The organism is Larsenimonas suaedae (assembly GCF_023712105.1).
In the GTDB taxonomy this organism is placed as follows: Bacteria; Pseudomonadota; Gammaproteobacteria; order Pseudomonadales; family Halomonadaceae; genus Larsenimonas; species Larsenimonas suaedae.
Genome location: NZ_JAMLJI010000003.1, coordinates 287,871 through 344,157 on the forward strand (window position 1 = coordinate 287,871; position 56,287 = coordinate 344,157).

General features: G+C 59.8%; 58 protein-coding genes and 1 riboswitch (2 of these 59 only partly in view). Of the genes, 34 read left to right on the top strand and 24 right to left on the bottom strand.

The genetic code is table 11. The features are described from left to right. On the bottom strand, positions 1-239 hold the beginning of the coding sequence (locus tag NAT49_RS10855; RefSeq protein WP_251594065.1) for an NUDIX hydrolase. Its footprint begins 310 nt before the window's first position; only the first 239 of its 549 coding nucleotides appear in the window; it begins with the start codon at positions 237-239; the stop codon falls past the left edge of the window. Positions 240-278: 39 nt separating this feature from the next. Between NAT49_RS10855 and NAT49_RS10860 the strand changes: the two genes are divergently transcribed. From NAT49_RS10860 to NAT49_RS10870, 3 genes are all read left to right on the top strand, one after another. After that, complete coding sequence (locus NAT49_RS10860; RefSeq protein ID WP_251594068.1) at positions 279-920, top strand: NUDIX hydrolase; 642 nt, start codon at positions 279-281, stop codon at positions 918-920. After that, on the top strand, positions 913-1,572 hold the full coding sequence (locus NAT49_RS10865; protein WP_251594070.1) for a 2OG-Fe(II) oxygenase: 660 nt from the start codon (positions 913-915) through the stop codon (positions 1,570-1,572). Before NAT49_RS10860 ends, NAT49_RS10865 begins: the two co-directional genes overlap by 8 nt. A gap of 62 nt (positions 1,573-1,634) precedes the next feature. Further along, complete coding sequence (locus NAT49_RS10870; protein ID WP_251594071.1) at positions 1,635-2,885, top strand: AGE family epimerase/isomerase; 1,251 nt, start codon at positions 1,635-1,637, stop codon at positions 2,883-2,885. 42 nt (positions 2,886-2,927) lie between these two features. Here NAT49_RS10870 and NAT49_RS10875 read toward each other — a convergent pair whose 3' ends face one another. Then, positions 2,928-3,293, bottom strand: a complete 366-nt coding sequence (locus tag NAT49_RS10875; protein WP_251594074.1) for a hypothetical protein — start codon at positions 3,291-3,293, stop codon at positions 2,928-2,930. 158 nt (positions 3,294-3,451) lie between these two features. On the opposite strand from NAT49_RS10875, the gene NAT49_RS10880 reads away from it, so the two are divergent. Both NAT49_RS10880 and NAT49_RS10885 read left to right on the top strand, forming a co-directional pair. Then, a complete protein-coding gene (locus NAT49_RS10880; RefSeq protein ID WP_251594075.1) occupies positions 3,452-3,847 on the top strand; it encodes a VOC family protein in 396 nt (131 codons plus the stop codon). Positions 3,848-3,870: 23 nt separating this feature from the next. After that, entirely contained in the window at positions 3,871-4,827 is a 957-nt protein-coding gene (locus tag NAT49_RS10885) for a lysophospholipid acyltransferase family protein (protein WP_251594078.1), read from the top strand. Between the two features lie 19 nt (positions 4,828-4,846). Here the strand turns inward: NAT49_RS10885 and NAT49_RS10890 are convergent, their stop codons facing one another. Beyond that, positions 4,847-5,707: a pirin family protein gene (locus tag NAT49_RS10890; protein WP_251594079.1), complete on the bottom strand. Its 861-nt coding sequence runs from the start codon at positions 5,705-5,707 to the stop codon at positions 4,847-4,849. Positions 5,708-5,795: 88 nt separating this feature from the next. Next, the gene (locus NAT49_RS10895) at positions 5,796-6,281 is read right to left on the bottom strand and encodes a YajQ family cyclic di-GMP-binding protein (protein ID WP_251594082.1); all 486 of its coding nucleotides are present in this window, start codon (positions 6,279-6,281) and stop codon (positions 5,796-5,798) included. A 245-nt stretch (positions 6,282-6,526) separates the two neighbouring features. Between NAT49_RS10895 and NAT49_RS10900 the strand changes: the two genes are divergently transcribed. The 3 genes from NAT49_RS10900 to mqo all read left to right on the top strand — a co-directional run bounded on the left by NAT49_RS10900 (position 6,527) and on the right by mqo (position 11,745). Beyond that, entirely contained in the window at positions 6,527-7,591 is a 1,065-nt protein-coding gene (locus NAT49_RS10900; protein ID WP_251594084.1) for an acyltransferase family protein, read from the top strand. A gap of 275 nt (positions 7,592-7,866) precedes the next feature. Continuing rightward, positions 7,867-7,990: riboswitch (TPP riboswitch) on the top strand. A gap of 70 nt (positions 7,991-8,060) precedes the next feature. Continuing rightward, positions 8,061-9,947, top strand: coding sequence for a phosphomethylpyrimidine synthase ThiC (gene thiC / locus NAT49_RS10905; protein WP_251594085.1), 1,887 nt, complete (start codon positions 8,061-8,063; stop codon positions 9,945-9,947). 304 nt (positions 9,948-10,251) lie between these two features. Continuing rightward, positions 10,252-11,745 carry a malate dehydrogenase (quinone) gene (gene mqo / locus NAT49_RS10910; protein WP_251594086.1) on the top strand — a complete coding sequence of 498 codons (1,494 nt, stop codon included), beginning with the start codon at positions 10,252-10,254 and terminating at the stop codon, positions 11,743-11,745. Between the two features lie 104 nt (positions 11,746-11,849). On the opposite strand, the gene NAT49_RS10915 is transcribed toward mqo, so the two are convergent. The 8 genes from NAT49_RS10915 to NAT49_RS10950 form a co-directional block, all read right to left on the bottom strand. After that, complete coding sequence (locus tag NAT49_RS10915) at positions 11,850-12,116, bottom strand: hypothetical protein (RefSeq protein ID WP_251594087.1); 267 nt, start codon at positions 12,114-12,116, stop codon at positions 11,850-11,852. Then, positions 12,113-12,610, bottom strand: a complete 498-nt coding sequence (locus tag NAT49_RS10920; protein ID WP_251594088.1) for a hypothetical protein — start codon at positions 12,608-12,610, stop codon at positions 12,113-12,115. Before NAT49_RS10920 ends, NAT49_RS10915 begins: the two co-directional genes overlap by 4 nt. An 82-nt stretch (positions 12,611-12,692) precedes the next feature. Next, on the bottom strand, positions 12,693-13,439 hold the full coding sequence (locus NAT49_RS10925; RefSeq protein ID WP_251594091.1) for an alpha/beta fold hydrolase: 747 nt from the start codon (positions 13,437-13,439) through the stop codon (positions 12,693-12,695). A 142-nt stretch (positions 13,440-13,581) separates the two neighbouring features. Further along, positions 13,582-13,770 (bottom strand): hypothetical protein, encoded by a 189-nt coding sequence (locus tag NAT49_RS10930; RefSeq protein ID WP_251594093.1) that lies wholly within the window; start codon positions 13,768-13,770, stop codon positions 13,582-13,584. Positions 13,771-13,907: 137 nt separating this feature from the next. Continuing rightward, positions 13,908-14,297 carry a glutaredoxin family protein gene (locus tag NAT49_RS10935; RefSeq protein WP_251594095.1) on the bottom strand — a complete coding sequence of 130 codons (390 nt, stop codon included), beginning with the start codon at positions 14,295-14,297 and terminating at the stop codon, positions 13,908-13,910. Positions 14,298-14,379: 82 nt separating this feature from the next. After that, positions 14,380-15,732 carry a hypothetical protein gene (locus tag NAT49_RS10940; RefSeq protein WP_251594096.1) on the bottom strand — a complete coding sequence of 451 codons (1,353 nt, stop codon included), beginning with the start codon at positions 15,730-15,732 and terminating at the stop codon, positions 14,380-14,382. 28 nt (positions 15,733-15,760) lie between these two features. Continuing rightward, positions 15,761-18,124 carry a PAS domain S-box protein gene (locus NAT49_RS10945; protein ID WP_251594099.1) on the bottom strand — a complete coding sequence of 788 codons (2,364 nt, stop codon included), beginning with the start codon at positions 18,122-18,124 and terminating at the stop codon, positions 15,761-15,763. A 179-nt stretch (positions 18,125-18,303) separates the two neighbouring features. Beyond that, on the bottom strand, positions 18,304-19,113 hold the full coding sequence (locus NAT49_RS10950; RefSeq protein WP_309619151.1) for a YIP1 family protein: 810 nt from the start codon (positions 19,111-19,113) through the stop codon (positions 18,304-18,306). Between NAT49_RS10950 and NAT49_RS10955 the strand changes: the two genes are divergently transcribed. Further along, positions 19,052-20,038: a YihY/virulence factor BrkB family protein gene (locus tag NAT49_RS10955; RefSeq protein ID WP_251594102.1), complete on the top strand. Its 987-nt coding sequence runs from the start codon at positions 19,052-19,054 to the stop codon at positions 20,036-20,038. The two genes, NAT49_RS10950 and NAT49_RS10955, sit on opposite strands and share 62 nt — an antisense overlap. 80 nt (positions 20,039-20,118) lie before the next feature. Continuing rightward, positions 20,119-20,634: a PRC-barrel domain containing protein gene (locus tag NAT49_RS10960; RefSeq protein WP_251594105.1), complete on the top strand. Its 516-nt coding sequence runs from the start codon at positions 20,119-20,121 to the stop codon at positions 20,632-20,634. A 95-nt stretch (positions 20,635-20,729) separates the two neighbouring features. On the opposite strand, the gene NAT49_RS10965 is transcribed toward NAT49_RS10960, so the two are convergent. After that, entirely contained in the window at positions 20,730-21,215 is a 486-nt protein-coding gene (locus NAT49_RS10965; RefSeq protein WP_251594107.1) for a fasciclin domain-containing protein, read from the bottom strand. Positions 21,216-21,274: 59 nt separating this feature from the next. Further along, entirely contained in the window at positions 21,275-22,414 is a 1,140-nt protein-coding gene (locus NAT49_RS10970) for a GNAT family N-acetyltransferase (protein ID WP_251594109.1), read from the bottom strand. 59 nt (positions 22,415-22,473) lie between these two features. Between NAT49_RS10970 and NAT49_RS10975 the strand changes: the two genes are divergently transcribed. Together NAT49_RS10975 and pncB are read left to right on the top strand one after the other, a co-directional pair. After that, the gene (locus NAT49_RS10975) at positions 22,474-22,749 is read left to right on the top strand and encodes a DUF4190 domain-containing protein (protein ID WP_251594111.1); all 276 of its coding nucleotides are present in this window, start codon (positions 22,474-22,476) and stop codon (positions 22,747-22,749) included. 89 nt (positions 22,750-22,838) lie between these two features. After that, positions 22,839-24,005 carry a nicotinate phosphoribosyltransferase gene (gene pncB, locus NAT49_RS10980; protein WP_251594113.1) on the top strand — a complete coding sequence of 389 codons (1,167 nt, stop codon included), beginning with the start codon at positions 22,839-22,841 and terminating at the stop codon, positions 24,003-24,005. Positions 24,006-24,078: 73 nt separating this feature from the next. On the opposite strand, the gene NAT49_RS10985 is transcribed toward pncB, so the two are convergent. From NAT49_RS10985 to gap, 4 genes are all read right to left on the bottom strand, one after another. Then, complete coding sequence (locus NAT49_RS10985) at positions 24,079-24,921, bottom strand: dienelactone hydrolase family protein (protein WP_251594115.1); 843 nt, start codon at positions 24,919-24,921, stop codon at positions 24,079-24,081. Between the two features lie 162 nt (positions 24,922-25,083). Continuing rightward, on the bottom strand, positions 25,084-25,341 hold the full coding sequence (locus NAT49_RS10990) for a hypothetical protein (protein WP_251594117.1): 258 nt from the start codon (positions 25,339-25,341) through the stop codon (positions 25,084-25,086). A gap of 135 nt (positions 25,342-25,476) precedes the next feature. Next, entirely contained in the window at positions 25,477-26,172 is a 696-nt protein-coding gene (locus NAT49_RS10995) for a haloacid dehalogenase type II (protein ID WP_251594124.1), read from the bottom strand. An 82-nt stretch (positions 26,173-26,254) separates the two neighbouring features. Beyond that, positions 26,255-27,256, bottom strand: coding sequence for a type I glyceraldehyde-3-phosphate dehydrogenase (gap, locus tag NAT49_RS11000; protein ID WP_251594131.1), 1,002 nt, complete (start codon positions 27,254-27,256; stop codon positions 26,255-26,257). A gap of 259 nt (positions 27,257-27,515) precedes the next feature. Between gap and edd the strand changes: the two genes are divergently transcribed. The 4 genes from edd to NAT49_RS11020 are packed head-to-tail and all read left to right on the top strand — an operon-like array spanning position 27,516 to position 32,031. After that, positions 27,516-29,360 (top strand): phosphogluconate dehydratase, encoded by a 1,845-nt coding sequence (gene edd / locus NAT49_RS11005; protein WP_251594138.1) that lies wholly within the window; start codon positions 27,516-27,518, stop codon positions 29,358-29,360. Next, the gene (gene glk, locus NAT49_RS11010) at positions 29,357-30,316 is read left to right on the top strand and encodes a glucokinase (RefSeq protein WP_251594141.1); all 960 of its coding nucleotides are present in this window, start codon (positions 29,357-29,359) and stop codon (positions 30,314-30,316) included. The genes edd and glk overlap by 4 nt, the downstream gene beginning before the upstream one ends. Further along, the gene (locus tag NAT49_RS11015; RefSeq protein ID WP_251594154.1) at positions 30,313-31,164 is read left to right on the top strand and encodes a D-hexose-6-phosphate mutarotase; all 852 of its coding nucleotides are present in this window, start codon (positions 30,313-30,315) and stop codon (positions 31,162-31,164) included. The genes glk and NAT49_RS11015 overlap by 4 nt, the downstream gene beginning before the upstream one ends. 3 nt (positions 31,165-31,167) lie before the next feature. Further along, complete coding sequence (locus tag NAT49_RS11020; protein WP_251594156.1) at positions 31,168-32,031, top strand: aldo/keto reductase; 864 nt, start codon at positions 31,168-31,170, stop codon at positions 32,029-32,031. A 105-nt stretch (positions 32,032-32,136) separates the two neighbouring features. Here NAT49_RS11020 and NAT49_RS11025 read toward each other — a convergent pair whose 3' ends face one another. From NAT49_RS11025 to zwf, 3 genes are read right to left on the bottom strand one after another with little or no spacing between them, the layout of a single operon-like run. Further along, entirely contained in the window at positions 32,137-32,802 is a 666-nt protein-coding gene (locus NAT49_RS11025; RefSeq protein ID WP_251594158.1) for a bifunctional 4-hydroxy-2-oxoglutarate aldolase/2-dehydro-3-deoxy-phosphogluconate aldolase, read from the bottom strand. A 26-nt stretch (positions 32,803-32,828) separates the two neighbouring features. Further along, the gene (gene pgl, locus NAT49_RS11030) at positions 32,829-33,521 is read right to left on the bottom strand and encodes a 6-phosphogluconolactonase (RefSeq protein WP_251594160.1); all 693 of its coding nucleotides are present in this window, start codon (positions 33,519-33,521) and stop codon (positions 32,829-32,831) included. Then, positions 33,508-34,980 (bottom strand): glucose-6-phosphate dehydrogenase, encoded by a 1,473-nt coding sequence (gene zwf / locus NAT49_RS11035; RefSeq protein WP_251594162.1) that lies wholly within the window; start codon positions 34,978-34,980, stop codon positions 33,508-33,510. The genes pgl and zwf overlap by 14 nt, the downstream gene beginning before the upstream one ends. A gap of 219 nt (positions 34,981-35,199) precedes the next feature. On the opposite strand from zwf, the gene hexR reads away from it, so the two are divergent. Both hexR and NAT49_RS11045 read left to right on the top strand, forming a co-directional pair. Beyond that, on the top strand, positions 35,200-36,051 hold the full coding sequence (gene hexR / locus NAT49_RS11040) for a transcriptional regulator HexR (protein WP_251594164.1): 852 nt from the start codon (positions 35,200-35,202) through the stop codon (positions 36,049-36,051). A gap of 224 nt (positions 36,052-36,275) precedes the next feature. Further along, the gene (locus NAT49_RS11045) at positions 36,276-37,712 is read left to right on the top strand and encodes a sugar porter family MFS transporter (RefSeq protein ID WP_285836111.1); all 1,437 of its coding nucleotides are present in this window, start codon (positions 36,276-36,278) and stop codon (positions 37,710-37,712) included. A gap of 101 nt (positions 37,713-37,813) precedes the next feature. On the opposite strand, the gene NAT49_RS11050 is transcribed toward NAT49_RS11045, so the two are convergent. Beyond that, positions 37,814-39,496, bottom strand: coding sequence for a glycoside hydrolase family 55 protein (locus NAT49_RS11050; protein ID WP_251594166.1), 1,683 nt, complete (start codon positions 39,494-39,496; stop codon positions 37,814-37,816). A 192-nt stretch (positions 39,497-39,688) separates the two neighbouring features. Here NAT49_RS11050 and NAT49_RS11055 point away from each other — a divergent pair, with 192 nt between their 5' ends. The 16 genes from NAT49_RS11055 (at position 39,689) to NAT49_RS11130 (ending at position 54,031) form a co-directional block, all read left to right on the top strand. Next, a complete protein-coding gene (locus tag NAT49_RS11055) occupies positions 39,689-40,369 on the top strand; it encodes a beta-ketoacyl synthase chain length factor (protein WP_251594167.1) in 681 nt (226 codons plus the stop codon). Positions 40,370-40,477: 108 nt separating this feature from the next. Next, positions 40,478-40,753, top strand: a complete 276-nt coding sequence (locus tag NAT49_RS11060; protein ID WP_251594169.1) for a phosphopantetheine-binding protein — start codon at positions 40,478-40,480, stop codon at positions 40,751-40,753. A gap of 5 nt (positions 40,754-40,758) precedes the next feature. Further along, positions 40,759-41,316 (top strand): COG4648 family protein, encoded by a 558-nt coding sequence (locus NAT49_RS11065; RefSeq protein ID WP_251594170.1) that lies wholly within the window; start codon positions 40,759-40,761, stop codon positions 41,314-41,316. Continuing rightward, the gene (locus tag NAT49_RS11070; RefSeq protein WP_251594171.1) at positions 41,313-42,998 is read left to right on the top strand and encodes an ApeI family dehydratase; all 1,686 of its coding nucleotides are present in this window, start codon (positions 41,313-41,315) and stop codon (positions 42,996-42,998) included. The genes NAT49_RS11065 and NAT49_RS11070 overlap by 4 nt, the downstream gene beginning before the upstream one ends. Next, complete coding sequence (locus NAT49_RS11075) at positions 42,991-43,734, top strand: glycosyltransferase family 2 protein (RefSeq protein ID WP_251594172.1); 744 nt, start codon at positions 42,991-42,993, stop codon at positions 43,732-43,734. Before NAT49_RS11070 ends, NAT49_RS11075 begins: the two co-directional genes overlap by 8 nt. Then, positions 43,731-44,702: a lysophospholipid acyltransferase family protein gene (locus NAT49_RS11080; protein ID WP_251594173.1), complete on the top strand. Its 972-nt coding sequence runs from the start codon at positions 43,731-43,733 to the stop codon at positions 44,700-44,702. The genes NAT49_RS11075 and NAT49_RS11080 overlap by 4 nt, the downstream gene beginning before the upstream one ends. A gap of 25 nt (positions 44,703-44,727) precedes the next feature. Beyond that, positions 44,728-45,141 (top strand): acyl-CoA thioesterase, encoded by a 414-nt coding sequence (locus NAT49_RS11085; protein WP_251594174.1) that lies wholly within the window; start codon positions 44,728-44,730, stop codon positions 45,139-45,141. Further along, positions 45,138-45,689 carry a LolA family protein gene (locus NAT49_RS11090; RefSeq protein ID WP_251594175.1) on the top strand — a complete coding sequence of 184 codons (552 nt, stop codon included), beginning with the start codon at positions 45,138-45,140 and terminating at the stop codon, positions 45,687-45,689. The genes NAT49_RS11085 and NAT49_RS11090 overlap by 4 nt, the downstream gene beginning before the upstream one ends. After that, complete coding sequence (locus NAT49_RS11095; protein ID WP_251594176.1) at positions 45,686-47,989, top strand: MMPL family transporter; 2,304 nt, start codon at positions 45,686-45,688, stop codon at positions 47,987-47,989. Before NAT49_RS11090 ends, NAT49_RS11095 begins: the two co-directional genes overlap by 4 nt. Next, positions 47,986-49,233: an NAD(P)/FAD-dependent oxidoreductase gene (locus NAT49_RS11100; protein ID WP_251594177.1), complete on the top strand. Its 1,248-nt coding sequence runs from the start codon at positions 47,986-47,988 to the stop codon at positions 49,231-49,233. Before NAT49_RS11095 ends, NAT49_RS11100 begins: the two co-directional genes overlap by 4 nt. Continuing rightward, positions 49,233-49,802 carry a DUF3261 domain-containing protein gene (locus NAT49_RS11105; protein WP_251594179.1) on the top strand — a complete coding sequence of 190 codons (570 nt, stop codon included), beginning with the start codon at positions 49,233-49,235 and terminating at the stop codon, positions 49,800-49,802. The genes NAT49_RS11100 and NAT49_RS11105 overlap by 1 nt, the downstream gene beginning before the upstream one ends. Beyond that, a complete protein-coding gene (locus tag NAT49_RS11110) occupies positions 49,799-50,983 on the top strand; it encodes a beta-ketoacyl-ACP synthase (protein WP_251594181.1) in 1,185 nt (394 codons plus the stop codon). Before NAT49_RS11105 ends, NAT49_RS11110 begins: the two co-directional genes overlap by 4 nt. Beyond that, positions 50,980-51,423 carry a hotdog family protein gene (locus tag NAT49_RS11115; RefSeq protein WP_251594183.1) on the top strand — a complete coding sequence of 148 codons (444 nt, stop codon included), beginning with the start codon at positions 50,980-50,982 and terminating at the stop codon, positions 51,421-51,423. The genes NAT49_RS11110 and NAT49_RS11115 overlap by 4 nt, the downstream gene beginning before the upstream one ends. After that, positions 51,420-52,163: a 3-oxoacyl-ACP reductase FabG gene (fabG, locus tag NAT49_RS11120; RefSeq protein ID WP_349773777.1), complete on the top strand. Its 744-nt coding sequence runs from the start codon at positions 51,420-51,422 to the stop codon at positions 52,161-52,163. Before NAT49_RS11115 ends, fabG begins: the two co-directional genes overlap by 4 nt. A gap of 76 nt (positions 52,164-52,239) precedes the next feature. Continuing rightward, the gene (locus NAT49_RS11125; protein ID WP_251594185.1) at positions 52,240-52,698 is read left to right on the top strand and encodes an excinuclease ATPase subunit; all 459 of its coding nucleotides are present in this window, start codon (positions 52,240-52,242) and stop codon (positions 52,696-52,698) included. A 124-nt stretch (positions 52,699-52,822) separates the two neighbouring features. Then, the gene (locus NAT49_RS11130) at positions 52,823-54,031 is read left to right on the top strand and encodes a dicarboxylate/amino acid:cation symporter (RefSeq protein ID WP_251594186.1); all 1,209 of its coding nucleotides are present in this window, start codon (positions 52,823-52,825) and stop codon (positions 54,029-54,031) included. 52 nt (positions 54,032-54,083) lie between these two features. Here the strand turns inward: NAT49_RS11130 and dacB are convergent, their stop codons facing one another. Beyond that, positions 54,084-55,529, bottom strand: coding sequence for a D-alanyl-D-alanine carboxypeptidase/D-alanyl-D-alanine endopeptidase (dacB, locus tag NAT49_RS11135; protein WP_251594187.1), 1,446 nt, complete (start codon positions 55,527-55,529; stop codon positions 54,084-54,086). A gap of 78 nt (positions 55,530-55,607) precedes the next feature. Beyond that, positions 55,608-56,287, bottom strand: partial view of a tRNA (guanine(46)-N(7))-methyltransferase TrmB gene (trmB, locus tag NAT49_RS11140; RefSeq protein ID WP_251594188.1) — the 3' portion only. It continues 4 nt past the right edge of the window; only the last 680 of its 684 coding nucleotides appear in the window; its start codon lies beyond the right edge, outside the window; the stop codon is at positions 55,608-55,610.

Genomic DNA, 56,287 nt, shown 5'->3' on the forward strand with positions numbered 1-56,287 from the left:
TGCTCGGTGGTTTCGCCGTTTTCCATGTAGCCTGCCGGCAGGGTCCAGTAACCATGACGCGGCTCGATGGCCCGGCGGCACAGCAGCACCTTGCCCTCATGCACGGGAATCGTGCCGGCAACGATACGTGGATTCTGGTAGTGCACCGTGCCACAGTGATGGCATAGATAACGCGGGCGATCATCACCGCTCGGGACTTCAAACGAGACAGATGCGCCACAGTGGCTGCAGTAGTTCATCAGGCGCTCCAGAGCGGCAGACGGATTAAGTAGACAGGCATGTTAAAGACCTTACAGCAGCGACTGCAAGCACACACCCCCCTCGAGATCAATGAGCCGCGCCCGCGTGCGGCGGTGCTCATTCCAATCTGCGATGAGGCGCCGCCTCGCCTTTTGTTGACGCTTCGAAACGCTCGGCTATCGAGCCATCCAGGCCAGGTAGCGTTCCCCGGCGGCAAGCTTGACCCGGGCGAGACCCTGCTCGAATGCGCACTTCGGGAAACCGAGGAGGAAGTCGGCCTTCACCGGGAACACATCGAGGTGCTTGGGCGGCTGAGCGACTGCATTTCCGTCAACGGCCTGATCGTAACGCCGTTTGTTGCCCGTATTCCCGCACGCCCGACCTTGACCCTCAACCCGGCCGAGATCGAACGTGCCCTGTACTTGCCGATCAACCGATTGATCGACGATGATCGCGCCTACACCGACGCCATCGCGCTCGATGATTCACGCACTCTGTTCGTGCCCAGCTACGCCGTTGACGGCGCGCACCTTTGGGGGCTCTCGGCCATGATGGTGGTCGAACTGCTCACGATCGGGTTCGACGCCGCCCTGAGCCTCGACACTCCGCCCAAGCGGGGTGAGCTGCGCACTCGCAGTGCCCGCAGGCCACCCCCTTACTCCGAGACGCCCGATGACTGACGCCTTTGCACCGGATGCCACCTACCACCCGTGGGACACTCTGATCGATTCACTGGTCGACACCGGCTACGGCGTTATCCACAACGCCCTACCGCCGCCTGAAATCGACGCGCTGCTTGAGGAGTTCGAGCACCTGCGCCATCACGACCAGCTTCAACGCGCCGGCATTGGCCGCGGCAAAGAGCACCAGCTTCGTGACGATATTCGTGGCGACAGCATCTATTGGTTGAACCATAACGGGCCGGCCCAGGCGCGCTACCTCGAACGGATGGCCGCGTTCAAGGACGCCCTGAACTACGCCCTCTTTCTCGGCCTGTTCGAGTTCGAGGCGCATTTTGCCCGCTACCCGGCCGGAAGTTTTTACAAAACGCACGTCGATAGCCTGCAAGGCCGCGCCAATCGGATGGTATCGACCGTTTTATATCTGAACCAGGACTGGCCAGCCGATGCCGGCGGCGAAATGGTGATCTACGACCCCAACGCGCCTGAACGCGAACTCGAGCGCGTGATTCCCACGGCCAATACGCTGGTGTGTTTCCTTTCGGAAACCATCCCTCATGAAGTGCGCCCGACGACGCGCCCGCGCGCAAGCATTGCAGGCTGGTACCGGCGAAATGCGTCCCTGAACGGAGTCGTGGATCCAGCACGCTGACCCGATGTCTTTTGAAGCGGTCTCACACACTTCCTGTTGTTCTGTTGCCAAGGAGTTATTGCATGTCCCACGCCCCTTTGACGTACTGGATCGATCAACCGGCGCACCGCCGATGGCTGTCACGCCACGGGCAACATCTGCTCGACTTCGGCAAGGCGGCCCGGCTTCCCGACGGCGGATTCGGCTGGCTCGATGAGGCGGGCCGTCTCGACAATGCCTGCCGACCACAAACGCTGGTCACGGCGCGCATGACTCACACCTACGCGCTCGCCGCCCTTCAGGGCCTGCCCGGTGCGACCATGCTGGTTGATCATGGGCTTCGTGCGCTCGAGACGATGTTCTTCGACCATGAAGCCGGGGGCTGGTTTTCAGAGGCGCAGGAGGCCGGCGCCAGCAGCAACAAGGAAGCCTACCTTCATGCGTTCGTGGCTCTGGCTGCGGCATCGGCAACACTTGCCGGGCGCGCAGGCGCGCGCGAACTCTTGGAGCGCGCGTGCCACACCATCGAGACCCATTTCTGGAGCGATGAGGAAGGGGCGATGCGCGAAAACTCGGACCGATTCTGGCAGGAAAGTGAAGCCTACCGAGGCGCCAACAGCAACATGCACTCGGTCGAGGCCTTTCTCGCCATTGCCGACGCACTCGATGAGCCGCTATGGCGACAACGGGCGCTCTCGATCGCCCACCGGCTCATCCATGAACACGCCGCCAGCGCTGGCTATCACGTGATCGAACACTTCACCGACGACTGGCAACCGCACAAGGAATACAACAAGGACACCCCCGCCGATGCGTTTCGGCCCTACGGCGTTACCCCGGGCCACGGCCTTGAATGGTCGCGCCTTTTGCTGAACCTCGAGGCGGCCCTGCTTGCCAACGGTGAGCATGCACCGGCCTGGCTTGCCGAAGACGCCGTGGCCATTTTTGATGCTGCAACGAGGGGGTGGGCCGCCGACGGCCAGCCCGGGTTTGTCTATACGCTCGATTTCGAGGCCAGGCCCGTGGTTTGCGCCCGAATGCACTGGGTGCCGGCCGAGGGCGTGCTTGCCGCCGCCGCGCTTCTGGCCCGCACCGGCGACGCCCGGTTCGAACACTGGTATCGCACCTGGTGGGATTACATCGACCTTTACCTGATCGATCAGGAGAAAGGCAGCTGGCACCACGAGCTTGACGCGCAGAATCGGCCCGCCAGCGGCACGTGGTCAGGAAAGCCCGACATCTATCACGCCTACCAGACCACGTTATTTCCCAGGTTACCGCTGGCGCCTACGGCCGCACGATGGCTTGGCCATCACCCGCAAAGCCACCTGTGAGCCCACTTACGCCATGGCGCGAAAACGGCACTTGAGGACGCACTAGTCGCGGCGACGGCGCTTGAGCCAGTAAAGCGCCCCGCCGCCCAGCACGACCATGATCCACTGAACGAACGGCGTGATTAAAAACGTAAAGCCACCATCGTTACGCGGATTCAGGAAAAGCACATCGGCGTACGCGTACAGCCCGGTCACGCCCACCAGAGCAATCAACGCCAGAAGCGCTCTGGGCGCCACGTCGGTCAACACGTAGCGCTTGAGCGTCCAGAGCAATAGGTACGGCGATACCCCCCACACCATGAAAATGATCGCCCCCGCGCCAATCGACTGACCGCCGCCGGCCAGAAGCGCCATCCAAAGTGTCGCGATGGCCAGGATCAAAAGAAACGCCTTGTGTGCACCTGCCATTGATCATCCCCGCCCTGTTCATAGATGTTATTCGAATGCATCCTACGCGCCCGCGAACGCGACACAAGACGACAGGGGCGCAAAAGCGCGTTATTTTCAGTAAAGTAGGTAGATACAGAGGCGCTTGACCGCCCGAAATCACAACGACGAGGCCTTGAATGCTGACACGACTGGACCATCTGGTATTAAACGTACGTGACATCGAACGCACCGTTGATTTCTACACGCGGGTGCTCGGCTTCGAGGTGCGCTACGGCGATAACGGTCGAACGGCATTGGTCACCGGTGACCTGCAGATCAAACTCCACGGCCCCGACTTCGAGGCGACGCCGAAGGCCAATGCGCCCGCGTCCGGCAGCATGGACCTGTGCTTTATCACCACGCTCGACGACGATGAACTCACCCGGCACTTCGACACCCTCGACGTCGCGCTCGAAGAAGGCCCGGTGCATCGCCACGGCGCAGCCGGTGCGCTGGTTTCCTATTACCTTCGTGATCCCGACGGCAACCTGATCGAGCTTGCACGGCCCAGACGCACCGCCGATTCCGTTTAACCGCTACTGCCAGTGCCTTTACGATGACCGACTCGCACACCGTCTCCTTGAAAGCGCGCCTACAGGCGCGCCTGATTCACGGGCTTTGGAAAACACTTGCCCGTTGGCGCCCACCGACCCTGTGGCGGCTGAGCCGATGCCTGGAGCCCCTCTACCGAGCGCTGGCCCCCCGTGAGCGGCGCGTCACTCGCATCAATTTAAAGGCCGCCTACCCGGACATGGACAAGGCCACGCACCGCCGCTTGACGCGAGACAGCCTGACCCATTCGATCGCGACCATCATGGAGCTCGGATTTGCCTGGATCGGCGAGGCACGCAAGGTGGAAACGGCCATTCACGCGGTGCACGGTCGCGAACTGCTGGATGACGCTCGGGCAAGCGGACGTGGCGTTATCGTACTCGCCCCTCATTTTGGCAACTGGGAAGTCTTGAACTTCTGGCTCTCAAGCCACTTTCCCTTTACCGCCATGTACGAGCCTCCGAAGATTGCGCCGCTGGATCCCGTGATTCGGGCCGGACGCGAGCGTAAGGGCGCGGCGCTGGTACCGACCAACTCACGCGGCGTCGCTGCGCTCTTGAAGGCGCTGAAACGCTGCGAGGCGATCGGCATTTTGCCCGACCAGGTGCCAAGCTGGGGCAGCGGCGTCTTTGCCGATTTCTTCGGTCGGCCCGCCTACACTGCCACCTTGCTGCCAAAACTGGTCGCCCGCACCGATGCCCGCGTAGTGGTGGGTGTCGCCCGCCGAAAAACCGACGCCACCGGCGGTTTCGAGATTCATTTTCTCCGGGCCGATGAGCGCGTCTACGACCCTGATGAAACGGTGTCGGCCGCGGGCGTCAACGCCTGCGTCGAGGCCGCGATCGCGCTCGACCCCACCCAGTACCAATGGGAATACAAGCGCTTTCGTCGAACGCCCGGCCAACAGGAAAACAGCCCGGGCTGGAAAGAACAGCGCCTTTACAGCAACAAGCACCGCTGACGCTCAAGCGTGGGCGGCCTCAAAGCCCCTCGAAACGGCCCGCCTGATAGTCGGCGATGGCGCGTCGAATCTCATCGGCGCTGGTCATGACAAAGGGCCCGTGCATGACCACGGGTTCCTCGATCGGCTCGGCGTGCCCGATGATCACCCGAGCGTCCGATACGGCATCGATCACGACACCCTCGCCCTCACGGTCAAATTCGACGAGATGATGCGCCTCAAGCACATCGTCACCGCAGGTCAGCTCACCGTCCACGATATAGAAAAAGAGCTGCCGCCCTCTTGGTACAGGCACGTGCAGGTGGGCACCGCGTGACAGCGCAATAACGCCGAGCATCACGTCGGTGAGGGATTGGATCGGGCCCTGATGCGCTTCATGCGCGCCCGAAATCAGCGTCATCGTACTGCCATCACCCAGATCGAGCGTGGGCAAATCCCGAGCCTCAAGCCCCTTATACGCCGGCGGCGTCATCTTGAGACGACTGGGCAGGTTGATCCAGAGCTGGAGAATCTCGAGCGCGCCCCCGCGTCGCTTGAAGTCCTCCGGTGAACGTTCGGAGTGCACGATTCCCCGGCCCGCCGTCATCCACTGAACGCCGCCTGCGTGAATCACGCTTTGATGATCAGAACTGTCGGCGTGCTCAAGCACTCCATCGAGCACGAACGTCACCGTCTCGAACCCGCGATGCGGGTGCGGTCCGAACGGCAGGCCGTCATTATGGGCCGGATAGGTCTGAGGCCCGTGATGGTTGAGAAAGAGAAACGGATCGAGTTGGTCGACGCCGGGCCCGGGCAGGGGTCGGCGCGTCATCAGATCGCCGATGTCGTCACGGTAGGCGGGGTGACAGGCGATCATCCGCCGAGGCACGAATTCAGACATGAGCTGGCTCTCGCATAAAACGCAGTTCGGCCGCACGATATACAGTGCGGCCAGGTATCAATAGCGACCTTTTGAGCCGCGCCCGCAGTCAGTCCCGGAAGTTGGTGTATTGCAACGGCAGATCCGGCCCCTCTTCCCCTTTCAACAGCGCAATCGCCTCCTGAAGGTCGTCGCGTTTCTTGCCGGACACCCGCACCTTGTCGCCCTGAATCGCCGGTTGCACCTTGAGCTTGGCGCCCTTCAGCAGCTTGACGATCCGCTTGGCATCCTCCTGCTCGAGGCCCTGCTTGAGATCGACTGCCTGGCGCGCCTTGACGCCTGAAAGCTCGGGTTCCTGGATGTCCATGCACCGGGCATCGATGCCACGGGCAATCAGTTTTGCCCGGAGCACATCGATCATCTGTTGCAGTTGAAAATCGACTTCAGCCTCGACCTGAACGCGCTCGCCCTCAAGCGTGTACTGCGCTTTCACACCCCGGAAATCGAACCGATTTTGAATCTCTCGGTTGGCCTGATCAACGGCGTTGGTCGCTTCGTGGCTGTCGAATTCGGAAACGATATCGAAAGATGGCATAACGTTAATTTACCTTTTGCACTAACAACCAGATTAAAAATTAAAAACACACATTTAATTACAAAGTACTACAAAAACAATCTGAAGTTACCTAAGTCTTAGGTAACAAATTTTAAATATAAATTGCGTATATTCTCTTAAATTTCGATTCATCTAAGCGCAAACTCCAATAATGTTTGAAAAGAAACTCATAATATAAATAATGGGCACGCACTTTTCCCAGCACCTTCAATAACGATACGCTTATGACTTCTGCTTCTCCCATCGCCAAATCCAGCAAGCCCCGCTATCAATGGATGGATGCCATGCGCGGCCTGGCTATCTGCCTGGTCGTTTATTTTCATGGTACCGCCACTTTACCGGCAAAACTTGAAGATACATCGCCTATATTTGAAGCATTCGCACTTCCCATGCAACCACTGCGTATGCCGTTGCTCATGTTTTTATCCGGCCTATTGCTTATTGGTTCCGTAAAGAAAGGCCCTAGAAAATTTTTCTCCGGCAAGGTTCAACATATTTTATACCCCTACATTGTATGGACCTTGGTCATGGTTGGCGTCTATAAGATGCGCGAAATCATGCTCGGCAAGGATGGACTCGATTTTGTCCATGCTGTGCTTACAGGGGGGGCAGATCACCTCTGGTTCTTGCACATGCTGTTTCTATTTTATCTTGCCGCCTACTTCCTGATGCATATTCGACCCTGGTTCGGGCTCGTTTTATCCATCGCGCTTTATATTCCGTTCTGGTTGATGGAATACGAGAATCTCCGCTTTTTCCACCACGCCATCTTTTTCATGCTCGGTGGATGGGCAGGCTGCCACATTGCGAAAACCGTTGAGCTCTTGAAACAGCTCCATTGGAGCATTGCCGGAGCGATGTTCATTGCCGGCATGGTCTTTTTTATTGACGGCATGTACGACTATGAGTGGCCTGACGTCTACTTTTTGGACTTTACCGTGGCGGCACTCGCAATCATCCCTGGAGCGATAAAAGCGATGATGTGGGTAAGTACAACCCGGATATCACCGCCGCTTGAGTGGATGGGCAAGAACTCGCTGCCGATCTACATGGTTCACTGGCCACTGATGTATGCATCCCCTGTCTTCATTGCCAAGTTCTACTCCGGCAACCCTGACATCATGCTGGTCTTTTTTATCGCAGGGGTCCTGGCAATGTGTTGTGCAACCGCGTACTTATCCAAAAAGTTTGTACTGGTGTCTCTACTGTTCTCCAGTAAGGCCTGGGGTGAGCTTTACACCTCGATAAAATATTCCAGATCCGGTGTTGCCAGCACAGCCGACTCTTAAACTCGTTTTGAACGTTATTCTAGACAAATCAGCGTCCGCGCTGATTTGTCTAATTGCGCATATTCCATCACGCCCTATTAATGCCGCTACAGCATTACCATCGCATACATTGATCTCAAGCCATTAACGTTATTTGCCCGCATTTAAATGACATTTCCATGCCTACCTGTATGGAAACATCGCACTCTTTTTTCGATTTAAAAAAATAGATACGGCGTCGACTTGACCCGTTATTGCGGCTCACCCAGACTGAGCGCCACGCACAGACAGTGCGCTAACGCTTGACGGGGTGCCGGTGGAACCGGCTGAGATCACTTTGTGTCGCAACGCGATACCACGGTGGATCCCGATGAACCTGATCCGGCTAATACCGGCGTAGGGATCAAGCGGCGATACCACGCCTCCCATGACGTCGTTCGCCTCCCCGATCCTGCGCTCCAGCCGGCATTGATTGCCAACGGGAGCACACATGACCACCCCTCAGTTTCTATCCGAATCCGCTCGCGTCGATGAGGCCGCCATCCAGCCGCTGCCAGCATCGCGCAAGACCTACCTTCAGGGCTCGCGCGCCGATATTCAGGTGCCGTTTCGCGAAATCACGCTTTCTCCGACCACCACCTCGGGCGCGCATGAAGAGAACCCGCCCGTGCTGGTCTATGACACCTCAGGCCCCTACACCGACCCCGCCGCCTCGATCGACATTCGAAAGGGCCTGCCGGAACTGCGTCGTGCCTGGATCGATGAGCGCGGCGACACCGAACGCTTGAGCGGCCTGTCCTCGAACTACGGCAAGCAGCGCGCCAATGACCCGCGCACCACCACCCTTCGCTTCGACTTAAAACGCACGCCCTACCGCGCCAAGGCCGGCCGTAATGTCAGTCAGCTTCATTACGCCCGCCGGGGCATCATCACACCGGAAATGGAGTTCGTTGCGCTGCGGGAAAATCAGCGCCGACAGACACTGGGCTCGGAGGAAGTGGAGCGTCTTTTGAACCAGCAGCATGCAGGTGAGGGCTTTGGTGCGGTACTGCCGGAAGAAATCACGCCTGAGTTCGTGCGGGAAGAAATCGCCCGGGGCCGCGCGATCATCCCCGCCAACATCAACCACCCTGAAACCGAGCCGATGATCATCGGGCGCAATTTCCTGGTCAAGATCAACGGCAACCTCGGCAACTCTGCGGTCACTTCTTCGATCGAGGACGAAGTCGACAAGATGACCTGGGGTATTCGCTGGGGCGCCGACACCATCATGGATCTCTCCACCGGCCAGAACATTCACGAAACCCGGGAGTGGATTCTGCGCAATTCGCCGGTGCCGATCGGCACGGTCCCGATCTATCAGGCGCTTGAAAAGGTAAACGGCGTGGCCGAACACCTGACCTGGGAGATCTTTCGCGACACCCTCATCGAGCAGGCAGAACAGGGCGTTGACTACTTCACCATTCACGCAGGCGTTCGGTTGCATCACGTACCGATGAGCGCCAAGCGCCTGACCGGCATTGTCTCGCGTGGCGGCTCGATCATGGCGAAGTGGTGCCTGGCCCATCACCAGGAAAGCTTTCTCTACACGCATTTCGAAGAAATCTGCGACATCATGAAAGCCTATGACGTGTCGTTCTCGCTCGGCGATGGCTTACGGCCCGGCTCGATCTACGACGCCAATGATGAAGCCCAGTTTGCCGAGCTCGAAACCCTGGGGGAGCTCACCCAGATCGCCTGGAAGCACGACGTTCAGGTCATGATCGAGGGCCCGGGCCACGTGCCGATGCACCTGATCAAGGAAAACATGGACAAGCAGCTCGAGTGCTGCGATGAGGCGCCCTTTTATACCCTTGGGCCACTAACCACCGACATCGCCCCGGGCTATGACCACATCACCTCCGGCATCGGGGCCGCCCAGATCGGCTGGTACGGCTGCGCGATGCTCTGCTACGTCACGCCAAAGGAGCATCTGGGCCTGCCCAACAAGGACGACGTCAAGACCGGCATCATCACCTACAAGATTGCCGCTCACGCCGCCGATCTGGCCAAGGGGCATCCGGGCGCCCAGCGCCGAGACAACGCGCTGTCGAAAGCCCGGTTCGAATTCCGCTGGGAGGATCAGTTCAATCTTGCCCTGGACCCCGACACGGCGCGCGCCTTTCATGATGAAACCCTGCCGAAGGATTCCGCCAAGGTGGCGCACTTTTGCTCGATGTGCGGGCCGAAATTCTGCTCGATGAAAATCAGCCAGGAAGTGCGCGATTACGCGCGCGACAATAATCTCGACGGCGACGAGCAGGCCATGCGCGAGGGCATGAAGGAGCAGGCCGAGAAATTTCGCCAGACCGGCAGCAAGCTCTATCGTGAAGTCTAGGCACATGCGTACTTAAGCGAGTCGATCCACCGGCCGTTATCGGTTTTATAGATAGCGGCCGACGAGAGCTTGCCTCCCAAGACTTTGAATCTCGCCGTAAAGAGGCGCAAAATGCGTCATGCTGCACTGCAAACAAGCAGGCAGAGCGGCACTGCCCCAGCAGGCAGCGTCGGCAGACGAAGCGGCGCCTTGTTATCTCACCGCTTTTAACCGGCACGTGCCGCGATCAGTGCTTTACTTTGGTACGTATAATAAAGCAATTGTCTCGGCCACATGATTTCAGGATTTGACATTGACACACGCTATGAATGAGTCCGTAGACGTCGTTCTGGTCGGCGCCGGCGTCATGAGTGCGACGCTTGCCACCCTCTTGCAGGCGCTCGAGCCTGAAAGCCGGATTGAAATTCTGGAACGACTGGACAGCACCGCCAGCGAAAGCTCGTTTGCCTGGAATAACGCAGGTACCGGGCATGCCGCTCTGTGCGAGTTGAACTACACCCCTCAAGCCGATGATGGCTCGGTCAGTATCGACAAGGCCGTCAGCATCAACACCATGTTCGAGGAGTCCAAGCAGCTCTGGAGCTACTTCGTCGAACAGGGGGACCTGGGCGACCCGCGCGACTTCATTCATCCGGTACCGCACATGAGCTTCGTGCGCGGGCAAAAGGATGTGAATTTTCTTCACGCCCGCTTCGAGGCTCTGAAAGCACATCACTGCTTTGCAGACATGAGCTACACCGAAGACCGCGCCCAGATCGAGCAGTGGGCCCCGCTTTTGCTCGATGGCCGCAACGATAACGAAGCATTGGCTGCCACGCGCGCCGAAGGCGGCACCGACGTCGATTTCGGCGCGCTGACCCGCATGATGCTAAAACGCCTCGAGGCGTTTCCAGACGAGCAGGTCCGCGTCAGCACCGGCCAAAGTGTGACCGACTTGAAACGAAGTGACGACGGCCGCTGGACGGTCTCCGTCGAAACATCAGACGGCAAGACGCGTACGCTCACCGCCAAGTTTGTCTTTCTCGGTGCAGGTGGGGCGGCGCTTCATCTGCTTCAGAAAAGCGAGATCCCAGAAGCCAGTGGTTACGGCGGCTTCCCGGTCAGCGGCCAGTGGCTTCGCTGTGACAAGCCCGAGATCGTCGAGCGTCACCTGGCCAAGGTCTACAGCAAGGCACCGGTCGGCTCCCCGCCGATGTCGGTACCGCATCTGGACACTCGAAACGTCGATGGCTCACCGTCGCTTCTGTTCGGGCCGTTTGCAGGCTTTACCACCAAGTTTTTGAAAACCGGCTCGGTGTTTGACCTGGTCAAATCCGTTCGCGGCTCCAATCTCTCGCCCATGCTGTCGGTTGCAAAAAACAACTTCGATCTTCTCAAGTATCTGATCGAGCAGGTGCGCCAGTCTCATACCGACCGTGTCGATGCACTGCGCGACTTTTTCCCCAACGCACGTGATGACGACTGGCGCCTTGAAGTGGCCGGCCAGCGTGTTCAGATCATCAAGAAAGATCCGGAAAAAGGCGGCATTCTGCAGTTCGGAACCGAAGTCGTTGCTGCAGGCGACGGCTCACTGGCAGCACTGCTGGGCGCCTCGCCTGGCGCCTCTACCGCGACCTCGATCATGCTGGGGCTGCTTGAGCAGTGCTTCCCCGAGAAGTGCCAGTCGCCTGAATGGCAGGAACGTTTGAACGCGATCGTGCCGGCCCGCGCCAAGACACTTGCAAGCCAGGCCGAAACGCTTAATGAGGTGCGCCACCGAACCCACCAGACGCTGAAACTCAACGACCCGACCGTCTAGCGGTGTCTCCTCTGGTACGTAAGCGCGTACCCTAGATATAAAAACGCCCGACCGGAGATAACCCGGTCGGGCGTTTTTACTGGAACAGTCTTGCGCTGATCGAATTACCGAAAAACCAGACGCCGCGTCATGACGATGCCCACCACCACCAGCGCAATGCCCGGCAGGGTCAACATGGCGTACGTGCTTTCGCGGGTAATCGCGAACAGGCCCCATTTCTGAATGAAGACCGGTGCAATGATCAGGATAAGCCCTGCCATGATCATGCCGGCGCTTTTCGCGTATCCCTTGATCAGAAGAGTCAACGACGACACCAACAGCGCAATGACGGTCGTGACCAGCATCATGATCAACCAGGCTGAAGCCATCATGAGCGCGCCTCCTTTTCAAGATCACGCCTGAACGCCAGCTTGAAGCAGGACGCAAGCATGGTGACCGATACAATCATGAACCCAAGACACAGCGGGAGCAGCACACTGTAGGCGTGCTCATAGACCTGAAACAGTGTGATCGAGTCCCACCGGGCAATCAGATCTATGTGCTCGAAAAAGCGCAGCATGTCGATTGGACCGCTGGAGGTCGCCACGACCGCGATATAAGCCGCGTCCGCCAAGAGCACAAGTAACCCGAGCAGCGAAGCCGCCCCCAAGCCTTTTTGCCCCCGCTTGAACAGCGTCAGGGCCCAGTAGGCCAGGGAGGCAAGCACCACCACGGCCACGAGCGTGGCCAACCACGGCGCGGCTGCAACAGCGCCGAACGCCGCCTGTTTGGCGTCGTAGGTTCTGATCACCCCGACCGTCGTTTGCGCCCAGGCCGGGGCGCCCACTACCATCAGCCCTGCAGCACTGGCTGCGTTTTTCCACATAACCGTCTTGCCTCGATGCGATTCTCAAGAAACGGCCACAAGCCTAAAGTAATCCCGCCGCGATGTAATCCCTCATCGCGCATCAAGCCTTGCGTGCAATGACATTGAGCCGCTCGGCAAGGCGCTCCGGCATTTCCATCGGCAGAAGGTGCCCATATCCTTCAAACACCTCGAGCGAGGCATTTTCAAGCATGGGCATGACCAGCGTACGCTGTGTTTCAGGTGGAAGAGAGGGGTCCCGGTCGCCGACAAGCACCCACGTCGGTACCGCAAGTACGCCGATCTCATCGCGCATGTCCTCGGCGTAGGTCGTGCTCGGCCAGGCGCGCCAGGCCTGTGGGTGAGCGTTCATGGCATCTGTAACGGCTGCGTTGTAAAGCGCGGCATCGAGCTCGACACCAATGGCCCCATCGATGAACGCACGCGCCTGAGCCTCGCTGAAATCGAACCCGAGTTGAAATCGCTGCTCTTCCTCGCTGACCGGCTGCGGCCCAACCGGTGCCGGTGCGACCAGAACCAGCGCGTTCAGCCAGTCAGGCCGCTCGGCGGCAAGCATCATGGCAATGCGCCCGGAAAACGAGTGCCCCACAAGGATGACGTTCTCGAGCACCAGCCGCTCGATGCTGTCGCGGGCGTGGCGAGCCATCAAGTGACTGTCGTAACCAGAGTCGTCTCGCGCATCGCCGAACCCGGGCATATCGAGTGTGACGACTCTAAATGACGGGTCGAGGCGATCGATAACGTGCTGCCACTCACGGTGGGAGCTCCCGAAAAAATGCATCAGTACAAGCGTAGGGCGTCCTTGCCCACGGTCACTCGCGATCGTCATGCGTCCCTGTCCTTTACTGAAAAGAAAATGTCCATAAAGCGTAGCGGGCTTTCAAGGCCGCCACATGACACTCACGTGCGCACCCATAAAAAAGGCAGCCCGGAGGCTGCCTTTTCACATCGCTTTAGAAAGCATCACGCGATCAGGTGTGTCGATGATCTTCTTTCTTTTCAGAACGCTTGAACTTTTCGCCGGCCTGATTCTGATCACGCTCGCCTTTTTTCTCAAGGTCATGATCGTCGGTAACTTCACCGGTTTTTTCCTGAATCTTGCCGCCGACCTTGTCGACCAGCTCTTCGGCCTTGGACCGCTTGTCGTCTGACTCTGACATCCATGTTCTCCTTGGTTCAATGCGCTCCCGAATGGCATCGGGAGAAACTTTTGACTGTACACCTAGAGCTTAGAATGAAAACGCCGCCAACGAAACAGAGCATCCGAGGAGAATAGTCGCACCCTCGGTAGCCGAACTTACACCGCGAAGCGCTCCTTGAGATAACGATTGATGTCGTCGGACTCATACATCCATTCCTCGCGGCCGCCGTCATGGACGATTTTCAGGCACGGCACCTTGACGCGCCCTCCGCCACGCTCGAGTTCTTCACGCGCTCCGGCGTCCTTTTGAGTATTTTTCATACTGATGGGCAGCGCGAGACCGTGAATCTGCTTCTTGACCTTGATGCAAAACGGGCAGGAAGCGAATTGATAAAGCGTCAATTGTCGACACGCGGCATCGACCTTGGCCTGTTCTTCCTTTGAGCGAGTAACGGGCTTGGGCTTGGAAAGCGCAGCGTACGCCAGCATGAAGGGCATCAACAGACGCCGCAAAGCCCTGAAGAAAAAGCGGATAACAACGTTCATGGGAGCTCCCGATGATCGGCTCGATAGCAAGAAGGACGCGATGAAAACGAGCCAGTGTACCAGTACACCCATCGAGCACAACTCACACCGGTTCGACGGATTCAACGGCTTCAAGGTCCACAATTCGAGTGTGATTGAGTGTCACTTTCCAGCGACGAATCACCACCTGCTCGCCTTCCATGGTGCGAATCACAAGGTTGACCTGATAGCGCTTCTCCACATCGAAGCGTTGAATTGCCCCATCCTCGACGTCGAATACCTGATAACGGCCCGGGTCCATTAGTCGAGCAATCGACTGGAGATCAAGCGTGATCACTTCACGCGTGCGCTCGTAGCCGCTTAGAAACCGCTTTGGTGTATGCGAGGATCGGCTCTTGTAATGCAGAACGTGCTCATCTCGCTTGGTTACATTGCCCTTGCGGGCACGCCGAATGGCCTCGGGCAGCTTCGGATAGCGGGTGTAATCGAACCACTCGAGCGAGCGCCCCACCATATCCCCACTGAAATTGTCGAAATACTGCCGACGCCACTTGGGCCGCCCGCGCCTGAGCCAGCGCCAGAGTGTGTTGCGAAGGTCGTCCTTGAAGACCTCGCGCGCGGCATACATCAGCGCGACCACCAGCACAAAGCGAAGCGTCAGATCGCCAAGCAGTGTCCGCGCCTCGAACATCAGCATCGACACCACCACCATGACCATCCCCGCCGCCAGCGCCTTGACCCCTTTCTGCTCGAACCGTCCGAGCTCGACCCGTTTCTCCTTGAGTGTGACCGGATACTCGATCAAGCGTCTGAGAAGACGCATCTTGTTGGACATTCGAGACGGACTGGCCATCGCGCGCTCGGAGTTGTATCGACGCTCGCGCCGATACTGGTTTTCCTGCTTGGCCACGTTGATCAACGCCATGCGCCCGGAGCGGGAATCCTCCTGCTCCTCAATGCTTGCCGCCAGCGACAGCATGGTCTGCTCGGTCAGCCAGGAGAGGTAGTTGTCGATATTGATGAAGTATTTGCCAAGCCGCTCTTCGTCCGGTTTCTGGCGCCTGAGCCGCCTCAGAATGCTTTGACACAGCTCGGTCAGCTCATCAAGCTCTGACGATGTCATGGCCTCCTTGCCTTCAAGCGCCCGGGTGCGCTGCTCAAGGGCAACCGCGTATTGAAAGGCATAAAGACTCAGCCCCGACCGATAGCGCTCGGGCGAGAGCTGCGTTCGGCGCGCCAGCCGGCTGTGAATCAGCGGCAGCTCGTGACGCGTGCTGTAATAGGTGCGCTTGATGTGAAGTGCGCCGTGATAGAACTCGCTTTCAGACACCACTTCGGCGCTGAACCCAAGCTCCCCCGGCAAGAAAAGATAGAAGTCGAATTCGTGCGAAGGCTCATCACCCAGAATGCGCGAAATGCGCAGCGAAAAACCTTCTCGATGGTCTACGTTGATCAACCGTTACTCGGTGGTCGGCCCAAAACATCTAGTCTAGCGTACTGAGCGGAAAGAGCATGTAGAAGCAACTCCCCTCCCCCTTGCTGGAACTGAATCCGATCCGCCCGCCCATGCCTTCAGTGAGCTCCTTGCTGAGCGCAAGCCCGATGCCAAGCCCATTGTGACGACGTGTGGTCGACCCATCAGACTGAACAAAGCGCTGAAACACATAGGCCTTGAATTCATTGTCGATGCCGACCCCCTGATCGATCACACTGAGCCGGACTTCGCCATCCAGGCGCTCGCCGACAAGCTCGACGACAGAGCCTGTGGGCGAGAATCGAATGGCGTTATCGATAAAGCAGGCAAACACCTGATCGATCCGCTTGGCATCAACGCGAATTAACGCACGCCGGGCGCAAACAACCTGGAGCGTGATGCCGGACTTGTGGGCCAGCTCACGGTGACGTTCAACCTGACGCTCGAGCAGCGGCTCAATGTCGAGCACATCGAACTCGAACGTCATCTGGCCACTGGTAATGCGCTCCATATCCAGAAGGCTTTCCACCAGCGATTGCAGCTTGAAGCTGCTGTCGTGGGCCACTTTAACCATTTCGATGGCTCTTTCAGGCAACGCACCGAGCACGCCTGCGCTCAACATGCCAAGCGAGGCATTGATCGACGTCAGCGGCGTTCGAAGCTCATGGCTTACCGAGGAAATAAACTCACTTTTAAGTTCGGCCAGTCGGTGGCGCTCGGAGGTATCCATGATCTGAACGATGAACTGGCGCGGAGTGTCATCACTTTCCGGAATGATCGCGCAGCGCATGTCGCCCCATAACCCCCTGCCATCCGCTCCCCGGAACCGACCTTCGAGCTGATAGAACGTGGTGTTGGTCTGGGCAAGAAGCTCACGGCCCATCGCCTTGGCCTTGGCCCAGTCGTCCGGATGCATCAGTTCCTTGAACGCCCGGGTGCGCCAGGTCTCGGTGTCATAGCCGAACAGGGCCGGAAACGCATCGTTGGCTTCGGTAATGTGGCCGTCGAAATCGGTCAGCGCCATTGCAATGGGTGCAGTCGAAAACGCTTGATTAAACTGCTTGCGAGAGGCCTTGAGGGCGTGTTCGCTGATCACGCGAGCGGTCACGTCGTGCATGATCGCGACCGCACCGAGTGGTATTCCTTCCATCGAGACAATGGGGTCTGCGTTGGCGGATACGTGTCGAAGGGGGTGGCCCTTGCGCGCGATGACCATTGGGGCGCCGCGAACGGATTCGCCGTTGAGCGCCCGTATGAGCGGGATACGCTCGAGTGCCAGCGGCGTTTGGCCATCGGCCTCGAACAGATCGTAGTACTCGCTCCACTGCTCGGGGGGCAGGCTTCGAATGTCCGCACCGTGCCATTGAAGCGCGGTTTCATTGAACACTGTCAGCTCCCCTTGCGCGTTGCACGCCACCACTCCGGCCGAGACCGCGCCCATGATGCGCCGATACATGGCCCGTTCGGCCTCGACCGCAACGTGGCCCTGACGCTGCCCGGTTACATCCGAGAGAATGCCGTACCACTTCACCCCGCTTCCAAACCGCTCCGGCATCGCTTCGATGTAAAACCAGAACGCTGCGCCATCGAGGGTGACCTGCACACACACCTGCATTAGCGTCAGGGCACGGCAGGAGGCGATTAGGGACCGCACCAGCAGATGGCGGTCACTTCGTGACATCTTGGTCAGCAAATAACCGGGATCGTCGCGCAGGGTCGATTTCGCAATCCCAGAAAGCGATGGCATCGAGGCACTGATAAACGGTAGCCACAAACGCCCGACGTTGTACTCAAGCTCGAACAGCGCCCCCGGCACCCGATTGGTCAGGTTGGAAAACCGCCCGGCAAGACGCTGATAACTGTTGCGACTTTGGCGAAGCTCAAGCAACTGAACGATCTGGCCGGCCAGAATCTCAAGCGTATGACGTTGAATATCGTTGAGCACGCGCGGTTTGGTATCAATGACACAGAGCGTCCCGAGCGCGAAGCCATTGGCGCTTTTGAGCGGCATGCCGGCGTAGAAGCGAATGAACGGCGGGCCGGTCACCAGGGGGTTGTTGGCAAGGTGGGGCGTTTCGTGGGTGTCTTCAATTTCATAAAGCGCGCCCTGCAGGATGGCAAAGCCGCAAAACGCCATCTCTCTTGGGGTCTCGGTCACATCGAGGCCAATGCAGCTCTTGAACCATTGGCGCTTTTCATCAAGCAGGGAAATGAGTGCAATCGGCGTGTCGCAGATCGCACGGGCAAGCTCGGTCAATCCGTCGAAATCGGCTTCGGCGGGGGTATCGAGAATCTTGAACAGCTCGAGCTCTTCAAGCCGTTGCGCCTCATCTGCCGGCAAGGGCGCAGGCTTGTAATCGGTGGATTCATTCATCGTCGATGCCCTGTTTTCTCAACTACATTCGATACACCAAGCATCGGTATAACGAAGAAAAACTGAAGATGGCAGACGGTGTTTCAGGGGCATTTATTCAAAAAAAATTATATTTTCTGTAATGATACACCCTGAAAAAAAGCAATTTTTCTTATTATCCCTCAGTGATCGGTCACGTTTCACAGAAGCTGAAACGACAGCGCCTGAGCGATAGTGACCACCGCAATAACCAGCATGCTTAAAAATGTGGCCGCCGTGATCAGCGCCGCTTGCACCTTCGAACACCTGTGCGCCTGAGCGACGCCGACCACCGTGAGATACCACCCGAATACGATCAGCCCCATCTTGATAAACGACATCACAAGCGCGGCTGCCTGACCGCTGACCGCGTCACCCACGGTAAAATAATTCATGCCGGTCAACGCGATCTGGGTGAGCTCGAGCAGCAGCACCAAACACAGCGGCACATTCGACCAGAGCAGCACCTTGAACAGATCAAGTGCCGTACCCCGCCCGCCAAGTGCTCGACCCATCATCGTAGTAAGCGCCACCATCAACGCCATGCCGAGTACGCCGGAAGCAGCGCCCCCAAGCACCACCAGCCCCACGATGGCCATCAGACCATGCGTCAGTCCGATCCCGGCAAGACTTGCGGTTTCAATGCTCCACACCCATCCCATGCTGAGGATGAGCACCATCGCATACGCTCGGGGCGCAGCGATCTTGAGCAGATCAGTCATGGTATGGCGAGGCGTCAGCCATAACGCAATCCATGGGCTGGATCGTCTCTGGGCGAGGTAGGACGTTCGGGTCAATCGAGCACCTTTTGAATGTTTGCGTATCATGTCGCCAAGCGACTCAGGTACTTTAATCGGCCGATACCAAGCTATGCTTTGATCTAACGGATTTTCTGATTGGATACCCGACATGCCCGAGCGCAGTACTGCCACCGACAAACATGACGCCGCCACCTCTGCCGTGACGCCCATGCAACTGCCGCTCAAGGCAATGCTGTCAGCGCTTTGGCGCGTCAAGGGGCTGATGACCGACACCTACGCGAACATGGTGGCCGCAAGCATCGCCTTCTACGGCTTGCTGGCCATTTTTCCCGCCATTGCGGCTTTGATTTCTCTGTGGGGGCTGATTTCAGATCCCGCGGCCGTTCAGAATCAGATCGATGCCATGAGCGGTTTCGTGCCTCAGGAGGCGGTATCCATCGTCAGTCAGCAGGCGTTGAAGGTAAGTTCCAACCCACAAACCGGAATGAGCCTGACCGCGATCGGGGGGCTGCTGTTTACGTTCTACAGTGCCTCGAAAGGCGTGCGGGGGTTCATGGCCGGGCTTAACATCATGTACGGCGAGAGTGAGCACCGCGGCCTGATCCGCCAGACGCTGACCAACGTCATCCTTACCATGGCGCTGGTGGCGTCAACGATCGTGACGCTCGGCGCCCTGGCGCTTGTGCCACTGGTTCTGCACTTCCTGCCGATTCACGGTGCAATCGAATGGATCGTTCTGTCGCTTCGCTGGCCACTGCTTCTGATGCTGGTGATGTTCTCACTGGCTCTTTTATACCGCTTCGCGCCGGATCGTCGCAGTGCCCGCTGGCAGTGGCTGACGCCCGGCGCATTCGCCGCCACCGTTCTCTGGCTGGTGGGCTCGATCGGTTTTTCGGTCTATGTGCGCAATTTTTCGAACTACAACGAAACCTATGGCTCACTCGGAGCCGTGGTGATCCTTTTGATGTGGTTCTGGCTTTCGGCCTACATCGTTTTACTTGGCGCAGGCATCAACCGGGAGTTCGAACGGGAAACACGGGAAGACACAACGGTTGGTGAGGATCGCCCGCTCGGGGAGCGCAACGCGTTCGCCGCCGATACGCTGGCCGGGTCGGAAATCGAGAAAAAAGACTGACCTGTTTAACGAATGCGTCACATAAACTACATTGAGATGTACATGCAGGATGCATGCAATACGCGAAAGGAGAAAAAGCGATGTCTATGAAAACCCGTTTGCTGGGCATGACCCTTGTAACTGTCACCACCTTTGGCGCCACCAGCGCGATTGCGGCGGATACCACCAATGTGCAAGGGCTTTACAGTGCCGATGAACTGATGGACGCCGATGTCTATCTGAAATCGGACAGCAACCGCGAAATCGGCGACGTGGAAGACATTCTGCTCGGCGAAGACATGAGCGTCCAGGCGATTGTCATCGATGCAGAAGGACTTGATAAGGAAGGTAACTACGTCATCAAGAAAGGCGACTTCACGGTTCAGACCAGCCCGGATGACAACCTGGACAACATCGAGTATCGCGTGACGGTCGACATGGATGAAAAGGCCATTGCCGACCAGCCGCAGTACACCAACGACTGGTGGCAGTCCTCCAAGGCGCAGGCAGCCGACGCGTGGGATCACACCAAGAAAGGCGCACAGAGCGCCTGGAACAGCACCAAGTCTGCAACGGCCAATCTGCTTGATAGCGCAAGCGACGCCATCGACAACTGAGTTATGTTCTCGCACGAAAAAGCCCGCCTTGAGCGGGCTTTTTTATATGACCACGGTGCACCGAAAAACACGGCACAGTCGCGTGAACACCCGGACTACTGCCTTGGAATCAAGACCTGATCAAGCCGATAGATGCGCCCCGACGTGAACGCCTGAACAGCCTGCGCCTCGACGCCGCTGACTCGAAGCGCGCCCGATTCGGCTTCGATTATAAGCGATTGGCCCTGGTTGGATCCCAGCGCATGGCGCTGTTTCGCTTCCTTCGGCGCGATGTTTCCGGCCACCAGGTGCAGGTTCAACACATCACGTAACCGGTCTCGGTTGCTGCTTGAAAACAACTTGCTCTTGTCGGGCACATCAAGCCGTGCGAATGCCTCGTTTGTCGGCGCAAACACCGTCACCGGGTGCGCCGTATCCGCACCCTTGAGCTTGTCGTCGAGCCCCGTGAGTTCGAGCCCCTTAACAAAGCGCGAATACTGTGGCGTCGACTCAAGCGTCGTCCACAGGGCGGAATCCGCCTGCGCGGTAAGCGATGTCAGCCCGAGGCACACCGCGATGAACACCTTCCTTGCTGATTTCATGTCCTCTCTCCCTGTTGCAGATAAGACGTCGGCCACCCTTCCTTGCATCGCTCAAGCCATCAGGACGACGCCACCTTGAACGGCAGCGCCTGGGCGGCCTCGCCACGCACGTCGTCCATCACCGAACGTTCACGCTCGAGAAAATCCGCCACTGCCTGATGAAAGCGCGCGTCCCTAAGCCAGTGCAGCGAGTAGGTCGTTATAGGTTCGAACCCGCGTGCGATCTTGTGTTCCCCCTGGGTGCCAGGGTCGAACCGGGTAAACCCATGTCGAATGCAGTACTCGATGCCCTGATAGTAACAGGCCTCGAAATGCAGGCTGTCTGCTTGCACCTCGCTGCCCCAGTAGCGCCCATACAGCGTGGTTTCGCCCTTGAAATAAAGGGCCGCCGCGACCGGACGTTCAGCCACACGCGCCTGAATCAGCATCAAGCGCTCCGGCATGGTGGCCAGAAGCCGCTTGAAAAATGCGTCGCTGAGATACGGTGACTGCCCCCGTTCGAAATAGGTGATCTGATAACAGCGATAAAAGTGAGTGATCGCGGCCTCATCGATGGCCTCGCCATCCAGACAGTGAAGCGTGATGCCCTGCTCGGCCACCTTTCGACGCTCCCGGCGCACTTCCTTTCGGCGCTTGGAGGTCATCAGACCGAGAAACGCCTCAAACGTCTCATACCCACGATTGAACCAGTGATACTGCATGCCATGACGCATCAGAAGCTCGGGAAAATGCTGTTGCCATAGCCGTGTTTCGGCGTGATCCGGAAACAGCAGATGCCAGCCGGAACCGGCATGCGTTCGAATCGAACTCGACACAAGCTCGAGCGCGCACTCGGGCGCGATATGATCGGCAAGAACAAGGCGCGGCCCGGTGCTTGGCGTGTAGGGGATCGCCGAGATCTGCTTGGGGTAGTAGACCTGCCCTGCACGCTCCCAGACATCTGCCCACTGCCAATCGAAGATGTACTCCCCGTAGGAGTGGGCTTTATCGAAGCTCGGCAGAAAGCCGACCAGCGTGTCGTGCTCCATCAACACCCGATGACATGGAGACCATCCGGTATCTTCGCTGACATCACCGGTGAGCTCCAGGGCACTTAAAAAGGCGTGGCGCATGAAGGGGTAATCCGGGTCGACCAGAGCGTCCCAGGCAGAGCGCTCTATTTCGTCAACGCCCTTGATCTCGCGAAGTTCGAGTGTCATAACTGTCTGCCACGTTTACTGTTGAGCCAATCACTTTGGCCAATCACACCTGAATCACCATGACCCTACCTGACAAACACGCCTCGACCAATGTCATGGCCCTTGTGGCCTTCGGACTGAGCCTTCTGTCCTTTTTCGTCGCACCGGCCTGCCTCGGTAGCATCGTCTGCGGCCATGTCGCCCGGGCTCAGATACGGCGCAGCCACGAAAACGGAGACAGCTGGGCGGTGGCGGGCCTGGTCATCGGCTATCTCATGTTGCTTGCCTCGGTGGCCGGTCTTCTGGTGTTCGGCGGTGTCATATTGACGTTTTTTGGCATCGCGGCGCTGGCGTGAGCCTGCGCCATGCATCATTCAACTTAGACGCACGCCACCGATGACGCTAAGCTCGCTCATCGATATCACGGCAGGACACCCAAGGTCAGATGCTCGATTCAATACTGGACAACGATTTCTACAAGTTCACCATGCAAAACGCCGTGGTGAAGCTCTTCCCGAACGCGCACGCCCGCTACAGCTTCATCAACCGGGGGCAACACAGCTTTCCACCGGGGTTTGCCCAAGAGCTTCGCCGGGCCGTCGATGAAATGGCCCACCTTCGATTGACCGAAGACGAGCGGGGCTATCTGGAAACCACCTGCCCCTACCTCGACCCGACCTATCACGATTTTCTGCAAGGCTTTCGCTTCGACCCGAGCGAAGTCAGCATTGAGCAGCATGGCGATCAGATCGAGGTGCATGTCGAAGGGCTCTGGTATCGCACCATCCTGTGGGAAGTGCCGTTGATGGCGCTGATCAGCGAGCTTTGGTATACCTGCCGCGGCGTGGTGCGGATCGAGGATGACGCCATCGTCGAGCGCACGCGCCAGAAGATCGAACATTACAGCCATATCGGTGTGCGTATCGCCGAATTCGGCACCCGTCGACGGCACTCCTTCAAGGTGCATGACACCGTGGTCGATGCGCTCGCTCGCTTCGGTCAAGGCAGCTTCACCGGCACCAGTAACGTCTATCTGGCAATGAAACATGATGTCAAACCACTCGGCACTCATGCCCATGAGTGGTTCATGTTTCACGCCGCGCGTTTCGGCTTCAAGATGGCCAACATCCTGGCACTGGAACACTGGGTCAACGTCTACCGGGGTGATCTCGGTATCGCGCTGTCCGATACCTTCACGACCCAGGCCTTTTTCGAAAGCTTCGACAAGATGTTCGCCAAACTGTTCGACGGCGTGCGTCACGACAGTGGCGACCCCATCGCGTTTGCACGTGCAACCATCGAGCATTACGAAAGCCTGGGCATCGACCCCTTGAGCAAGACCATCATCTTTTCCGACGGGCTCGACCCGGACAAGGTCGATAACATTGCCCGGTTCTGTACGGGCCGTATCGGCATGTCGTTTGGCATCGGCACCAACTTCACCAACGATGTCGATGTCGAACCCATGAACATCGTGGTGAAGATGACCGCCACACGCCCACAGGGGCAGCAGTGGATGCCGGTCATCAAGCTTTCTGATGTGCGGGAAAAAAATACCGGCGACCCGGAAATGATCACACTGGCGCGAAAGGTGCTTTCACTCGATGAGTGACCCGGCGCAGAAGACACCGCAAGCGCGCAGAAAGCGCCCTTGCGGCCACGAGGTACTGACAAGTAGTACCTGCTTACTGTGAGCTCGGGCGCCCGGCGCCGCTTGAAAAGACCTTGTTGAACAGGTTCAACATGACCTGCCAAGAGGCGGCGTCAGCGGCGGGGCTGTAGGCCAGCGGCAAGCCGAATTTTTCCGCTTTTGCATCAACGTAGGGGTTGGTAAAGGCGTGCTTGGCACCTGGGTACTGGATGAGCGTGACGTCAGTATCCACCGACTCATAGGTTTCCAAAAGCGCGGCAAGGTCTTCCTGCTTGACCAGCTCATCGTCCAGGCCGTTCTGAATCAACACACGCCCATCAAAATGGGTTGGCGTCTGAACGACCTGGCCGGGACTGCCGTGAAAGCTGACGACCGCTCTGAACGGCATGCCATCGAGCGCGGCATTAAGCACGACGCCACCGCCGAAACAGTAACCGATGGCGGCCACCCGGTCTGGGTCGACGCCGCCTTCGGTTTTCAGAATATCCGTAGCCGCACGCAAATTGGCCTCGGCCGCCGACCAGTCACTCATGACCGCCTTTGAAAACGCGCCGGCCTCATCGGGGTGCTCGGCGGTCTTGCCACTGCCGTACATATCCACCGCCATCGCCACGTACCCGAGCGCAGCCAGTTCCTCGGCGCGCTGGCGAACGTACTCGGTCTGCCCCCACCACTCATGCACCAAAAGAATGCCCGGCCGATTGCCTTCGGCCTTGGTATCACGGGCAAGAAAGCCGGTGTAGCTTTCGCCGTTGACGCTGTAGGTCACTTCATTGGTGTGCACGTCCGGGCCGATGTTTCCGATCACACTGCCCTCGGCCCCATAGGCACCGACACTGGCCATCAAAAACCCGATCCCAAATACTGTCGTTTTCATCGTGTCTTCTTCCCCTTGTTTGACATGGCCGCACCGGCTTGAAATGACCATGCAGACCTGAAATCACCATACAGGCTTGAAATCACATGGGCGAATACGCCTGAGCGCTCACGCACCGCGCCGACCCGCGCACAGCAAAACGCCGCGCAAGCGCGGCGTTGTTCAGGCTCGTCGACGAGGTTTCTGCTCTTCCTTGAAAGCGTCATCGTCGGCGCGCCGACGTGAGGCCTCGACCAGTGCAGCCAGATGGTCGTGCGTCATGACCACTTGCTCGGGCCGCTCGGCGTCTTCCCACAGCACATCAATAATTGGATAGTCACCGCACTGATCAATTCCGGTGACCTTGCCGGACCGATCACACCGGCTGTCTTTCAAAATCGCTCCCAATAACTGAGAAACGCCACAAACATAGTGTTTCATGGGCCCAGGCCTTCGGTCATGTTCAACACGACCGCTTTTGTAATGTTAAGAATGTGTAACCGTATAGACCGATGGTTTGTCAAGCCATCCTCGAATAAGTTTCGCTACTTCTACACATTACAAAGCCCAAGTCAATCAAGGCGCGCACTGTGACCACCACGTCGCCAGCGCCTCAAGGCTGTCTACAGTATGAGTCGGCGCCAGCGCCTCGTCCTCGATCACGGAGCAGTCACGGTGCACCCAGGCTGCATTGAGGCCCACATGGCGCGCGCCCTGAATGTCCCAGGCATTACTCGATACTAACCAGGTAGTGTCCGGGCTGGACCCCATTGTCCGCATCAAGTGCAGATAGACCTGAGGGTCTGGCTTGAAGCGCTTGATGTCATCGACGCTTACCAGCGCATCGAACTGATCGATAAGCCCTGCCTGGGTAAGCACATTCCGCATGGCATCAGCAGTGCCATTGGAAAACGCCACCATGGTCACGTCTTGTGCCCGTAACGCCTTGAGCCCCGCCAGCGTGTCGCTGTGCGGTGGGAGCGTGCCATAGCCCTTCAATATAGCTTTGCGCTGCGCCTCATCCAGGTGATGCCCGCCCTCTTTTAGTACCGCATCGAGCGCATCCTGCGTACAGAGTGCGAAATCGACATAACGCCCCATCAAGCCTCGCCGAAAGGCCAAATTCAATTGACGCGCTCGCCAGGCCTCGCTCACCGCCTCGGCCTGATCGCCAAGCGCGTCGCGCATCATGTCGGCAAGTGCCCCCGTGTCGAGCAGCGTTCCATATACATCGAACGCTAGCACCGGGCGCAAGGCTTTCTCCGTGGTCATATCCCCTCCCTGGATAACTGGGCCATAAAAAAAGGCAGCCCAGGGCTGCCTTTTTTCTAGAAGAGCTAGAAGCATAGAGCGCTTACCAGGTCTTCGCCATCGCAAGCGCGGTATCGAGCATACGGTTGGAGAAGCCCCACTCGTTGTCGTACCAGGCCATGACCTTGACCAGATTACCTGACACACGAGTGTGGTTCTGATCGAAGATGGACGAGTTGGCGTTGTGGTTGAAATCGATCGAGACCAGCGGCTTGCTATTGACGTCGAGAATCGGAGACGCCTCGGCTGCCTTGGCCACCAACGCGTTGATCTCTTCCTTGGTGGTCTCTCGAGACGCGGTGAACGTCAGATCCACCACGGAAACGTTGATTACCGGGACACGAACCGCGAAGCCATCGAGCTTACCGTTCAGATCCGGAAGCACCTTGCCCACGGCCGCGGCGGCGCCGGTCTTGGTCGGGATCATGGAGTGCGTGGCGCTTCGCGCACGGAACGGATCCTTGTGGTACACGTCAGCCAGGTTCTGGTCATTGGTATAGGCATGAATGGTCGTCATCAAACCGGTTTCAATGCCGACGCCTTCGTGAAGCGCCTTGGCAACCGGCGCCAGGCAGTTGGTGGTGCAGGAGGCGTTGGAGACCACCTTGTGTTCGGCGGTAAGCGTTTCGTCGTTGACGCCGAAGACGATGGTGGCGTCCGCATCCGGGCTCGGCGCCGAAATCAGCACGCGGCTCGCGCCAGCTTCGAGGTGCTTGCCGGCCGCCTCACGGGTGGTAAAGATGCCGGTGCATTCCATGACCAGATCGACCTTAAGGCTACCCCACGGCAGTTGCGTCGGATCGCGTTCGGCCAGAATGCGGATCTTGTCGCCATCGACGCTCAGGTTCTCGTCATCATGAGACACGGCGAAATTGAAGTGACCGTGGGTCGTATCGTGTTCGAGCAGGTGGGCGTTCAGTTCAGGGTCGCCCAGATCATTGATGGCCACGACTTCAACCTGATCCCGGTATCCATTTTCATACAGCGCTCTGAGGACGTTTCGACCGATTCGACCAAAGCCGTTGATTGCTACGCGCAAAGTCATTTCCTGCTTCCTCCTGATTCCATAGATGATCGCTGTACTGCCAAGGACGACGGTGTAGTCCTACTACACTTCCCTCACCGCCACGTGCGTCCTTATTGCAAAATTCTGCGTATCAAAGTAGACCAAAATGCCCTTTTTTGAAACATTACTACGAAACGAGGGCAATCTCGACCCAAAACGGGGCATTATTCCCCCCTCTTTTTTGCTAAATTTACACAATAAGCTAGTCAAACTACACCACCTTGAGCCGAGGAACACCATGACCGTGCATGATACCGTCGCGAAGGTCACCGAGCGCATCGAACAACGCAGCCAGCAACGACGCGAGCGCTACGAACGTCTCATGGAGCAACAGCACGCCGATGGCGTTCATCGGGGCGAATTGTCCTGCGGCAACCTGGCGCACGGATTTGCCGCCTGCGGTGCAACCGACAAGGAACGGCTCAAGCTGACCAACAGCGTCAACGTCGGCATCGTCTCCTCGTACAACGACATGCTGTCGGCCCACCAGCCCTTCAAGGATTACCCGGTCCTGATCAAGCAGGCCGCACACGCGATGGGGTCAACCGCACAGTTCGCAGGTGGCGTGCCCGCGATGTGCGATGGTGTGACTCAGGGCCAGCCCGGTATGGAGCTGTCGCTGTTCTCCCGGGACGTGATTGCGATGTCCACGGCCATTGCGCTGTCACACAACATGTTCGACGCTGCCGTTTATCTTGGTATCTGCGACAAGATCGTGCCAGGGCTCTTCATCGGCGCAGCCCGCTTCGGTCACCTGCCGGCCATCTTCATTCCCGGCGGGCCGATGCCGTCAGGACTTCCCAACAAGGAAAAGGCGCGCATTCGCCAGCTGTTTGCCGAGGGCAAGGTCGGACGCGACAAGCTGCTCGAAGCGGAGTCCGAGTCCTACCACAGCCCCGGCACGTGCACGTTCTACGGCACCGCCAACTCCAATCAGATGATGATCGAGCTGATGGGGCTTCACCTGCCGGGCGCCTCGTTCGTCAATCCGAATACGCCGCTGCGCGACGCGCTTACCGAATACGCCACCGAGCAGGCCATTCGTAATACCGAACTGAGCGGCACCTATCGCCCGTTCTACAAACAGATTACTGCCAAGGCGATCGTGAATGCGCTGGTCGGCTTGCTGGCCTCAGGCGGTTCCACCAACCACACTATGCATTTGATCGCCATGGCCGCCGCCGCCGGCATCACTCTGACCTGGGATGACTTTCACGATTTGTCCGAAGTGGTTCCGAGCCTGACCCGCATCTACCCGAACGGCCAGGCCGACATCAACCACTTCCAGGCCGCTGGCGGCACCAGCTTTCTGATTCGCACCCTGCTCGACGCCGGCCTGATGCACGAAGACATCGACACCGTCTTCGGCACCACCATGGCCGATTATGTCAAGGAACCGTTTCTGGAAGACGGTAAACTGGTCTGGCGTGAAGGGCCGACGGCCTCGCTCGACGAAGACGTACTGCGAAGCTGCGACAATCCGTTTGCCCCGACCGGTGGGCTGCGCGTGCTCGAGGGCAACCTGGGTCGCGGCGTCATCAAGGTCTCGGCCATCGAGCCGGACAAGCGGTTCGTCGAGGCGCCCGCTCGAATCTTCAGTGATCAGAACCAGCTGAAGGCCGCCTTCGACCAGGGTGAGCTCGATCGTGACGTGGTCGTGGTCGTCCGGTTTCAAGGGCCGCGAGCCAACGGCATGCCTGAACTTCACAAGCTCACGCCTTACCTTGGCGTGCTTCAAGACCGCGGTTACAAAGTAGCACTCGTGACCGATGGCCGAATGTCCGGCGCATCGGGTAAAGTACCTGCCGCGATACACATGACACCCGAAGCGCTGGATGGCGGACCGCTTGCCAAGCTCAAGGACGGCGACATCGTTCGTCTCGACCCCGACAACTGCGAACTGAGCGCACGGGTGGACAGCGACGAATGGGCCAGCCGTGAATGTCATCGCGAAAGCGTTGATCACTACCATCACGGCATGGGCCGAGAGCTGTTCGTCGGACTGCGTACCATGGTCGGCGGAGCGGAAGAAGGCGCCTGCAATTTCGGCAGCTTCGGGGATATCGAAGGAGAAAGTAAATGACACGCCCAGCTCTGGTCGGCGACATCGGGGGCACCAATGCCCGTTTTGCGTTGGTCACTCCCGGCAGTTTCGATCTGCACGACATCGAAACGCTTCCCTGCGCCGATTACGCCAATCTGGACGATGCCGTTCGCGCCTATCTCGAGAAGGTTGGCAGCAAGGCGCCCAAGGAAGCCTGCCTGGCGTTTGCCTGCCCCGTTCACGATGACACGGTCAAGATGACCAACAACCCGTGGCGGTTCAGCAAGCGCGCAATGAAGGAAGAACTCGGCCTCGATAACTTCAAGGCCATCAACGATTTCACCGCGATGGCGCTCGGTCTGCCCCACATTCCCGAAGAAGATCTGATCCAGATTGGCGGCGGACACAGTGAAAGCGGGCGCGCGCGACTTGTGATCGGCCCCGGCACCGGCCTGGGTGTTGCCGGCCTCGCGCCCAGCCAACGCTATTGGATACCGCTCTCGGCCGAGGGTGGCCACGCAAGTTTCGCCCCGACCGATGATTTCGAAGTGAAGCTTCTGTGCTGGTTCCGTGAACAATACGGTCGCGTCTCCATCGAGCGCATCCTGTGCGGTCAGGGCCTTTTGGACCTCTACCGGGCGCTGTGCGAATTTGCAGGCATTACGGCGACGCTCGATTCACCGGCAGCCGTGACCGACGCCGCCCGTGAGGGCAACGAGCAGGCCAAGGGCGCCATCATGCTCTTTTGCAAGATCCTGGGCGACGCCACCGGCGACGCCGCGCTGACCCTTGGTGCCCGCGGCGGTGTCTATCTGTGCGGTGGCGTGCTTCCCCGCATTCTCGACTTCCTTCAGGAAAGCGACTTCCGCCGGGCCTTCGCCGACAAGGGCCGCATGGGGCACTACACTGACAGCATCGCCACCTGGGTCGTCAAAGCCAAGTGGACAGGACTTCTGGGTGCCGCCGAAGCACTGCACAATGAGGAGGTGTCATGAGCGAGTCGCTCTCAGCGCTCATCGAACAGACACAAGGTCGGCGCGACGCGACGTGGCACGACTTTTCGGTTCACGTCATCAATGAAGCATGGGGCAGCCTTGTGGTTGCCCATCAAGGCGCCCAGCTTCTGCACTTCGCGCCCAAGGGTCAGCGCAACTGGCTCTGGACCACCCCTACGCCCAAACCTGCTCCGGGCGCCATTCGCGGCGGTATACCGCTGTGCTGGCCATGGTTCGGTGACGCCGATACTGCCGGTGAACCGGCCCATGGGCGTGCACGAACCGCAACGTGGCGCCTCGACGCCGTCGATGAGCATGAAGAAGGCGTTGAGCTGCATCTGACGCCGACGGAGCCGCTCGATTCGCAGCTCACGCCGCGCGTGGTCATTCAGGCCAATGCAAAACGACTTAACGTCGAGCTGATCACGGAACACACCGGCGACACGCCCACGAGCTTCACCCAGGCCCTGCACACGTATCTAAGCGTCGATGACGCCTTCGACGTCCGCATTGAAGGCCTGGCCGGTGCGCGCTATCTCGACAAGCTCGAGGGGTTCAAGGAAAAGACCCAACAGGGTGAGCTCGGCATTCGCGGCGGGCTTGATCGCATCTATCACTCAAGCCGCCCCCTGTTGCTGCGCTCGGGCTCGGCTCAGCGCCGCATTGCCAAGCAGGGCAGCGATTCAAGCGTGGTCTGGCATCCGGGCGATCAACGCCCTGGCGACATCCCCGCCGAGGAAAGCACGCACTTTGTCTGCGTGGAAGCCGCATGCACTCAGCTTGACCGTGTCTGGCTTGCCCCCGGCAGCCAACATCTTCTCTCCCAGCATCTCTCGCTCGAGGAATGAGCCATGGCCGCTCTCGCGCCCTTGATCATCAGCCTTCGCCAGCTTCACCACTACGATGAACTGCAAACCACCCACGCGCTCGCCGATTGGATCGAAGCCCGCGTCGACGAAGGGCTGACCTGGTTCTGCCTGGCCCCGACCTACGGCGACGGCGAACATCAGGCACGCTTTGGCCAGGCACTGCTGAGCCGCCCGGGGCTCTCATCCAAGGTTAACGTGATGGTCAAGGCCGGCATCGTGCCGGCCCATCTCGATACCTCCGGTCGGCACGTCAAGCACTACGACACCGGCTCCAATACGCTGGCCCACGTCATCGACCACCAGCTTGAAATGCTGAATCTCGAGCGCATCGAGCTGTTTCACCTGCATCGCCCAGACCCGCTGATGGACCATGCAACGGTCGGTCATGTGCTTGATGAGGGCATCGCTTCAGGCAAGCTCGGCCACATCGGTGTGTCGCATTTTCTACCGGCCCAGTGGCGCAGGCTTCAGACCGCCATGAGTACACCGATTCGCTGCGGCGAACTCGAACTCTCGATCCCCCGCTCCGAAGCGCTGTTCGATGGGTTATGGGACGCAATGTGCGTCGACAACATCATGCCGCTTGCCTGCTCGCCGCTCTGTGGCGGCCGGCTGTTCGAAAGCCTTCTGGGCTCACTGCTGGCCGAGCGGGCTCAGGACTACGGCGTCAGTGCGGCCAGTCTCGCCATGGCCTGGCTCAACACCCTGCCCCATGCACCCACCCCGGTGGTCGGCACGCTTAAACCCGCGCACCTTCGAACGCTTCTTGACCACGCAAGCCTCCAGCTCGACCGCGTCACCTGGTTCGAACTTCTTGAGGCCGCCCGCGCCCACCGCGTCTTCTGATCACGCGCGACGATCTACTTTTTCGCCAGCCAAAAAAAAGCCCGTTGACCAAATGGTCAACGGGCGAAAACAACAGCCGAGGCTGTCGAGAGAGAGTCGGTGCGCTCAGTGGCGCTTCAAGAACTCTGCGGTTTCCTGGGCCAGCTTTCGAATACCGTCCCAGTCCTCATTCTCAATCATGTCTTTCGGCATCACCCAGGATCCACCCACGCACATGACGTTGCGAAGTTTGAGGTAATTACCTGCGTTGTCTGGCGTAATGCCGCCGGTCGGACAGAACTTCACGTCACGAAGCGGGCCTGCCAGCGCTTTCAGTGCCGGTACGCCGCCACTGGCTTCCGCCGGGAAAAACTTGAAGCGACGATAGCCGTACTGCCAGCCGTTGAGAAGCTCAGTGGCCGTGCTGATGCCTGGCAGAAGCGGCACCGGACTTTGAATGCCGTACTCGAACAGACGGTCGGTGGTGCCGGGTGTGACCACAAAATCGACGCCTGCGTCTTCGGCAAGCTTGTACTGTTCGGGCGTCAGTACTGTACCGGCCCCGATGCTGGCTTCCGGCAACGCGTCGCGCAGACGATGCAGCGCTTCGAGCGCACAATCGGTTCGAAGTGTTACCTCAAGTACCGGCAAGCCACCATCGTAGAGCGCCTTGCACAGCGGCACCGCGTCTTCGATGCGATTGATGGTCAACACCGGGATCACTTCACAGCGCTGGCAAATGCTGTCGATTTCGGCGGTACGGGTGGCGGGCAGCTGCTTGTCCACTGTCATGAAATTCTCCTGTCTAGGTGCCGGGCTCAAGGCGCCCAGTAAAGCGAAAGAGGCTCGGTCATGAAGGCGCGGATCGGAAGCTCCCGCGCGTCGTCACTGCTGAACGCTGTTGAAAATACGCGGCGCTTGTCCATGCCTGTGACGTGCACGTAGCGGCGCCTGGAATCCAAAAGAGCCTGGCGACTGAACGACATTCGCGCCTGGGTCACGCTTGGCGCATGCGCGGCAAGCAGCCTCCGAGTCGTCGTGAGACCGTGCTCGAGTTCAGGGCTATCCGGGAACAGCGACGCCGTGTGGCCGTCACCGCCCATACCGAGAATCACCACGCTTGCCGGCCAGTGAAGCTCACCAACCTGCTGCTCGAGCGCATCCACGCCGGCCTCGGGTGTGTCGGCGTCGTTGACCAGCGGGTGAAACAGCGCCGTGGCTGCCTCGTTTGCGATCAGATGCGTACGGACAAGCCGGGTATTGCTGTCATCGTGAGCCTCGTCGACCCAGCGCTCATCCGCAAGGGTCACATCCACTCTGGACCACTCGAGCCGCTTTTGCGACAGCGCCTTGAAAAAGGGCACCGGCGTCGACCCACCCGAAACGATCAGCGTCGCTCGACTTTGATGCTCGAGATCCTCACGCAAGGCCGCCGCAACGGCCTCGGCAAGTGATTCGGCCAGCGCCTGGCGCGGCTCAATGGTCTGCTCGGTCGAATCAGTAGTCTTCATACCAGGAGTACCCATCCTTAGTGATCATTGCAATGGAAGACACCGGCCCCCAGGAGCCTGCCGGATAGCGCTTGGGCGCAACACCGCGCTTCTCCCAGCCTTCGATCAGCGTATCCACCCACCGCCAGGCGTACTCGACCTCATCACGGCGAACGAACAGATACTGCTGCCCTTTCATGACCTCAAGCAGCAGTCGCTCGTAGGCGTCCGGGATACGGGCCTGCGGAAACGCAGTGTGGAAGTCCAGGTTAAGCGGGCCCTGACGCAGGCGCATGCCCTTGTCCAGACCGCTGTCCTTGGTCAGCACCTGCAGCGAGATACCCTCTTCCGGCTGGAGCTTGATCACCAGCTTGTTCGAGGCCAGTGAGCGCTGGTCGGGGTCAAAGATGTAGTGCGACTGCGGCCGGAAGTGAATCACGATCTGAGACAGCTTCTGCGGCATGCGCTTGCCGGTTCTTAGATAGAACGGCACACCGGCCCAACGCCAGTTGGACACTTCTGTCTTGAAGGCCACGAAGGTTTCGGTGCGGCTCTCGGTGTTGGCGTCTTCTTCCTCGAGATAGCCAGGCACCTGCTTGCCGTTCACCGAGCCGGAGACGTACTGCCCGCGCACCACATCGGTATCGAGCATGTCGCCCTCGATCGGGCGCAGCGCCTTGAGCACCTTGACCTTTTCATCTCGGATACTGTCGGAGTCGAGATTCGATGGCGGATCCATCGCGATCATGCACAGAAGCTGCATCAGATGGTTTTGAACCATATCCCGCAACTGACCGGCCTGATCGAAATACCCCCAGCGCCCCTCGATGCCGACCGTTTCCGCAACCGTGATCTCGACATGGGAAATCTTGCTTTGATTCCACTGGTCGCCGAACAGCGGATTGGCAAACCGCAACGCCAGAAGGTTTTGAACCGTTTCCTTACCGAGGTAATGGTCGATTCGATAAATGCTTGACTCATCGAAGACCGCACCGATGGCATCGTTGATCTCGATGGAGGTATCCAGGTCATAGCCGATCGGTTTTTCGACCACGACGCGACTGCGCTCATCCAGGCAGTTGGCACCGCTCAGGTGCTTGCAGATATCCCCATAGAGGCTTGCCGGTACCGAGAGGTAGATGACCATCGGCACCTCGCGGCCATCGCGCCAGTCGGTAATCCGGCTGTAGCCCTCGAGGGTAGTGAAATCGACCTGTGCGTAATCGAGCCGCTCAAGAAAACGCACCATGCTTTCTTCGGTACGCTCACTGGCATCGACACGATGCTCGAGCGCATCGCGCACACGAGCCCGAAATGCATCGGGTTCATAGTCCTGACGCGCAAGCCCGAGAATGCGGGTTTCATCGGCCAGGAGCCCTTCGCGATCCAGGTGATACAGCGCGACATACAGCTTGCGCAACGCAAGATCGCCAAGAGCACCGAATAATGCGAGGTCGACGGCCTGGGTCTCTTCAGTCATTCGACACTCCCATTGGACTAGTTAATTTACGCGCAACGTTAGCCATAACACGGGGTCCTCGCAACAATTTTTCGTAAACTTACCAAAAAAAGACGCTTGAAGCTGGGCTTCGTTGTCCTGATACAGCATTAGGCGCTAGCATGCTGACCTTACGTAGTAATTTCACCACAATAATCTGGGCAACTCTTTGTTGCCTTCATGCAAGCAGCGAGTGACAGCGTGGCCCACGACCTTCTTTCAAAAATACGCCTGCGCCTGGACGATCTGAATCGCTCCGAACGCAAGGTCGCCGATGTCATTCTAGGCGACCCCGACGCCGCGACCGGGCTCAGTATCGCCATTCTGGCCCAGCACGCCGGTGTTAGCGAACCAACCGTCAACCGCTTTTGCCGCAACTTCGACACCAAGGGTTACCCTGATTTCAAGATCAAGCTAGCGCAAAGCCTAGCCGGGGGCACGCCTTACATCAGCCAGAGTGTGGCCCACGATGATGACACGGCGACCTACACCAATAAAATCTTTGGTGCCAACATTCAGGCACTCGATGAAGCGCGCCGGGCGCTGGACAGCAAATTGATCGAGCGCATGGTGGATTACTTAATCCAGGCCAAGCAGATCAGCTTCTTTGGGCTTGGCGCCTCAGGGCCGGTGGCGTTCGACGCCCAGCACAAGTTCTTTCGTTTCAATCTGCCCGTGACAGCCTACGATGACGTTCTCATGCAGCGCATGGTCGCCGCCGCGTCACGAACAGGCGACGTCATCGTTATCATCTCCAATACCGGACGCACGCGCGATCTGGTCGACATTGCGCTTGAGGCGCGTCAGAACGGTGCCACGGTGCTCGGTCTTACCTCGGCGGACTCACCGCTTTCAAGGGAGTGCACGGAAAGCCTGGCGGTTGCCTGCGCCGAGGACACCGACCACTACATGCCGATGACCTCGCGCATGATTCATCTGGCGCTGATCGATGTGCTTGCCACCGGCGTCACGCTCCGTCGCGGCCCTGACTTCCTCCCTCACCTCAAAAAGATCAAGGACAGCCTCAAGCCAACGCGCTTCCCGCTCGACTGATCGCTGTGCCGATCCGACGCTTTAGCCCCATGGTCTAATACGGCAACGTCATCGGCTTCTCTATGCTGAAGCTTAACATCAGCACAATGTCTAATCGCATGTCGTCTGGAAACCTTTTCCCGATTCGGACATAGTCCCCCCGCCCTGTGACAGTCACAGATCAAGACCAAGGTCTACAGGGCCATTTACACGTTTAGAGACACGCAAAGACAAGGAGTCGCCTCATGGCTGGTAGCCCAGGCCCTGCCCCGTCCAGCGGGCAGGATCACAAACCCGATGCGGTTGCACACGCAGACATCGTTCCGATGGTCTGGTTCAGCTGCGGGTTGGCCGCACTGGCCGGCCTGCTGTTCGGTATGGACATCGGCGTCATTTCAGGCGCTCTGCCTTTCATCAAGCAGGAATTTCACCTCTCTACCGGCATGGAAGGCTGGATCGTAAGCTCGATGATGGTGGGCGCAGCCGTCGGCGCCTTTTTTGCCGGCGGCATTTCAAACCGCTTTGGCCGCCGCAAGGCCATGCTCTACAGCGCGGTGTTGTTCTTTTTCGGGGCACTGGTGGCGGTGGTCGCCATGAATACGACACTGCTGGTTGTCGCTCGCATCATGCTGGGGCTCGCCGTGGGCGTGGCGTCGTTCACCGCGCCACTGTATCTCTCGGAAGTTGCCCCTGAGCGTATTCGCGGCACCACCATTTCGTTCTATCAGCTGATGGTTACCGTCGGTATCTTGGCGGCGTTCGTCTCGAATCTGGCGTTCAGCTACATCGAAAGCTGGCGCTGGATGTTCGGTGTATTGATGATTCCGGCCGGCATGCTGTTTCTTGGGGTCTTGATGGTGCCCAACAGCCCACGCTGGCTGGCGGCGCATGATCGTTTCGACGAAGCACGCAACGTACTGAACAAGCTGCGCGGCAGCCGGGAAGAGATCGAATACGAGATCAAGGAAATCCAGGAAAGCCTTGAACAGGAAGAGCAAAGCCGAGGCTTTGACATGTTCAAGGAAAACCCCAACTTCCGGCGTTCGGTTCTGCTTGGCGTCTCGCTTCAGATTGTTCAGCAGTTCACCGGCATGAACGCGATCATGTATTTCGCGCCGCAGATTTTTGAAGCCTCCGGCTTCGAAGGCACCGCCGCACAGCTCTGGAGCACGGTCGCAACCGGTTTGGTTAACGTACTGGCCACCTTTATTGCCATCGGCTTTGTTGACCGCCTCGGCCGCAAGCCGATCCTTTATGCCGGCTTTTCGATCATGGCGATCAGTATGGCCGTGCTGGCAACGATTCTCGGCATCGGCCCAAGCACCAGCTTCCTTCAGTACACGGCCATGGGCGCACTGCTGGTGTTCGTCGCAGGTTTTGCGATGTCGGCCGGCCCGCTGATCTGGACGCTCTGCGCCGAGATTCAGCCCCTTCGTGGCCGCGACTTCGGCATCAGCGCCTCGACGGTTGCGAACTGGGTCGGCAACTTTGCCGTCGGCCAGTTCTTCCCGATCATGCTGGTCGGCATCGGTGGCACGATGACGTTCGGTATTCTGGCGGCGCTAAACCTTCTATTCATCGTCTTCACGCTGCTCTTGATTCCGGAAACCAAGGGCATATCGCTTGAAAAGATCGAGAAGAACCTCATGGGCGGCAAGGCGCTTCGCGACATCGGCGCCTAACGATCTCGGCCTCCAGCGACAAGCTCCGCACGGTAAAACGCCGCCTTGTAAGGCGGCGTTTTTCGTGGAAGCGGCGTCGTATGAGAGGCGCCTGCGTGTACTCAGTACGGATGGAACAGCTGCAGGTTGAAACTCGAGGGGGTGGCCGGTGTCCCGTCCTTTCGAGTCACGAACGTGAAGACAAAGCCGTGATAAGCCTTGTACTTTTCGGCACCACTGTAGGCATGCAAATACTCGATGCCGGCAAGCTCGATGTCGCCGTCATCGACGGTAACCGTCACGATCGGATCGCGAAATTCATACTCGCCCTTGTTGAACGACAGCTCGATCACACCTTCCTTGCGCTCTTGATTGGTTGGAAAGAACCCGACGCCGGGCGCATCCTTGTCACCCTTTCGCCACTTCACGAACTGAGGCATGCCGGTCAGCGCCTCATGTACCTTGCCGTTCCTGGTAACCTGCTCGGAGTGACCGATCATGCCCGGACGAGTTGCATTGACCTCATACTCGTCCCAGAGCGTCGCCTCTTCCTTGTGCTTGCCCTTGTCGTTTTTCGTCGCACTCGGATTAACGCGCGCAGCAAAACGCAGCTTGCCTTTCCATACGCCCGCCTCATTGTGCTCGGGATCGGCATCGAAATGAACGTGGCCCTTGGCGCTGGTATGACGAAACACCAGTGGCTGAGCGTCCTTGTGCGCCTTCGAATACCCGCTTTGAATCACGAACGGAACCTTGCCCATCCAGGCATCGGTTTCCTGGCAAATATGATTGGGCGAGATGCGCGTGGCAGACCCGGTGGACGAGCGCACCACCAGATCGCCGTCGGCCGCCGAAACGCCACCCATCGCCTGGTTGTGTTCACCGGCGCTGAAGATGTCTTTCCAGCCGTACACCAGATAGTTGGCAGAAGCGAAGCAGTTGATGATCTGCTGCTTCATGCTGGTTCGAACGGCCGGCCAGTCCGACTCGCCGCCGTTGCGCTTTTCCCACCAGTTTCCGATGAAATTCGAGCCATGAATGACCTTGGCAAGAATCGCGTCGCCCTTGATGGCCTCGAAAATATTGTCCTGAAAGGTGGCGCCATACAGCTCACCGTCAAACACCACACCATTGTCGACGTAGTTGAACTCGTTACCGACCAGACGCACGGTCGTCGAGGGCGAGGACTGACCTTTCTGCTCTCGCACGCGCATCCCATAGTCACAGCCGACGAACGCACACTGGAGCACGTTGAAGTTGACCGCCCCCTTGGGTACCAAAATCCCGACGCTCAGTGTCTTGAAGAAGACGTTTTGAATGGTGGTGTTGTAGCCGTACGCTTCCAGCGCCACCGCATCCTTCTTGCTCTTGCCATTGAACGTGAGCGAGGCCACTTCCGGGCCGCAGCGCCGAAACATTGGGCCCTCGAGCGAGTAATGCGGCATCAAACACGCCTCGTCGTCACCGCTGTTCATGCGGGTTCGGCCGGGGCCCTTCAAATTTCTGCCGTGAAGATCCACTGTCTTTGCGATGCGGTAGGTGCCCGGCGGGACATAGATGGTTCGCCCCCACTGCGAGCGCGCAACCTTTGCAAACGCCGTCGAACTGTCGCGACGCCCGGAGGGGTCGGCGCCCCAGTACAGGACGTTTGCACGCACATCGGCGTCCATCGCCTGTTGACGGTCGCCGCCGTCAGCCGCCTGAACCCGAGGCGCCAATACACTGCCAATGACCGCGGCCGGCAGCAGCGTCATCGACCCGCGTAGAAACGCACGCCGTTTATCGTTACCCGAAGACGAACTCATCGAAAGCCTACTCCTTACCCATGATTGGAACGCGAATTGAGTCATCGTGCTTGATTGTGGCCGCCGCTTCCATGCCGAGATGCCCGGTTAAAGCACGGTCGACCGACGCCGTTAAGGACGTCACAAGTTGGTGATCACACACTGGGTGCGTACAATAGCCCGCCTCTAATACTTCAAGCGACCCTTCTGCTCATGCGCGTAGATTTGCCCCTCGACAATGACACGGTCGGCGGCCCGATCGTTGTGGACTGGCGCGGCTGGCTGCCCGATGGTTCAGTAACCGACCCACGGGTAATGGTCGAAGAAAAGCCGCCTGCGCACGGCGTGCCTGCCATGCTCAAGCGTCGGCTGACGCCGGTCGGCCGGGCGCTGTGCGACATGCTCGGCGCACTCAAGGCCGCCGACGACGAGGCGCCGATCGTTCACGCCTCCCAGCACGGTGACGGACAGCGCCCGCTCGATATGCTCGACACCATCGCAGACGGCGAGCCGGTATCTCCGACCCGGTTCAGTCTGTCGGTACATAACGCGCTGGCAGGCGTCTATTCGATTGCCTTCCATCACCAGGGTTCCATTTCAGCCATTTCGGCCACCGGCGAAGAGTGGCCGGCGCTGATTCAAGAAGCCGAAGGCTTTCTGGCGGAAGGTGCGCCTCGCGTGGTGGTGGTATGGAGCGACAGCACCATCCCTGAACGCTATCGCGCCGAAGATCGCTGCGCCGAGCACCCCTCGGCCGTGGCCGTGGTGCTTGAGCGCCAGGGGCACGAACCGGCGCTTCCCGCCCGGAGTCTGTCCGCCGGAAAGAGGTTCGGAAGAGCGCAGCCCGATCACCTGATCAATGAACTGATGGCGCACACGCCGCGCGACCGTTGAGGGATGCTCGGCGGTGCGTCTCATGACACACTATTACACGCTCGTACCCGGCACCCTCGCACTGCCCTTACGTCCGAGCGGATCGACCATTACACAAGAGGATCTGCCATGTCAGACACGTCACTGACACCGCTGGAACACGAACTGGCCGAGCTTATCATCGACACACTCGAACTCGAGGATGTGAGTGTCGACGATATCGACCCCGATGAGCCGCTGTTTGGCGATGGGCTCGGCCTTGACTCGATCGACGCGCTCGAACTCGGCCTTGCGCTTCAAAAGCGCTACGGCATCAAGCTCGACAGCGACGCCGAGGAAAATCAGACCCACTTTGCAAGCCTTCGCCATCTGGCCGCGCTGGTCGAGGCCCGCCGGGCGTCCTGATCGACATGATCAAATCACCGCCGACCTCGCCACTGTTGATGCTGGTGTCATTGCTGGGCGTGCTCTACCCGGTGGCCATGCTGTTACTGCTGCCGCACCTGAACAGCCTGGCCCTGGCGCTGATCGGGGTCGGCCTGATGCTGGTTCGTGGCGTACTCACGCACCGACTCTGGCTTCACCTGGGGCTGGCGCTCCCGCTGGTCGCGATCGTCCTGTTCGGCTCAAGTGAGCTTGGAATGAGGCTCTACCCCGTGATGGGTAATGCACTGATGCTTTTTATCTTCGCAGGCAGCCTGCGCGGGCCGATGCCCATCATCGAGCGTCTGGCCCGGCTCAAGGAGCCCGACCTGCCCGAGGCGGGCGTGCGCTATACGCGTCAGGTCACAAGGGTCTGGTGTGCGTTTTTTACGATCAACATGATCATCGCGGCTCTGACGGCGCTCTTCGCCGACATCGAACTCTGGACACTCTATAACGGCGTCATCAGTTACTGCCTCACCGGTGCCCTGTTTGCCGGTGAATGGCTGGTTCGACATCACGTCCGCCGGAGAGCAACCTCATGACGGCCATGACCGAGCAACACTTTCTGAGTGCCCCGTGGCAATGGGCTTCTCACCTGCCACAGGTGGCAACGTCCGGTGCGTGTCAGCGCGATCACGCCGACTTCTGTCGAGACGTCGCCCGCTGGCAACAAGCACCACTCGAGCGCGGCCAGGACGCGATTCTGGTCGACCCCGACCCGTGGTCGTTTACCTGTGCGCTGCTGGCCTGCTGGCATCGAGGCGTGCGCGTGATACTCCCCAACGATGGCCAGCCGGATACGCTTGCCGCCCTGGCCAAAGACGGAGCACGCCTGATCGGCGCCCAGGGATGGACGCCACCCTCGGACACCGTCGTGGGCACGCCCGCCTGGGGCACGCTTTCGGCCGAGTCGGTGGCCATCGACATCTTTACCTCTGGCTCGAGCGGCACGCCCCAGCGCCTGGCGAAGACCTTTCGCCAGCTGGCGCATGAAACCTGCGCCTTCAGTAATACCTTTCCACTTGACTACGGCGTGGTGGTCAGTCAGGTCAGCCTGCATCACATCTACGGGCTCTCCGCCGCGCTTTTGCGTGCACTGACCGAAGGGCTGCCGTTTTCATTAACGCCGTGTCGATTTCCGGAAGACGTTCACCACTACCTGCACGCAACCTCGGTGGCCGCACTGGTTAGCTCCCCGGCACAGCTCGAACGTCTGCCCGAGGCACTTGAGGCAAACGACCGGCCGCCCCAGCAGGTCTTCTCATCGGGGGCACCACTGTCTCAGAACGCGGCCGTGCATGCGCGTCGACAGCTCGGCTGCACCATTACGGAGATCTACGGAAGCTCCGAAACCGGTGCCATTGCCTGGCGAGACCGCACTGTCGACTCTCATTGGCAGCCTTTCGACGACACTGACGTGCGTGCAGACGGTGAGCTTTTGTGCCTTCGCTCTCCCCGTCTTGCTACACCTGGCTGGGTTACCCATGCCGATCGGGTGCGTTTTATCGATGCGCGCCGCTTTGAGCTGCTTGGGCGCGCCGACCGGATCGTAAAGGTTGGCGGCAAGCGGATTTCACTCGAGGCGCTGGAACGTACGCTTGCCCAGCAACCGAACGTCCTAAAGGCGCACTGCGTTCAGCCCCGAAGCGCCAACGACCGTATTGCCGCAATCGTGCAGCTCACACCACAGGCCGTGCCGCACACCAGTGCCGAGCGCAAGGCGCTAATACAGGCACTCAGAGACGGTCTTCAGGACGCCTTTGAAACCATCGCCCTGCCTCGCTATTTCCGCTTCGTTGAACACTGGCCTGTCAACGCCCAGGGCAAGCTCACCCGGGCAACGATCATGCGGCTATTTCAGGATCTTGAGAACCGCGATGTGCCACGCTGGCTCGGATGCACCGAGGCCCCGAATGACATCTGTCACATCACGTACGAAATTCCGGAACACCTGCGGGCCCTGGAGGGGCATTTTCCGGGGCTTCCGATCGTGCCAGGCGTTGCGCTGGTGCACTGGGCCCTGCAGGAAGCGAGAACCCGCTGGCCGGACACCCTCGCAACCGGGGCACTCGAACGGCTTAAGTTCCCAACCCCGGTGCGTCCGGGCATGCGCATCACGCTGACGCTTGAGCACACCGCCACCCGCCTTGCGTTCACCATTCGCTCTCAGGGTGGCCAGCATGCCAGTGGCCGACTTCGCCTCGAGGAGACCGCACATGACTGACGCGCGCGCCTGCATCGTAGTTCCGGTCTTCAATCACGAAGGCGCCATCGTGGGCACCTGCGAGCGCCTGAAGGCACTGTCGCTGCCGATTCTGCTCGTCGACGACGGTAGTCACGCGATCTGCGCCGACGTGCTCGACAAGCTGGCCCTGCGGCACGCCCACATTCATTTGATTCGTCTGGCGCAAAATTCAGGCAAGGGCGCTGCGGTCCGCGCCGGGCTCTTTGCCGCGTTCGAGCGTGGCTATACGCATGCGCTGCAGGTTGATGCCGACGGCCAGCACGAGGTCGATGATCTGCCGGGGCTTCTCGAAAGCATGCGTGAAACCCCCAGGACCCTGCTGGTCGGTATTCCCGAATTCGACGACAGCGTGCCGATGCACCGCTTCATCTGTCGCTACATTACGCACGTGTGGGTCTGGTTCAACACGCTCTCACTCAAGATCGTCGACAGCATGTGCGGCGTGCGCCTTTACCCGCTTGCCCAGGTGGCGCCGATGCTCAAGCGCTACCCCTGTGGTGATCGAATGGATTTCGACACCGAAGTTCTGGTGCGCTGGCACTGGCTTGGCGGCGACATCCAAAATCACCGCATTCGCGTACGCTACCCTCAGGATGGCGTCTCGCACTTTCGTCTCTGGCGCGACAACGTGATTCTCGCCCGCATGCACTGCCGCCTGACGCTTGGCATGCTGGTCCGCGCGCCTTCACTCCTGTTTCGAAAACGTACCCCATGACTCAAAAACACTGGTCCGAGGTCAAGGAATCCGGCTCCGTTACCGGCATGAATCTGATGCTGTCGATTCATCGCCGTCTGGGCGATCGTGGCTACGACGCTATCCTGTTTTTCGTAAGCATCTACTACTGGTTTCGCAACCCGTTGGCCCGGCGGGCATCACGTCAGTACCAAAAGCGCCTTCGCGCCGCCTACCCGGCGCTCAAACTGCCGATGCTGCCAACGCTTCGCCATTTCATGGCGTTCGGTATCGCCATGCGCGACAAGGTGCGCGCGCTTCACGGCGACATTCCAAGAGAGCAGGTCACGATGGTCGACCGTGACACCCTGCGCGCAGCCATCGAGAGCGGCCAGGGCGGGCTCATGATGGTGTCGCACCTTGGAAATCATGAGATCTGTCAGGCGCTCTCCGCCCTTAGACACGACCTCAAACTCAGCGTACTCATGCACACTCAGCACGCTCAGCGGTTCAATACGCTCTTGAATCAGGGCACTGGACCGCGCCCGGATGTGATCGAAGTCACTCACATCGGCCCGGAGACCGCCCAGCGGCTTCAGGCACGCATCGACGAGGGCGGCTTCGTGGTGATCGCCGGTGATCGCGAGCCGATCGGTTTGAACGGCCGCACGCGGGACGTGTCGTTTCTCGGCCACGACGCCCGCTTCCCAGAAGGCGGATTCTGGCTGGCGAGCCTGCTTCGCTGCCCGACCTACTTCCTTCTGTGCGCCCGGGATAAACGCCAGTACAACGTGCATTTCGAAGCGCTGGGAGATGCACGAGACCTCAAGCGCCGCGACCGCGCCCAGTGGATCACCGATCAACTGACGCGCTACGCCGGACGCCTGGAACATTACTGCGCGCGCTACCCGCTTGAATGGTTCAACTTCTACCCGTTCTGGGCCACGCCGACGACGAACACGACCTCGACCACGGCACCCACGGAACCGGGCGCCGGTTCGCCACTCTAATCGACATCCCCGGCAGGAGACTCTCATGCCTCGCCTGAGTGCCACCCTCGATGTAGATGTACCCTTTTTTGACGTCGACGCCATGGACATCGTCTGGCACGGCCATTACGTCAAATACTTCGAGCTTGCGCGCTGCGCGCTGCTCGAGCGCATCGACTACAACTACCCCCAGATGAAGGCCTCGGGCATCGAATGGCCGGTGGTGGATCTTCGCATTCGCTACCCGCGCCCGGCCCGGTTCAATCAACGCCTTCAGGTACGGGCGACCCTGACGGACTGGGAAAGCCGGCTTCGCATCGCCTATGAGGTCGTCGACGCGGAAAGTGGTGCTCGTCTGACCCGGGGCCATACGGTTCAGGTGCCCGTCGACATGGCCTCCGGCAAACGTCTGCCACACTGCCCTGATGCCCTACTGACTCGGCTGGAGAATGTCACATGATGTCTCGTATCACTCGCCTGATCCTGATCTGCACGACGCTTGCACTGCCAATTAACGCCCTGGCCGCCGAGCTCGACCTGAACACGCTGACCCAGACGCTGAGTACCGCCGACCACGTTGAAGGACGCTTCGTACAAAAGCGTTATCTCCACGACATGGAGACCACCCTGACCAGCCACGGCACCTATCAATTCGACCGGGGTGAACAGGTCATTTGGACGTTGACCGACCCGGTTCAGGAGACGCTGACCCTCGATGATGACGGCATGCAGCGAAACGGCACCGCCATCAAGGATAGCCCTGCAGGCGTGGCACGACTGATCATGCAGCTGCTCAATGGCGACTTCGCCGCGCTTGAATCACGCTTTGATATCGCCCTTACCGGCAGCGACGCCGACTGGCAGGCTCGGCTGACGCCGAACTCGGACGCCATGCGACGCTACTTGAAACGCATCACACTGACCGGCGGCGACACGCTGTCGCATCTCGAAATGGCCTTGAGCGATGGCGACACGCTCAGCATCGACCTGACCCAGACTCGCCCATGACACCCAAAACCCACACACGCCTGGCCTGGTTCTGGGCGCTGACGCTTCTGGGCTGCGTCGTGCTTGCCGGCTGGATGATCACCCATGGCGTTCGGTTCGACACCCGGGTCACCGCGCTTCTGCCCGACACCCACCAGTCGGCTCGAGTACAACAGGCCAACGCCCAGCTTGGCAGCCAGTTTCAGGACCGGTTCGTACTGATGGTCAAAAGCGACGATCTACCAGGCAGCGTCAAGGCCCTGGCAGAACGTCTCGAACAAAGCCCCGCCGTGGAAAGGCTCCAGTGGCGCCCGGGAGATTTCGACACCGGCGACCCGGTGGCCCTTCTTGGCCCGGCGCGCTACCGCCTGCTTGACGAAGACCTTCGCAAGAAGATCGATGCCGGGGATTATCAGGCCATCGAACAGCGCGCCCTGCGCCAGCTCTTCATGCCCGACGGCCTGGACCAGCACCCGATCCGAGACCCCTACGGTCTTCTGGACCGCTGGCTTGCAGGCACCATGGCGTTGCCGTTTCGGACCGACTCGAACCTGATCACCCTGACCCATGAAGGCAGCCGATATGCAGTCCTGATCGGCACGCTCGAAGGTAATCCGTTTTCACAATCGACCCAGAGCACGCTGCATCAGGCGATCAACTCGGTCACGGCGGCGCACCCCGACATGACGCTCCTGCGCTCGGGGATGATCTTTCACGCGTACGAAGGTGCTCAGCAGGCCCGGCAGGAAATCTCGACCTTTGGCCTTGGCGCGTTGATCGGCCTGCTGCTGATCCTTTGGCTGGTGTTTCGCTCACCGAAGACCATGGCCACGCTGATGGTGCCGCTGTTGGCCGGCGGCCTGTTCGCCCTGGCGGCGACGCTCCTGGTGTTCGGGCGATTGCACCTTCTGACCATCGCCTTCGGCACCAGTCTGATCGGTATCGCGATCGACTACGCTATTCACATGCAGTGCGCTCGCGCCGCGCTCGGCCAGCGCTTTGCGCTAAGGCCCATGCTGCCCGGGCTTGCGCTCGGGCTGTTCTCAAGCGTTCTGGCCTTTGCAGCACAGGCGCTGACCCCGATGCCAGGGCTTCGCCAGATGGCGTTCTTTGCCGCGACAGGATTGATCGGCGCCTGGCTGACGGTCGTGCTGTGGCTGCCTCGGGTCACGCTTAAAACAACGCCGAGCGCCGCTGCCGCCGCGGATCGCCTGTGGTCGCTTTTCTGTGCGTTCAAGGGCCGGCTGACGGTCGCGTGGGCCCTGGTCGGCGTGGTGCTTGCGCTCTCGATCATTGGCGTGCGCCTGCACACCAACGACAGCCTTCAACTGCTGACCACTTCGTCCTCGCCGCTTTTGAAGGACGAGCAGCAGGTGCAATCGATACTCGGGCGCGATACCGGCAGCCGCTATCTTTTACTGAGTGCGGCAACCCCCGAGCAGTGGCAGGCCCGCGCCGAAATGCTCGAGCCGCTTCTCAAACGGCTGGTCAAGAACGGCCACCTCGGTGGCTATGAGCTTCTGACCGACCATGTGCCCTCAAGCGCCCATCAGGACGACAACCTCGAGCGCACCCGCACGCTCTACGACAAGACACTGGCCTCACTGTACGGCCAGGCCGGCCTGCCATCGTCGTTGATCCAAAAAGCGCAGGCACGGCTCGTCAACCCGCCGCACCTGACGCTGGAGGCCTGGCTTGAAAGCCCGCTTGGCCAAAGCGACCGCCGCCTCTGGCTTGGCCACAGTGACACAGAGGCGGGCGTTGCCGGTGTCATACCGCTGAAAGGCGCACTGGATGACGCCGGGCTTGCCGCGCTCGAACGCGCCGCCCGGCACGCACCGTATTTAAGCTACGAAGACCGCGTTGCCCGCATCGCGACTGTGCTCGGCGAGCTTCGACGTACCATCGCAGGGTGGGTTGGTGGCGCCTTCGTTGTACTGGCCGCACTGCTCGCGCTTCGCTATCGACGACGCACCTGGCGGGTCATGGCGCCGGCTGCGGGCGGTGTGCTGATCACGCTTGCCGTACTTGCCCTTGCGGGCACCCCGGTGAATCTCTTTCATCAACTGGCGCTGTTGCTCGTGATCGGCCTCGGGCTTGATGCCGGCATCTTCATGGCCGAGCACCGTGCGCGCCACGCCTGGCTTGCGATCACGCTTTCAAGTGCCTCGAGCCTTCTGGCCTTCGGGCTATTGGCGTTCAGCGCCACACCCGTGTTACACCATATCGGTCTGACCTCGCTGATCGGTTTGCTCAGCGTGTGGCTGCTGGTTCCCCTGGTTCAACCTCATACCCTCGATTTACCGGAGACACCGCATTGACTTCGACGGCGAGTGATTCAACCGACATTGCCATCATCGGCGCTGGCCCGGCCGGCGCCATCGCCGCCAAATGCCTGTGTGACCGGGGCTTTCGCGTACGTGTGATCGAAGCGGCTCAGTTTCCCCGCTTCACCATCGGCGAGAGCCTGTTGCCTCAGTGCATGGAAGACCTGGCCGCGGCGGGCCTTTTGGACACCGTCAACGACGGCGGCTATCAGCGAAAGAACGGTGCCCGGTTCAGCCAGGACGAACACGTGGTGGATATCGATTTTCGTGACAAGTTCAGCGACGGCCCCGGCGAGACGTTTCAGGTCGAGCGTGCCGAATTCGATCACCGACTGATTCAGGCGGCCATCGAAGCCGGCGCCGAGGTTCGCTTCGGCGCTCGGGTCAACGGATTTACGCCGGACGCGAACGCACCGTCTCTCGATATCACGCCGGATGACGGCGCGCCCTACCGACTCGATGCCCGTTTCGTCATCGACGCAAGCGGCCCGGGCCGTGTGCTGGCACGGCTTTGTGGTCTGAGCCGTGACCCGGCGCTTTCTCCGAGAACGGCCGTGTTCGCCCACCTTCACGACAACATCACGGCCCCCGGCTATGACCGTGAAAAGATTCTGTTGGGTGCCCATCACAGCGCCGCTGAGCGCTGGTTCTGGCTGATTCCGTTTTCAAACGGCAGGGCCTCGCTCGGCTTCGTCGAACCAAGTGACCGCCTACCCCAGCTTGGCGACAGCGCAGAAGACCGCTACCGCGCACTGTGGGCAAGTTTCCCCGAACTCAAGCGCCTTTTGGAACACGCAGAACTCCTGCGTACGCCGGGCGAGATTCAAGGGTACTCCGCCAATGTCACCGCGCTGACCGGCCCCGGTTACGCCATCGCCGGCAATGCCGGTGAGTTCCTGGACCCGATCTTTTCATCAGGCGTGACCATCGCCCTGCGTTCGGGCCGACGCGCGGCCGAGCTTGCCGCCCGCGAGCTTAACGGCGAGGCGGTCGACTGGCGCACTGAGTACGAGCAGCCCCTGCGACACGGCATCGATGTGTTTCGCGCCTTTGTCGAGGCCTGGTACGACGGCACGCTTCAAACCATCATTTTTCACCCGAACCCGCCTGTGTATCTGAAACGCATGATCAGTGCGGTGCTGGCCGGCTACGCCTGGGACACAGCCAATCCCTTCGTGGCCAATCCGCGCAAGCATCTGGGTACGCTTTTGGATCTGTGTCGCAAGGAGAGCGCCTGATGCGTCGACAGCTTGTTACCTTGGCGCTGAGCGCCCTGCTTGCCGGTCTGGCCGGCTGCGCCGTGCCCTCCGTGTCGCCCCATCCGGTGCTTGAGCACCCGGATGCTCCGACCACCGAGACGCGGCTTTTGACGATCGAACCCGAGTCGGCCCCGGATGAGCGCCAGCAGCTTCTAAGCGTACTGAAACTCAAAGATCACAGCCTGACCGTGGTGGTGGCAACGCCTACCGGCCAGCGCTTGTTCACGCTCAAGGATGACCAAAACGGCGCCCGCTTCACCCAGACGCTGACCGACCCGCCGTTTCCGGCAAGCTGGCTGGCGTCTCGGTTGGAATGGAGCCTGTGGCCGCTGGACGCCCTCAACACCGCCTGGCTTGGCAGCGACTGGTCCGCGGTCGAAACGCCGCAGGATTCCGGGCGCGTGCGCCGCATTCAAGAAGGCGATGAGACCGTTGCGACCATTCGCTATCAAAATGACCGCCTGATTTCCAACGCCCCCGTGACGCTTGAGGATCACCAGACGCGTCATCGCATCACCATTGCCCCGCTGTCGGAGCGCAGCCCATGACGTCAAATGCCCCGTTCTGTCGCCTGTCGCGCCCAGGCATTGCCTCCTGTTTCGGCAGCAACCTCGACGACATCGCCCATGCCCTCGCCCACGGTGTGCGTGGCCTCTCACAGGTGGACCGCTATACACCGGGCACGCCGCTGAGCCTCGGCCCGGTGACTCAGGCCCTGCCGGAAGAGAGCGACTGGCCCTTCAACCACCGAAGCCGCAACAACCGACTGATCAAGGCCGCGCTCGACGCGCTCGGCGACCAGCTCCCGGCGCTGCTTGACCGAGTCGCCCCCGAGCGCATCGGCGTCATCATGGGCAGCAGCACCTCAGGTGTCAGCGAGACCGAGGACGCGATCGCCCGCACCGGCGCCGGCAACGATTTCGATGACCAGTACTGCTACTACCGGCAGGAACTGGGCGCGCCCTCGGCGTTCATCGCCGAGCACCTCGGGCTCAAGGGGCCGCAGTGGACCATCTCGACGGCATGCACCTCAGGAGCGCGCGCCTTGAGCGCCGCCCGACGACTGCTGGCCACCGGCCGCTGTGATGCGGTCATCGCCGGTGGCGCCGACACGCTCTGCAACCTGACCGTACACGGATTTTCCTCGCTCGATGCGGTCAGCCCGACGCCGTGCCTGCCGTTTTCACAATACCGTCGCGGCATCAACATCGGCGAGGCGGCGGCGCTGTTCATCGTGACCCGCGATGAGGGCGGCATTCAGCTGACCGGCTACGGCGAAACCTCGGACGCCCATCACATCTCGGCGCCACACCCGGATGGCGACGGCGCGGCCCGTGCCATGCAACGCGCGCTCGACATGGCCGGACGCACGCCCACCGACATCGGCTACCTGAACGCCCACGGCACCGCGACGCCGCATAATGACGCCATGGAAGCCCGAGCGATTCATCGTGTGTTTGGCGACGTAGCCGTGCCGGTCAGCGCGACCAAGGCGTTGACCGGCCATACCCTGGGCGCAGCCGGCACGCTTGAGGCGGCGTTTTGCTGGCTGGCGCTCGAGCGCCAGTTGCTTCCGCTGCACGTTTTCGACGGGGCATTCGATAGCGCCCTGCCGCCGCTTGCACTGGTTGATAACGCCACCCCCGCGGCGCCGCTTCGTGCCGCCATGAGTAACGTCTTCGCCTTCGGTGGCAACAACGCGACCCTGTTGCTGGAGCGCACGTCATGACGGGTTTTCCACGCCCTATTGCAGAGTGTGTCCCGCACCAGGGGCCAATGTGCCTGCTCGATCAGGTCGAGGCGGCAAGCGCCGAGACCCTGACCGCCCGCGTGACGCCCACGCCGGGTGCGCTGTTTGCCGATGAAGTGGGCATCGACGCCTGCGTTGGGCTCGAGTGGATCGCTCAGGCCATCGCCGCCTGGGGCTATCTCACCGCTGAGGAAGCCGGCACGCCCAAAAAAGGGCTACTTCTGGGGGCCAAGCGCTATCAACCAAGCGTCACGCATTTCGAGTACGGCCGTACTTATCGCGTCACCATCGAACCGGAGTTCGTGGCCGACAACGGCCTTGGCACGTTCAATGGCGCGATCTGGCTCGACGACACCTGCGTGGCCCAGGGCAACCTACGTATCTTTCAACCCGATAACCCGGAGGCCTTGACCGCGTGAGTGATAACACCCTCTCTTCCCGAACCATGTTAGTGACCGGTGCCGGCCGCGGCATTGGCCGAGCAATTGCGCTGCGTCTGGCCGCCGATGGCTTCGACATCGCTGTCCACTACCGCCAAAGCGACGAGCAGGCACGTGACGTGGCCGATGAAATTCGCACCCTCGGTCGTCATGCCCGTTTGATCCAGTTCGACCTGAAAGACCGCGAGGCCGCCCGGGCGGCGCTCGAGGCTGATATGGACGAGTTCGGCGCCTACTACGGTGTGATTCTCAACGCAGGCCTGAGTGCGGACGCGCCGTTTCCGGGCATGACCGACGATCAGTGGGACAGCGTACTGGAGACGAACCTCGACGGGTTCTACGCCGTATTGAGGCCCGTTGTAATGCCGATGGTGCAGGCAAAGACCGGCGGTCGCATCGTGACGCTGTCCTCGGCGGCTGGCGTGATCGGCCAGCGCGGCCAGGTCAATTACAGCGCGTCGAAAGGCGGGCTGATCGGAGCGACCAAGGCCCTTGCGATGGAGCTTGCCAAGCGTAAGATCACGGTCAACTGTGTCGCCCCGGGCTGGATCGAAAGCGACATGACCGACGCGATCGACCGAGCCCACATCAAGTCGCAGGTGCCGATGCAGCGCATCGGTGTCCCCGAGGACGTCGCAGGCGTTGTCAGTTTTCTTTGCTCAAAAGACGCCGCCTACGTTACCCGTCAGGTCCTGGCCGTCAACGGCGGCATGTTCTAGAGCGATACGTTCAAAAAAACGGGGGGCGCCGACGCCAACAAGGGCGCCTACCGACACCAAGGAGAGGATACGCACGATGCGATATCGAACACTGACAGGCTCGATGATGGGCCTGGCACTTGCAGGGCTGATGATGACCACCCCCGCCCAAGCGCGTGACACGACCTATTATCTGCCGTTCAAGGATGTGCTTTCACTGCCCCAGGCGCGGGAAAAACTCGACCCGTCCATCAGGCTTTACTTCGGCAACCAAATCCATCCTGAGGTCGAGGCGCGCCACAACGGCTACTACGTCGATCGCAAGACCAGCTCCGTCACCAAGACCGATGAGGAAGCCTGCCGCTGGGTGGCGCTTTCGGCCTTGATCGATCTGCAGGAGCGGGCGCGCTTTGTCGGCGCCAACGCCGTTACCAACATCAGTAGCTATTACAACAAGCAGGAATACGTCGACGACAACAAGTACGAATGTCATGCCGGCAATGTCGTGGCGGGCGTCGCGCTCAAGGGCAAGATGGTCACCCTGCCCGTTCAGTGATGTCTCGGGCGAGGCACCTGCCTCGCCCTTCTCATGACTTTTCCCCTACTCCCATTTCTCACATAATGCCGCCCTTGCTCTGGGTGGACTGCCCAGATGCGCCCTAAAACGATAAGGATGCTTCATGGCAGTACGACTTTTGAAAAACACCGGCCTGCAGGTGGTCATTGCGATGATCATCGGGGTGCTGACCGGCATCGCGCTCGGTAAAGACGCTTCGATGTTCGCACCGCTCGGGGATCTGTTCATTCACCTGATCACCATGCTGGTCGTTCCGCTGATCGCGGTCGCGATTATTTCCGGCGCGGCAGGCCTCGGCAACAGCTCATCGGCCGGTCGCATGGGGGCGCTGACGCTCGGCTTCTTTCTGACAAGCAGCGCCATCGCGGTCGGCCTGGCCTTGCTTCTGGGCGAGCTGCTTCATCCAGGCGTCGGGGTCGATCTAAGTCAGAGCCTGTCCAACGAGTACGCCGATAAAGGCAACGTGCCAGGGTTTTGGGACACACTCCTTGGCATGGTACCCACCAACATCTTTGCGGCCTTGAGTCAGGCCAACATCCTGCAGATTCTGGTGTTTTGCATGTTCTTCGGGCTGGCGCTGACGCGTGTGGACAAGACCCGCGTCGCGCCCCTGCTCGATGGCCTGCAGACGGTCATGGACGCGTTTATCTGGATGATCAAGGTCGTGATGTATCTCGCACCCATCGGTGTATTCGGCCTGATGGCCGACGCCGTAGGCACCTTCGGCTTCGGTGTGCTCGAATCGGTCAGTCGACTGGTCGGAGTCTATTTTGTCGGTCTTTTGATCTTCGGGCTGGTGGTGTATCCACTTATCGTGCGCTTTTGCTCGGATCTGTCGCTCAAGGTCTTTTTCAGCCGGATGAAAAAGCCTCAGGTCGTTGCGCTCTCGACCGCCTCCAGCATGGCCACGCTGCCGATCAATATGGAAGTGGCCGAGAAGGAGCTGGGGCTTTCCAATGAAACCTGCTCATTCGTTTTGCCACTGGGGGCCACCATCAATATGGCCGGCAACGCGATCTATTATGGCCTCGCAGCGGTATTTTTCGCCCAGGTCTTCGGCGTTGATCTAAGCCTTGGCGCGTACGGTGCGATTATCTTTACCGCAACGATCGGTGCCATCGGTCAAGCGGGCGTGCCAGGCCCCTCCTTTCTGGTGGTGGCGGTATTGATCGCGGCCGGTATTCCGACCGAAGGCCTCCCGCTTCTGATCGCGCTCGACCGCATCTTCGACATGACCCGCACGGCGCTGAACGTCACCGGTGATGTGGTGGGTGCCGCAGTGGTCGATAAGTGGGGACGAAAAAACGCCTGACAAGCACGTCAAAAAAACCCGCCGATTGGCGGGTTTTTTTAAGTCGTACGTCTCAGTTTTGCTCGATCATTGGGGTCAGATCCTTTGAAACCGCCTCGAGCACGGTCTTCCACTGCAGGTACGGCTGTGCCGCCCGCCCGTTGACCAGCACGGAAAACGCCCCCCAGCGGCCACTCTTGGTCCGGAAATAGCCACCGATGGCGCGTACGGGCACCGGCTCGTTAAGCGTTCCGGTCTTGATCATGACGTTGTTCTGAAAGCTGTCGCTGCCGCGCCGGATAAAGCGCATCGGGCCGTTGACCGGTGTTTGCATTCCGGCCACGAACACTGGAAACAGCGCCGGGCGATGATACATCGCGTCCAATAGCGCCACCACACCGTGGGCAGACGTCTTGTTTTGAGGCGTCAATCCGCTGCCGCTCAGCAGTGTGACGGGGCCGTGATCCGGGATGGTCGCGGTAAAGCGCTCAAGCGCAGTGCTTGCGTTGGCAAGCGTTGCCGGCTTGATTGCAGAAAGATTGAGCGCCAGCGTATCGGCCATGAAGTTGTTGGAATAGTTCATCATGCGAAGCAGGAGTTCCTGCATCGTGGGCCCATCGACGGAAGAAAGCACCTTGGCCTGAGGCCCCGGCCGGCTGGATGTCACCGAGCCCTCGCCACCGACCTTGATGCCGGCCTGCTCGAGCAGATCCGACAGCGTATAGAGACTTTGCTGCGCGGGGTCGGCGCTGGCCCGGTAGACGTTTCGCGGGTAGGAATCGGCCGCGATCTGTCCTTTCAGATTCAGCGTATCGATCGAGCCGGTCGTGACCCGCTGCCCGGATACCGACGTTGCGCCACTCGCACGTACGGTGGTAATGCTGCTGTCGACCCGGGGCAAGGGCTTGACGCCGAAACAGCCGCTAACGCGGGCTGGATCACCGATGGCCTTGCCTGGATAGACTCGAACGCACCAGTTGGCGAAATCGACCGCGGCGGATGAAAGCAGCGCATCATAGGCATGGCGCGAGGACGTTCTGGCTCGGCAGCGATCGGTGCTCACACACGGCACCGGCCCAAACTGCCACTGACTGACCAACAGATTGCCACGAATGCGCTTGATGCCGAGCTGCTTGAGCCCCTGCACCAGCATCCAGTAATCGTTTGACGTCAGCCCCGGGTCGCCGTCGCCTTCGAGGATCAGATCACCGCGCACCACGCCCTGCTCGATAACACCGTTGGTGACCAGCCGAGTGGTGAAGCGTTTCTGAGGGCCGAACCGATCAAGCGCTGCAGCGGAGATGTAGAGCTTGCTGACCGAGGCCGGCGTCAGCAGGGTTCTTGGCGCCACCGAGCCAAGCGAGGTGTTCGTGTCCAGAAGTTCGGCGCTTGCACTGACATTGAACCCTTTGTCGCCCAATGCCTTGACGGCGTCGAAGCCGGCGGCCTGAGCGATCACCGGTGCCATGACCAAGAGTACCGCGCCTACCCAGCGTACTGCGTTACTGCGTCCCTGCATGATTGAGCTCCCTGCGTATGTTCACCGCGACAGCTTACTGATCGATTCAGAAGAAGGACAGAAGGTTCTATTAGAAAGCTAAGGCAGAAGGCTTATGTCGAACGTTAAATCGGCGTGAAGTCGCCACAGGGTCTGACCACTCAGGTCGTATTTGCGCTCGAACGGCGTCAAATACGCACCGCCTGGCGAAAACGCAGCCACATCAGGCGACGCGGAGGCATTGGCAAGCGTCAGTGCCTGCGCAAACTCCGTGACATAGAGCTGCCAGTTCGAGCGCAGCTCGAGTCGCCCACCGAGACCAACCAGCGCCGGAAAAACTGGGTGCCCGTGCCAACGCATCTTCAAGTGGCGCGCTTTTGGATACGGATTGGGGTAAAGCAGAAAATGGTGTGTCGGTTGCCACCGGGCTGCCAGCGCCAGGCGCCAGATATCCACCAGATCGGCCCGGACCAGCCGGGCGTTGTCCGGTACCGGGCCGTGGTCGCGGCTTAATCGGTCGGCGCTGCGATCAATGCCGATCACCCAGTGATCCGGAAATCGCTCGGCAAGTTTTCGAGTGGAGACGCCGACACCGCAGCCGGAATCCAGAATCAGGGGCGCCTGGGCGCTCGAGATCGACTCGGTCACGTCATCGAATGCGGCCTGGGAATGTGCAGCGATCGGGCGCTGCCAATGCGCGCCCAGAGCTCTGGACACACGCGCCTGAAGCTTGTCGTGAACGCCTGTCTGATTGGTGAAAATGGGGGAAGAATCTGCCT

Bases quoted from the DNA above. Each gene is read 5' to 3' on its own strand.
- NAT49_RS10860 (WP_251594068.1), top strand. From the start codon at position 279: ATGTTAAAGACCTTACAGCAGCGACTGCAAGCACACACCCCCCTCGAG.
- NAT49_RS10865 (WP_251594070.1), top strand. From the start codon at position 913: ATGACTGACGCCTTTGCACCGGATGCCACCTACCACCCGTGGGACACT.
- NAT49_RS10870 (WP_251594071.1), top strand. From the start codon at position 1,635: ATGTCCCACGCCCCTTTGACGTACTGGATCGATCAACCGGCGCACCGC.
- NAT49_RS10875 (WP_251594074.1), bottom strand. From the start codon at position 3,293: ATGGCAGGTGCACACAAGGCGTTTCTTTTGATCCTGGCCATCGCGACA.
- NAT49_RS10880 (WP_251594075.1), top strand. From the start codon at position 3,452: ATGCTGACACGACTGGACCATCTGGTATTAAACGTACGTGACATCGAA.
- NAT49_RS10885 (WP_251594078.1), top strand. From the start codon at position 3,871: ATGACCGACTCGCACACCGTCTCCTTGAAAGCGCGCCTACAGGCGCGC.
- NAT49_RS10890 (WP_251594079.1), bottom strand. From the start codon at position 5,707: ATGTCTGAATTCGTGCCTCGGCGGATGATCGCCTGTCACCCCGCCTAC.
- NAT49_RS10895 (WP_251594082.1), bottom strand. From the start codon at position 6,281: ATGCCATCTTTCGATATCGTTTCCGAATTCGACAGCCACGAAGCGACC.
- NAT49_RS10900 (WP_251594084.1), top strand. From the start codon at position 6,527: ATGACTTCTGCTTCTCCCATCGCCAAATCCAGCAAGCCCCGCTATCAA.
- thiC (WP_251594085.1), top strand. From the start codon at position 8,061: ATGACCACCCCTCAGTTTCTATCCGAATCCGCTCGCGTCGATGAGGCC.
- mqo (WP_251594086.1), top strand. From the start codon at position 10,252: ATGAATGAGTCCGTAGACGTCGTTCTGGTCGGCGCCGGCGTCATGAGT.
- NAT49_RS10915 (WP_251594087.1), bottom strand. From the start codon at position 12,116: ATGATGGCTTCAGCCTGGTTGATCATGATGCTGGTCACGACCGTCATT.
- NAT49_RS10920 (WP_251594088.1), bottom strand. From the start codon at position 12,610: ATGTGGAAAAACGCAGCCAGTGCTGCAGGGCTGATGGTAGTGGGCGCC.
- NAT49_RS10925 (WP_251594091.1), bottom strand. From the start codon at position 13,439: ATGACGATCGCGAGTGACCGTGGGCAAGGACGCCCTACGCTTGTACTG.
- NAT49_RS10930 (WP_251594093.1), bottom strand. From the start codon at position 13,770: ATGTCAGAGTCAGACGACAAGCGGTCCAAGGCCGAAGAGCTGGTCGAC.
- NAT49_RS10935 (WP_251594095.1), bottom strand. From the start codon at position 14,297: ATGAACGTTGTTATCCGCTTTTTCTTCAGGGCTTTGCGGCGTCTGTTG.
- NAT49_RS10945 (WP_251594099.1), bottom strand. From the start codon at position 18,124: ATGAATGAATCCACCGATTACAAGCCTGCGCCCTTGCCGGCAGATGAG.
- NAT49_RS10955 (WP_251594102.1), top strand. From the start codon at position 19,052: ATGCCCGAGCGCAGTACTGCCACCGACAAACATGACGCCGCCACCTCT.
- NAT49_RS10950 (WP_309619151.1), bottom strand. From the start codon at position 19,113: ATGGGCGTCACGGCAGAGGTGGCGGCGTCATGTTTGTCGGTGGCAGTA.
- NAT49_RS10960 (WP_251594105.1), top strand. From the start codon at position 20,119: ATGTCTATGAAAACCCGTTTGCTGGGCATGACCCTTGTAACTGTCACC.
- NAT49_RS10965 (WP_251594107.1), bottom strand. From the start codon at position 21,215: ATGAAATCAGCAAGGAAGGTGTTCATCGCGGTGTGCCTCGGGCTGACA.
- NAT49_RS10970 (WP_251594109.1), bottom strand. From the start codon at position 22,414: ATGACACTCGAACTTCGCGAGATCAAGGGCGTTGACGAAATAGAGCGC.
- NAT49_RS10975 (WP_251594111.1), top strand. From the start codon at position 22,474: ATGACCCTACCTGACAAACACGCCTCGACCAATGTCATGGCCCTTGTG.
- pncB (WP_251594113.1), top strand. From the start codon at position 22,839: ATGCTCGATTCAATACTGGACAACGATTTCTACAAGTTCACCATGCAA.
- NAT49_RS10985 (WP_251594115.1), bottom strand. From the start codon at position 24,921: ATGAAAACGACAGTATTTGGGATCGGGTTTTTGATGGCCAGTGTCGGT.
- NAT49_RS10990 (WP_251594117.1), bottom strand. From the start codon at position 25,341: ATGAAACACTATGTTTGTGGCGTTTCTCAGTTATTGGGAGCGATTTTG.
- NAT49_RS10995 (WP_251594124.1), bottom strand. From the start codon at position 26,172: ATGACCACGGAGAAAGCCTTGCGCCCGGTGCTAGCGTTCGATGTATAT.
- gap (WP_251594131.1), bottom strand. From the start codon at position 27,256: ATGACTTTGCGCGTAGCAATCAACGGCTTTGGTCGAATCGGTCGAAAC.
- edd (WP_251594138.1), top strand. From the start codon at position 27,516: ATGACCGTGCATGATACCGTCGCGAAGGTCACCGAGCGCATCGAACAA.
- glk (WP_251594141.1), top strand. From the start codon at position 29,357: ATGACACGCCCAGCTCTGGTCGGCGACATCGGGGGCACCAATGCCCGT.
- NAT49_RS11015 (WP_251594154.1), top strand. From the start codon at position 30,313: ATGAGCGAGTCGCTCTCAGCGCTCATCGAACAGACACAAGGTCGGCGC.
- NAT49_RS11020 (WP_251594156.1), top strand. From the start codon at position 31,168: ATGGCCGCTCTCGCGCCCTTGATCATCAGCCTTCGCCAGCTTCACCAC.
- NAT49_RS11025 (WP_251594158.1), bottom strand. From the start codon at position 32,802: ATGACAGTGGACAAGCAGCTGCCCGCCACCCGTACCGCCGAAATCGAC.
- pgl (WP_251594160.1), bottom strand. From the start codon at position 33,521: ATGAAGACTACTGATTCGACCGAGCAGACCATTGAGCCGCGCCAGGCG.
- zwf (WP_251594162.1), bottom strand. From the start codon at position 34,980: ATGACTGAAGAGACCCAGGCCGTCGACCTCGCATTATTCGGTGCTCTT.
- NAT49_RS11045 (WP_285836111.1), top strand. From the start codon at position 36,276: ATGGCTGGTAGCCCAGGCCCTGCCCCGTCCAGCGGGCAGGATCACAAA.
- NAT49_RS11050 (WP_251594166.1), bottom strand. From the start codon at position 39,496: ATGAGTTCGTCTTCGGGTAACGATAAACGGCGTGCGTTTCTACGCGGG.
- NAT49_RS11055 (WP_251594167.1), top strand. From the start codon at position 39,689: ATGCGCGTAGATTTGCCCCTCGACAATGACACGGTCGGCGGCCCGATC.
- NAT49_RS11060 (WP_251594169.1), top strand. From the start codon at position 40,478: ATGTCAGACACGTCACTGACACCGCTGGAACACGAACTGGCCGAGCTT.
- NAT49_RS11065 (WP_251594170.1), top strand. From the start codon at position 40,759: ATGATCAAATCACCGCCGACCTCGCCACTGTTGATGCTGGTGTCATTG.
- NAT49_RS11070 (WP_251594171.1), top strand. From the start codon at position 41,313: ATGACGGCCATGACCGAGCAACACTTTCTGAGTGCCCCGTGGCAATGG.
- NAT49_RS11075 (WP_251594172.1), top strand. From the start codon at position 42,991: ATGACTGACGCGCGCGCCTGCATCGTAGTTCCGGTCTTCAATCACGAA.
- NAT49_RS11080 (WP_251594173.1), top strand. From the start codon at position 43,731: ATGACTCAAAAACACTGGTCCGAGGTCAAGGAATCCGGCTCCGTTACC.
- NAT49_RS11085 (WP_251594174.1), top strand. From the start codon at position 44,728: ATGCCTCGCCTGAGTGCCACCCTCGATGTAGATGTACCCTTTTTTGAC.
- NAT49_RS11090 (WP_251594175.1), top strand. From the start codon at position 45,138: ATGATGTCTCGTATCACTCGCCTGATCCTGATCTGCACGACGCTTGCA.
- NAT49_RS11095 (WP_251594176.1), top strand. From the start codon at position 45,686: ATGACACCCAAAACCCACACACGCCTGGCCTGGTTCTGGGCGCTGACG.
- NAT49_RS11105 (WP_251594179.1), top strand. From the start codon at position 49,233: ATGCGTCGACAGCTTGTTACCTTGGCGCTGAGCGCCCTGCTTGCCGGT.
- NAT49_RS11110 (WP_251594181.1), top strand. From the start codon at position 49,799: ATGACGTCAAATGCCCCGTTCTGTCGCCTGTCGCGCCCAGGCATTGCC.
- NAT49_RS11115 (WP_251594183.1), top strand. From the start codon at position 50,980: ATGACGGGTTTTCCACGCCCTATTGCAGAGTGTGTCCCGCACCAGGGG.
- NAT49_RS11125 (WP_251594185.1), top strand. From the start codon at position 52,240: ATGCGATATCGAACACTGACAGGCTCGATGATGGGCCTGGCACTTGCA.
- NAT49_RS11130 (WP_251594186.1), top strand. From the start codon at position 52,823: ATGGCAGTACGACTTTTGAAAAACACCGGCCTGCAGGTGGTCATTGCG.
- dacB (WP_251594187.1), bottom strand. From the start codon at position 55,529: ATGCAGGGACGCAGTAACGCAGTACGCTGGGTAGGCGCGGTACTCTTG.